The 57,671-nt window shown below is 58.5% G+C and carries 44 protein-coding genes, 2 rRNA genes and 2 pseudogenes (2 of these 48 only partly in view); 22 read left to right on the top strand and 26 right to left on the bottom strand.

All coding sequences use genetic code 11. The features are described from left to right. The 3 genes from C4J83_RS03660 to C4J83_RS03650 form a co-directional block, all read left to right on the top strand. Nucleotides 1–2,476 carry the 3' portion of a DUF927 domain-containing protein gene (locus tag C4J83_RS03660; RefSeq protein ID WP_124416371.1) on the top strand. Its footprint begins 413 nt before the window's first position, so only the last 2,476 of its 2,889 coding nucleotides appear in the window; its start codon lies off the left edge, out of view; the stop codon is at nucleotides 2,474–2,476. A gap of 95 nt (nucleotides 2,477–2,571) precedes the next feature. Continuing rightward, nucleotides 2,572–3,414 carry a coiled-coil domain-containing protein gene (locus C4J83_RS03655; RefSeq protein WP_124416370.1) on the top strand — a complete coding sequence of 281 codons (843 nt, stop codon included), beginning with the start codon at nucleotides 2,572–2,574 and terminating at the stop codon, nucleotides 3,412–3,414. A gap of 62 nt (nucleotides 3,415–3,476) precedes the next feature. Beyond that, on the top strand, nucleotides 3,477–3,686 hold the full coding sequence (locus tag C4J83_RS03650; protein WP_124416369.1) for a hypothetical protein: 210 nt from the start codon (nucleotides 3,477–3,479) through the stop codon (nucleotides 3,684–3,686). A 383-nt stretch (nucleotides 3,687–4,069) separates the two neighbouring features. Here C4J83_RS03650 and C4J83_RS03640 read toward each other — a convergent pair whose 3' ends face one another. The 4 genes from C4J83_RS03640 to C4J83_RS03625 all read right to left on the bottom strand — a co-directional run bounded on the left by C4J83_RS03640 (nucleotide 4,070) and on the right by C4J83_RS03625 (nucleotide 10,421). Beyond that, on the bottom strand, nucleotides 4,070–7,381 hold the full coding sequence (locus C4J83_RS03640) for a DEAD/DEAH box helicase (RefSeq protein WP_124416368.1): 3,312 nt from the start codon (nucleotides 7,379–7,381) through the stop codon (nucleotides 4,070–4,072). Continuing rightward, on the bottom strand, nucleotides 7,374–8,159 hold the full coding sequence (locus tag C4J83_RS03635; RefSeq protein ID WP_124416367.1) for a hypothetical protein: 786 nt from the start codon (nucleotides 8,157–8,159) through the stop codon (nucleotides 7,374–7,376). Before C4J83_RS03635 ends, C4J83_RS03640 begins: the two co-directional genes overlap by 8 nt. A gap of 305 nt (nucleotides 8,160–8,464) precedes the next feature. After that, nucleotides 8,465–9,190, bottom strand: a complete 726-nt coding sequence (locus tag C4J83_RS03630; protein WP_124416366.1) for a retron Ec48 family effector membrane protein — start codon at nucleotides 9,188–9,190, stop codon at nucleotides 8,465–8,467. A 25-nt stretch (nucleotides 9,191–9,215) separates the two neighbouring features. Continuing rightward, nucleotides 9,216–10,421, bottom strand: coding sequence for a reverse transcriptase family protein (locus tag C4J83_RS03625; protein WP_218569111.1), 1,206 nt, complete (start codon nucleotides 10,419–10,421; stop codon nucleotides 9,216–9,218). 2,155 nt (nucleotides 10,422–12,576) lie between these two features. Here C4J83_RS03625 and C4J83_RS03615 point away from each other — a divergent pair. From C4J83_RS03615 to pgeF, 5 genes are all read left to right on the top strand, one after another. Continuing rightward, nucleotides 12,577–13,140 (top strand): GNAT family N-acetyltransferase, encoded by a 564-nt coding sequence (locus C4J83_RS03615; RefSeq protein WP_256660643.1) that lies wholly within the window; start codon nucleotides 12,577–12,579, stop codon nucleotides 13,138–13,140. After that, a complete protein-coding gene (locus C4J83_RS03610) occupies nucleotides 13,140–13,973 on the top strand; it encodes an EamA family transporter (protein WP_119736406.1) in 834 nt (277 codons plus the stop codon). The genes C4J83_RS03615 and C4J83_RS03610 overlap by 1 nt, the downstream gene beginning before the upstream one ends. A 95-nt stretch (nucleotides 13,974–14,068) precedes the next feature. Further along, nucleotides 14,069–14,848: a PhzF family phenazine biosynthesis protein gene (locus C4J83_RS03605; protein ID WP_106578534.1), complete on the top strand. Its 780-nt coding sequence runs from the start codon at nucleotides 14,069–14,071 to the stop codon at nucleotides 14,846–14,848. Between the two features lie 36 nt (nucleotides 14,849–14,884). After that, complete coding sequence (gene ggt, locus C4J83_RS03600; RefSeq protein ID WP_124416364.1) at nucleotides 14,885–16,714, top strand: gamma-glutamyltransferase; 1,830 nt, start codon at nucleotides 14,885–14,887, stop codon at nucleotides 16,712–16,714. Between the two features lie 23 nt (nucleotides 16,715–16,737). Further along, a complete protein-coding gene (gene pgeF, locus C4J83_RS03595) occupies nucleotides 16,738–17,460 on the top strand; it encodes a peptidoglycan editing factor PgeF (protein WP_124416363.1) in 723 nt (240 codons plus the stop codon). Between the two features lie 230 nt (nucleotides 17,461–17,690). Here the strand turns inward: pgeF and ddlA are convergent, their stop codons facing one another. The 4 genes from ddlA to C4J83_RS03575 are packed head-to-tail and all read right to left on the bottom strand — an operon-like array spanning nucleotide 17,691 to nucleotide 20,285. Then, complete coding sequence (gene ddlA, locus C4J83_RS03590; RefSeq protein ID WP_124416362.1) at nucleotides 17,691–18,785, bottom strand: D-alanine--D-alanine ligase; 1,095 nt, start codon at nucleotides 18,783–18,785, stop codon at nucleotides 17,691–17,693. Nucleotides 18,786–18,829: 44 nt separating this feature from the next. Beyond that, nucleotides 18,830–19,468 carry a LysE family transporter gene (locus C4J83_RS03585; RefSeq protein ID WP_124416361.1) on the bottom strand — a complete coding sequence of 213 codons (639 nt, stop codon included), beginning with the start codon at nucleotides 19,466–19,468 and terminating at the stop codon, nucleotides 18,830–18,832. Between the two features lie 30 nt (nucleotides 19,469–19,498). Continuing rightward, the gene (locus C4J83_RS03580) at nucleotides 19,499–19,717 is read right to left on the bottom strand and encodes a helix-turn-helix domain-containing protein (RefSeq protein WP_106578529.1); all 219 of its coding nucleotides are present in this window, start codon (nucleotides 19,715–19,717) and stop codon (nucleotides 19,499–19,501) included. A gap of 7 nt (nucleotides 19,718–19,724) precedes the next feature. Further along, nucleotides 19,725–20,285 carry a DUF2975 domain-containing protein gene (locus C4J83_RS03575; RefSeq protein WP_106578528.1) on the bottom strand — a complete coding sequence of 187 codons (561 nt, stop codon included), beginning with the start codon at nucleotides 20,283–20,285 and terminating at the stop codon, nucleotides 19,725–19,727. A 195-nt stretch (nucleotides 20,286–20,480) separates the two neighbouring features. Between C4J83_RS03575 and C4J83_RS03570 the strand changes: the two genes are divergently transcribed. Beyond that, complete coding sequence (locus C4J83_RS03570; protein WP_106578527.1) at nucleotides 20,481–21,290, top strand: AraC family transcriptional regulator; 810 nt, start codon at nucleotides 20,481–20,483, stop codon at nucleotides 21,288–21,290. A 113-nt stretch (nucleotides 21,291–21,403) separates the two neighbouring features. Here C4J83_RS03570 and C4J83_RS03565 read toward each other — a convergent pair whose 3' ends face one another. Further along, the gene (locus C4J83_RS03565) at nucleotides 21,404–22,747 is read right to left on the bottom strand and encodes an MFS transporter (RefSeq protein ID WP_124418831.1); all 1,344 of its coding nucleotides are present in this window, start codon (nucleotides 22,745–22,747) and stop codon (nucleotides 21,404–21,406) included. A gap of 121 nt (nucleotides 22,748–22,868) precedes the next feature. Here C4J83_RS03565 and C4J83_RS03560 point away from each other — a divergent pair, with 121 nt between their 5' ends. Next, entirely contained in the window at nucleotides 22,869–23,753 is an 885-nt protein-coding gene (locus tag C4J83_RS03560; RefSeq protein ID WP_124416360.1) for a LysR family transcriptional regulator, read from the top strand. 3 nt (nucleotides 23,754–23,756) lie between these two features. Here C4J83_RS03560 and C4J83_RS03555 read toward each other — a convergent pair whose 3' ends face one another. From C4J83_RS03555 to C4J83_RS03545, 4 genes and pseudogenes are all read right to left on the bottom strand, one after another. Beyond that, nucleotides 23,757–24,332 (bottom strand): flavin reductase family protein, encoded by a 576-nt coding sequence (locus tag C4J83_RS03555; protein ID WP_124416359.1) that lies wholly within the window; start codon nucleotides 24,330–24,332, stop codon nucleotides 23,757–23,759. Nucleotides 24,333–24,392: 60 nt separating this feature from the next. Further along, a pseudogene (locus C4J83_RS31010) lies at nucleotides 24,393–24,824 on the bottom strand (methyl-accepting chemotaxis protein); the annotation flags it as partial. A 156-nt stretch (nucleotides 24,825–24,980) separates the two neighbouring features. Beyond that, a pseudogene (locus C4J83_RS31005) lies at nucleotides 24,981–25,619 on the bottom strand (PAS domain-containing protein); the annotation flags it as partial. 194 nt (nucleotides 25,620–25,813) lie between these two features. After that, the gene (locus C4J83_RS03545; protein WP_106578522.1) at nucleotides 25,814–26,146 is read right to left on the bottom strand and encodes a DUF2790 domain-containing protein; all 333 of its coding nucleotides are present in this window, start codon (nucleotides 26,144–26,146) and stop codon (nucleotides 25,814–25,816) included. 226 nt (nucleotides 26,147–26,372) lie between these two features. Between C4J83_RS03545 and C4J83_RS03540 the strand changes: the two genes are divergently transcribed. From C4J83_RS03540 to C4J83_RS03530, 3 genes are all read left to right on the top strand, one after another. Then, a complete protein-coding gene (locus tag C4J83_RS03540; protein ID WP_124416357.1) occupies nucleotides 26,373–27,692 on the top strand; it encodes an OprD family porin in 1,320 nt (439 codons plus the stop codon). A gap of 357 nt (nucleotides 27,693–28,049) precedes the next feature. Next, complete coding sequence (locus C4J83_RS03535; protein WP_119736387.1) at nucleotides 28,050–28,724, top strand: response regulator transcription factor PcoR; 675 nt, start codon at nucleotides 28,050–28,052, stop codon at nucleotides 28,722–28,724. Continuing rightward, a complete protein-coding gene (locus tag C4J83_RS03530) occupies nucleotides 28,721–30,106 on the top strand; it encodes a heavy metal sensor histidine kinase (RefSeq protein WP_119736385.1) in 1,386 nt (461 codons plus the stop codon). Before C4J83_RS03535 ends, C4J83_RS03530 begins: the two co-directional genes overlap by 4 nt. A 253-nt stretch (nucleotides 30,107–30,359) precedes the next feature. Here C4J83_RS03530 and C4J83_RS03525 read toward each other — a convergent pair whose 3' ends face one another. The 4 genes from C4J83_RS03525 to C4J83_RS03510 all read right to left on the bottom strand — a co-directional run bounded on the left by C4J83_RS03525 (nucleotide 30,360) and on the right by C4J83_RS03510 (nucleotide 36,874). Beyond that, complete coding sequence (locus C4J83_RS03525; protein WP_124416356.1) at nucleotides 30,360–33,494, bottom strand: CusA/CzcA family heavy metal efflux RND transporter; 3,135 nt, start codon at nucleotides 33,492–33,494, stop codon at nucleotides 30,360–30,362. An 18-nt stretch (nucleotides 33,495–33,512) separates the two neighbouring features. Beyond that, nucleotides 33,513–34,619 (bottom strand): efflux RND transporter periplasmic adaptor subunit, encoded by a 1,107-nt coding sequence (locus C4J83_RS03520; RefSeq protein WP_124416355.1) that lies wholly within the window; start codon nucleotides 34,617–34,619, stop codon nucleotides 33,513–33,515. A gap of 18 nt (nucleotides 34,620–34,637) precedes the next feature. Continuing rightward, nucleotides 34,638–35,858, bottom strand: coding sequence for a TolC family protein (locus tag C4J83_RS03515; RefSeq protein ID WP_119736380.1), 1,221 nt, complete (start codon nucleotides 35,856–35,858; stop codon nucleotides 34,638–34,640). 110 nt (nucleotides 35,859–35,968) lie between these two features. Further along, nucleotides 35,969–36,874, bottom strand: coding sequence for a cation diffusion facilitator family transporter (locus tag C4J83_RS03510; RefSeq protein WP_124416354.1), 906 nt, complete (start codon nucleotides 36,872–36,874; stop codon nucleotides 35,969–35,971). 216 nt (nucleotides 36,875–37,090) lie between these two features. Between C4J83_RS03510 and C4J83_RS03505 the strand changes: the two genes are divergently transcribed. Further along, a complete protein-coding gene (locus tag C4J83_RS03505; protein ID WP_106578515.1) occupies nucleotides 37,091–38,461 on the top strand; it encodes a GntT/GntP/DsdX family permease in 1,371 nt (456 codons plus the stop codon). A gap of 3 nt (nucleotides 38,462–38,464) precedes the next feature. On the opposite strand, the gene C4J83_RS03500 is transcribed toward C4J83_RS03505, so the two are convergent. Beyond that, entirely contained in the window at nucleotides 38,465–39,754 is a 1,290-nt protein-coding gene (locus C4J83_RS03500; RefSeq protein WP_124416353.1) for an MFS transporter, read from the bottom strand. 185 nt (nucleotides 39,755–39,939) lie between these two features. Here C4J83_RS03500 and C4J83_RS03495 point away from each other — a divergent pair, with 185 nt between their 5' ends. The 4 genes from C4J83_RS03495 (at nucleotide 39,940) to C4J83_RS03480 (ending at nucleotide 45,220) form a co-directional block, all read left to right on the top strand. Further along, nucleotides 39,940–41,358 carry a short-chain fatty acid transporter gene (locus C4J83_RS03495; protein WP_106578513.1) on the top strand — a complete coding sequence of 473 codons (1,419 nt, stop codon included), beginning with the start codon at nucleotides 39,940–39,942 and terminating at the stop codon, nucleotides 41,356–41,358. A gap of 200 nt (nucleotides 41,359–41,558) precedes the next feature. Further along, nucleotides 41,559–43,259 carry an acid phosphatase gene (locus C4J83_RS03490; protein ID WP_106578512.1) on the top strand — a complete coding sequence of 567 codons (1,701 nt, stop codon included), beginning with the start codon at nucleotides 41,559–41,561 and terminating at the stop codon, nucleotides 43,257–43,259. A gap of 122 nt (nucleotides 43,260–43,381) precedes the next feature. Next, nucleotides 43,382–44,551, top strand: a complete 1,170-nt coding sequence (locus C4J83_RS03485) for a hypothetical protein (RefSeq protein WP_106578511.1) — start codon at nucleotides 43,382–43,384, stop codon at nucleotides 44,549–44,551. Nucleotides 44,552–44,695: 144 nt separating this feature from the next. Beyond that, on the top strand, nucleotides 44,696–45,220 hold the full coding sequence (locus C4J83_RS03480) for an SET domain-containing protein (protein WP_106578510.1): 525 nt from the start codon (nucleotides 44,696–44,698) through the stop codon (nucleotides 45,218–45,220). Here the strand turns inward: C4J83_RS03480 and can are convergent. Continuing rightward, entirely contained in the window at nucleotides 45,217–45,861 is a 645-nt protein-coding gene (gene can, locus C4J83_RS03475; protein ID WP_010213394.1) for a carbonate dehydratase, read from the bottom strand. The two genes, C4J83_RS03480 and can, sit on opposite strands and share 4 nt — an antisense overlap. Before the next feature lie 139 nt (nucleotides 45,862–46,000). On the opposite strand from can, the gene C4J83_RS03470 reads away from it, so the two are divergent. Beyond that, complete coding sequence (locus C4J83_RS03470; RefSeq protein WP_119736368.1) at nucleotides 46,001–46,405, top strand: serine kinase/phosphatase; 405 nt, start codon at nucleotides 46,001–46,003, stop codon at nucleotides 46,403–46,405. Nucleotides 46,406–46,524: 119 nt separating this feature from the next. Here the strand turns inward: C4J83_RS03470 and rimI are convergent, their stop codons facing one another. Continuing rightward, nucleotides 46,525–46,977 carry a ribosomal protein S18-alanine N-acetyltransferase gene (gene rimI, locus C4J83_RS03465; RefSeq protein ID WP_003188286.1) on the bottom strand — a complete coding sequence of 151 codons (453 nt, stop codon included), beginning with the start codon at nucleotides 46,975–46,977 and terminating at the stop codon, nucleotides 46,525–46,527. After that, nucleotides 46,970–47,713: an energy transducer TonB gene (locus C4J83_RS03460; RefSeq protein WP_106578508.1), complete on the bottom strand. Its 744-nt coding sequence runs from the start codon at nucleotides 47,711–47,713 to the stop codon at nucleotides 46,970–46,972. Before C4J83_RS03460 ends, rimI begins: the two co-directional genes overlap by 8 nt. 187 nt (nucleotides 47,714–47,900) lie before the next feature. Between C4J83_RS03460 and mksB the strand changes: the two genes are divergently transcribed. Genes mksB through mksF form a run of 3 tightly spaced genes read left to right on the top strand, consistent with a single transcriptional unit; the run spans nucleotide 47,901 to nucleotide 52,712 of the window. Further along, on the top strand, nucleotides 47,901–49,178 hold the full coding sequence (gene mksB / locus C4J83_RS03455) for an Mks condensin complex protein MksB (protein WP_106578507.1): 1,278 nt from the start codon (nucleotides 47,901–47,903) through the stop codon (nucleotides 49,176–49,178). Beyond that, nucleotides 49,168–49,875, top strand: coding sequence for an Mks condensin complex protein MksE (mksE, locus tag C4J83_RS03450; protein ID WP_119736366.1), 708 nt, complete (start codon nucleotides 49,168–49,170; stop codon nucleotides 49,873–49,875). Before mksB ends, mksE begins: the two co-directional genes overlap by 11 nt. After that, complete coding sequence (gene mksF, locus C4J83_RS03445) at nucleotides 49,872–52,712, top strand: Mks condensin complex protein MksF (RefSeq protein ID WP_106578505.1); 2,841 nt, start codon at nucleotides 49,872–49,874, stop codon at nucleotides 52,710–52,712. Before mksE ends, mksF begins: the two co-directional genes overlap by 4 nt. 172 nt (nucleotides 52,713–52,884) lie before the next feature. Here the strand turns inward: mksF and C4J83_RS03440 are convergent, their stop codons facing one another. The 5 genes from C4J83_RS03440 to C4J83_RS03420 form a co-directional block, all read right to left on the bottom strand. Further along, nucleotides 52,885–55,188, bottom strand: coding sequence for a PqiB family protein (locus C4J83_RS03440; RefSeq protein ID WP_106578504.1), 2,304 nt, complete (start codon nucleotides 55,186–55,188; stop codon nucleotides 52,885–52,887). Next, nucleotides 55,181–55,804 carry a paraquat-inducible protein A gene (locus C4J83_RS03435; protein WP_106578503.1) on the bottom strand — a complete coding sequence of 208 codons (624 nt, stop codon included), beginning with the start codon at nucleotides 55,802–55,804 and terminating at the stop codon, nucleotides 55,181–55,183. The genes C4J83_RS03440 and C4J83_RS03435 overlap by 8 nt, the downstream gene beginning before the upstream one ends. After that, a complete protein-coding gene (locus C4J83_RS03430) occupies nucleotides 55,791–56,450 on the bottom strand; it encodes a paraquat-inducible protein A (RefSeq protein ID WP_119736363.1) in 660 nt (219 codons plus the stop codon). The genes C4J83_RS03435 and C4J83_RS03430 overlap by 14 nt, the downstream gene beginning before the upstream one ends. Before the next feature lie 359 nt (nucleotides 56,451–56,809). Continuing rightward, a 5S ribosomal RNA gene (rrf, locus tag C4J83_RS03425) occupies nucleotides 56,810–56,925 on the bottom strand. A 167-nt stretch (nucleotides 56,926–57,092) separates the two neighbouring features. After that, nucleotides 57,093–57,671, bottom strand: a 23S ribosomal RNA gene (locus C4J83_RS03420) (it continues 2,313 nt past the right edge of the window).

The following is a 57,671-nucleotide window of genomic DNA, read 5'->3' as shown; positions in this document are numbered from 1 at the left end:
GTGCCCTGCCAAGCACCGGCAACACGGTGTTCCGTCCAAGGTGTGGATCTATCGCGATCCTCAGGGCCAGCCGGTAATGGCGCTGTATCGCTTCGACTTGGGCCCCGACGAAGACGGCAAACCGCGAAAGGTCTTTGCACCGTTGACCTGGTGCAAGCGCTCCGATGGTCAAACCACCCAATGGCGCTGGCAAGGCCTGCCTGAGCCCCGGCCACTGCTGCGCCTGGATGAGCTGGCACAGCGGGCCGATGCGCCTGTGGTGCTGTGTGAAGGCGAGAAGGCTGCTGATGCCGCCGCTGAACTGATGCCCGACCATGTAGCCACGTGCTGGCCGAACGGCTCCAACTCTTGGCACAAGGCCGACCTGACGCCACTCAAAGGGCGCGAGGTGGTGCTGTGGCCCGATAACGATGCCAGCGGCAAGACCTGCATGGACGCCATCGAGCTCAAGTTGATTGAGCTGGGCGCCGCTTCGGTACAACGAATCTCCCTCGACGTGTTCAAGCTCAAGCCAAGCAGCAAAGGCGGAAAGCCCACGCTCATTAAGGGTGGAAAATGGGCAGACGGCGACGATGCAGCGGATGCGATAGCCAAAGGCTGGACCGCTGGCCACGTCGCCGAGCTGGTGGGCAGCCGTGAGTTTTTCGGCAGTGCCGCTGAGCCAACTGAACCTCAACAACCGAAGGCCAAGGCGCCCGCCAAACGTCCTGCGAAATCAAAAAATGACCTGTTGCCGGGCGGCTTTCGCCTGACGCCTGAGGGGGTGTTTTACTCCGGCGATGATGGTGAGGCGCGCCCCGTGTGTTCGCCTCTCGAAATCATCGCTCGCACTCGCGACGACAAAGGCCACAACTGGGGCTTGTTGGTCGAATTCGATGACCCAGACGGCGCTAAAAAACGTTGGAACATTCCAGCCCGAACCATGACCGGCGACTTCGGCAAGGATGTACTTGGTCCACTGGTTGATATGGGTTTGCGCCTTGCAGGAAGTCGATCCGGGCGTAACGCACGCAATGATCTGCAGAGTTATCTCGGCGGCTTCGACAGCGCCCAGCGCGCACGCTTGGTAACGCGCTTGGGCTGGCACGACAAGGCGTTTCTATTGCCCGAACAACAGATTGGCTCGCACGCCGAGCACCTGCATTTTTATGAGGCCGGTGCCCAGCTGCCTCTGATCAGCGAGGCGGGCTCTCTGGAGCAGTGGCAGCAGCAAATCGGCGCCCTGTGCGTTGGTAACCATCGCTTGGCGTTTGTCGTCTCTGTGGCCTTTGCAGGGCCTCTGCTGAACCTGCTTGGTCATGAGTCGGGTGGCTTCCACCTGTATGGCGATAGCTCCGGGGGCAAGACCACTCACCTGCAAGTCGCTGCGTCGGTTTATGGCGGGCCGCGTCTGGTGCGTTCATGGCGCTCGACCGATAACGCCCTTGAGTCCATCGCAGCCGCACACTCAGATGGCCTCCTGGTGCTGGATGAAATCGGCATGTGTGACCCGCGCATTATTGGCGAGACGGTGTACATGCTCGGCAATGGCACCGGTAAGGCCCGGGCTAATGATCGGGGACAAGCGGGCCGACAGGTGCAAGAGTGGCGCTTGCTGTTTCTCTCGACCGGCGAGAAGACGTTGGCGCAGCACATGGCAGATGCCAACAAGGAGCTGAAAGCCGGTATGGAGGTGCGCATGCTCGCCGTCCCAGCCGATGCGAGCAAAGGTCTCGGCATGTTCGATGTGTTGAACGGTTTTGAGGATGCTGCTGCCCTCTCCGATGCGCTCAAGGCTCGCGTAGCCAAGTACTACGGCACGCCCCTCACCGCCTTCCTGCACGCACTATGTGCGCCTGGAGAAATGCTCAGATGGGCGGTGATTGTTCGCCGCACGGTGGAGCAGTTCATCACTCAAAACCTGCCCGCCTCGGCCAGCGGCCAGGCCCAGCGTGCCGCCCTTCGCTTTGGCCTCGCAGCAGCGGCCGGAGAGTTGGCCACCGCCTTCGGCGTCACCGGCTGGCCGGACGGTACGGCCACGACCGCCGCACGTGTGTGCCTGCATGCATGGCTGGCCGAACGCGGCGGCGCCGGTAACTTCGAGGGCGATGCGATCCTGGCACGACTACGCCAGGTCATCGAGCGATTCGGAGAAAGCCGCTTTACCCGCTGGGAATCTGCCGCCGCCAAGATCGATGAGCACGGCCCACGCACGATTGATCGGTTGGGCTTTCGCAAGACCCTGGAACACGGCATGGGCGACGCCCTGCACACCACCAACACCTACTACGTGCTGCCTGAAGCCTGGAGGGCCGAGATCTTCAAGGGCATGAATATCAGTGCGGTGAACAAGGAGCTGCTGCAACGGGGCGTGCTCGAGCCGGGAAGTGATGGAAAGGCGTACAGCTTGATTCGCCTGCCCGGGTTAGGACCTCAACGCTGCTATGTGGTGAAGACAGTCCCTGGAACGGATGAAAGCGAGGCCAAGGCCGCCTGACGACAGGCCTGCTGATCGAGGTAGCGCCGGCTAATTCCCGGCCTCGCCAGCCGTTCAACCACTCCTATCAAACGTAATGCTCAGAGACAATACAGATGAACACTATCCAAGAATTGAAAGACCGCCGCGACCAACTGACCCTCGAAGTGGAGAGCATTCAGGGTGACCTGGCTCCCTTCGAAGAGGGGCTGGAAAGCCCGGAGGTTATCCAGCAGGGCCGTCAACGAGCCGTGCAGGATGAAATCAACGATCACAAAAGACGCATCGACTCGCGAAACCTCGAGATCAGCAAACTGAACCAGAAGATTCATCGCCTTGAGACATTGGCAAACCGTGAGAGCTTGGCTGCGGGCTATCTCAGCGATATAGCGAACTGGAAAGCCGACGAGATGGAACTCAACGAAAAGCGCAGCAGCATCGAGACTCGGTTGCAGCAGGTCCGCCAGAGCGATCAGGAAGACATGGCAAAAGTTCGACAAGCTGAAACGGACGCGGCCACCGCTTATGCACAGGCTGTGGCCTGGGGCGATGTAGAGGGCGAGAAAGCCGCTAACGCAGAAGCTCAAAAGGCAGCAAAAAACCTCACGGCTGCGGCTGAGCATCACCGCCGCCAACAACTGCTCATCACCGCCCTGGAGCAGGAGCTGGTGACGATTGATCTGCATATTACGAAGGCACAAAAAGAACATGCCAAGATTGAAAAAGAAGCAGCACATCTGGCAAACACGGTATTAGAAGAAAAGTGGAATGAGGCCGCGAAAGCGCTGCTGGAAACAGGCGGTAAGTTGTGGGCCGCACGCAACCTGATTAGTCGTGACCCGGTTGCACTGATGAAGCTGGATATCCCTGAACTGGGCGAGCACTTTGGAAGCTGGACCTGGCGAGAACTCGCGGCTCGCTCGCACCAACACAGCCTGATTGATCTATTGGCGGCCTAGCCTAAACCTTCCCGTAGCAACCGGCGAGGACTGGTTGCTTCGGGCCTACTAGCGGTCCAGACATGAACAAACCACCACAGAACAGCGTACAAAGGCCTGATTATCTAAAGGCCCGAAAGCTCCATTTGAACGGGATCATTCTCACCATGGCCAATACGAAAAAGCTCAATTCAAGAGCAAACAAAGCCAGTAAAGTCGAGACGCTCACGATTGACGCAATCAAGGCGGAGCTGGATTTCATTGACCTCCAGCTCAAAAGAAAGAGCAGTTGATGAAGAAGCGGAGGCTTAAGCAGCTTTCGCTTCGCAGATCCTCCCATTACAAGCAAGGCTTCAGATTTTTTGGCTTCTGATCTGTGGCGGCTGTGGGCTTATGACTGCTTTCGGCCGATTCGGTTGAAAAAGTCGGCTTCGGTTTCCACGGCAGAAAAGTTCGCGTCCGAGATTGAAATCTGTGTTTTGGGCAGAAGATTCACGACTCGGATTTCACGTAGCAGCACGCAAAATAGGTGTTTTTACCTGTCAGTATCCGAGCGTTTTGGACAAACCTACTTTTCCAACAGAATCCACCAATAGCTGCCATTCGTCACCGGCATCAGTCAGCCAGAAGCTGGCTTGGATATCCAGCTAGGAGAGGAAATGCAGACATATGAATGTTAAAGATCCACCATGGCCAAGGCTTGAGTGATACGATCCACTACGTCACCGAAGCTTTCACCATCTTTAAGCACGCCTGCATAGGCTTCAATACTCTGATACTTCCGATGCAACTCCCTTCTACCTAAGCGCTTCTTACTTATTTCGCGCAGGGCCACTTTCTCAACGCTATCAAACCCTTCCTTAACACACAAGGCCAAACAATTTAGGCCGACAGGTGATTCAAGTCCTTCAGCTCTATCAACGGTAATCGCCCTAAAAATCTGATTAGGAAGGCCAAATATATAAGAAAGCTCAGGAATTATCCTCAAAACAAACTCCCTAACAAACTCGCATTTTCCGACTTTTTTGATTGGAGTACCGGTCGAGACCTCAATGCTAGCTAACGTATTACCTGCCATCCAGAGTTCTAGTAATGGAAATATTATTTCAGCAGCATATCTCCCTTTTGAGGCATCATCTTTCAGCGCCTTATAGTCGTCTCCTAAAAAACCTTCCAAAGTCTCCTTTCTAATAAGAGTTAGAAGTAGTGTAGGTCGGAGTTTTAGCCAATCGCGAAGCCATTGATACCAAGCTTCGGTAGTTGCCCAATGATTGACATTTTTAGAAAGCGGCTCACCAAGCTCTCGAATTATCCCTGCCGATATACCTGATGCTGCTGCCAATCGATCAGCCCAAGTGGGAACTTGAGAGGTATCTAGATTCAAGTTCCTAGACAATATTGCCGATTCTATCCTTGATGATATCCATTGTTGATCGCCTTTTTTCCTAGCCCGGAAGGCCGAGAAAGAACGTTCAATAGTCGCACGAGCTGATATATTTCGCTCCTCTTGATCTTCGTCAGAATCAACCGGTAACCTGCTCAAAAAATAGCTCGCCACACCAGAGAGAGGTAACACCTCACTATGTATCTGGTCGAGAATTGCGGTGAGAGGGTCATCAATAGTCAAGCATTGATCGCTTTGAGAAAATATCGATCTTAAATCCATCCAGTGATTATGAATACGACTAGTGCTATTATCAAAGTTAACAACTTTACTCGGCACCACCAATACAAACCCATAGGAACTATCGCCAGCTCTACCGGCCCGCCCTGCTGCATTGAGAAGCTCATGAGCCTCCAAACGTTGCATAGCATCAGCTTCTTGGTCAAATCTGCTATCGCCACTAATAATGACCACTTCACTGGGAAGGTTCATTCCCTGCGCAAGAGTTGATGTCGCCACTAAAACATTCAGCCCATCTGCTCGCTTAAAAAGCGACTCATGCAAATGTCGCTCCATAGCTAGTAAAAGCCCGTGATGGCAAGCACTAGAGGACTCCAGCCTACCTTCATCCGAAACTTTTATATAAATATGCTCTTCGCCTCCAAACTCATCGACTACCATCTTGAAAAGGCGAACTTCTTCATCAGTCAAAATACATCCAGGAGACTCAAGTTCATCTGAGATCTTTTTTGACGCGCTATTCGCAAGCGGTATAGTTTGCGTGAAGACTAAAGTCTTTATTTTTTGCCTAGCCGTTGACGTTGCAATCGTAGCCGACACCTGATTTCCATTAGGCGTTAAATACCATTTTTTTCCCTCTGTAACGGTGCCTGTTGATAGCTGGACGGATTCGCTAAGAACTGGCATTAATGCGTAATCTTTACGACTTGCTGAGTGCCAAGTTTGGTTCAAGCAAAAAAAACCGAAAGGTTGTACGAACAGCTCTCGCTTCAATGAGGCAGGCGCATTTATATTCGTCACCTCAGACCTGACGACTTTTAGGCGTTTTTTTAGTTTGGCTATTTCATCACCAGCATAAACCACACACCCTCTTACTTGACGAGTAGGCTTCCATGTCAACTCCAAGGGCAAGCAAGGTCTTTTAGTTAGTTCCGAGACCCAACCTGCTATCTCTATCGAGTTTTTCATCATTGCCGATAATAAAAGCAAATCGGCGCTAGGGGCTACGGATGTAAAATTTAGGAGGCAAAGCATAGAATCTATAGACCGCCGACTATGATCTGCGTCCCTTGGGTGCAACAAATGGCACTCATCAAACACCAACAACCCTACACTTGAGAATATGTCCGGATCAAAGCTTAACATTGCCAGACATCTTTCAGGCGTCATAACAGAAATAGCCGGAAGTGCGTCATTCTCCAAATCAAATAACAACTCATCTAAAATTTCTCGCTGAACCTCTGCGTTTGGAAAAGTATTAGCTAGAGCCCTAGTTGTTTGATCGACCAATGAAAGCGTCGGTGCCAAAAAAACCACCTTTACATTACGCAGCAAGGCGGTAGCAATTTTTAATTCGGATAGAGTAGACTTTCCTGCCCCAGTTGGAAAGCTTATCACCGAGGAAACACCTATTTCTAAATAACCTGAAGATATAGCCTTTCGATGATTCTTCCATAAGTATGGCCTAATTGACGCTATGCCTTGCTTCATAACATCCCATTTAGTTGAGTCAATTCCTTTTGGTGGCTCTGTATTTATAATCCCCGATGGAATAAGGTGGTCCGCGACCATCGCTAAAAGTGATGCCAAATGAAGTGGCCCTGGAAACACATTATGTACTGGGTGGTTTCCAAAACTAATTAAACCATCAATTTCATCGACACATAATTCCTTTACTTTATCGAAGACCACTTTCGAGTCATGGTCTATCAAATCAAATTCATCCTCAGTTCCGAGCAATGATGCCGCCATCGCGCGGACCCCATGCAATAGCATGTAATACAACGACTCTACCGCTTGCCCCATACTGTCAGCGCTCAGAAAGTCTTCTGTGCTGGGCACACGCATAGCAAGTATTTTCAGAAGATTTCCATTCGCCAAATGGTAAATTGCTTTCAGCAAAGTGGCCTCAATAGACCCCTCAACCCTAACCACAATATTTTTTGCTGTTTCGGCAGCGTCAGAACTTGCTTCTGCAATCAGAAACAACAAAGTTGCAGAAACCTCAGCAGATACGCCATACGCATTTAATGTGCTAAATTTAACACTTCGTGAAATTAACTCTTGAGCAAGAAGTATTACATGATGAGCAGAGCCGGCAACGAAGGCTGCAGCAACTCGGTTTTCCATATTTTCTGAAGCGGAAACTATAGCCTCGTGAGAAAAAGCAAGGCGCGTCATTCGTTTAACTATTTCAGTAACCTCATCAGGCAATCCCGCCCGCTCCGCTCCTTCACGTAAGCAAATACGAGCAGAAACTATTGATGCGTAAGCCTCAGTTAGCTGTTTTGGTAACTCAGTAAGATCGAGGCCATCCAATTCTGGAGCACTATTAATCAATTCTACGGTATCATTATCAAACATGAGCAGCCACCATATTGTTAACGTGAGCAATCGATTTCTCAGCTAGCGAAGACATCCAGGGGCGCAGATGCTCTATATAAAATACTTCCCCGCCGCGCTTGCTCACCTTACCGTCAATTACTTTATCGTAGTCTTTAAAAAGTTTAACTCGCCCCTTGCTCGTAGAGTGATATTTACCAACCGTTATGCTAACGCGATAATGTCTAATGTTTTTCCATATTATGTTTTCGATCGCGAGATCAGGATCAACATTTCTATTGGTTTCCAATAACGCAACGACTTCAGCAACTAAAACGTTCTCCTTATCTCCTTGGTCGAGCAACCTAAACTCTGGCCACACCAAATCACGGACAGTTTTTCTCGCATCATCCGTAGCCTTGTCTTCAAATATAGTTGCAGCAACAACTTCACCCCCGCTCAACTCAAGGCGGAGCCCATCGAATCCTTTCAAGGCGTGAATCATTTGAGGCGGCCGGATAAGTGCGTTCGGATCGGCTTTTTGGGCAGCTATCCACGATATCACTTGGAAGATCCAGCCATCTCTATGCCAGGGGTCTTCACCAGCAGGAACCGTAAGTAAGCCTATCGCGCCCTGAGCGGCACTCGCCCTCGATGCCGGCGGCCCAACATTCGTTCCCGCTATGATTTTTTGGACGTGTCTAGACTGGCCCATAGCAACACGCGCTATCTGCTCTGCGAGTAGATTTTCGTCGGTGATTGTCCAGACTTGGCCATGACAGAGGGTTGGATGGTCGTAGTATTCCAGTGAAATCGGCATGTTCGTCCTTGTTAGCTAATCTGGCGAAAGCGGTATGCATGACGAGGTTGGTCAACCTTATCAATATGCCATCATTGGTGGACAAATTTATGGCCTCCCTCCACATTAATCATCACCAATATTTGGAATAGCTGTATGCGGCGTCCAATTAACTGAGCAGGCCCTACTTTGGTGGGGTCGATCTGATGACTGATTTTGGCCGATTGCTGCCTCTCATGAAGTGCTGCGACCGGCAAAAAGCAGATACCCAGCTGCAGCCAGGAGATTAGGGCTTTAGTATCAAGTTAAATTTGCTTTCACTATTCCTATCTGTACATACGGGGCTCAAGCTTAGTTCTGGCATCACCTCCGCAGAAAGACTTTGAAATTGAGTCAAGTAACGAAAGCACCTGGCTTTCAATTTCGTAGAAATCTTTCTTTGGCATAAACTGAAGGTTAAACCCAATCCCTTTTAAGGTACTGATCATTTCTGCTTGGTGATCCTTGTAAATAAACGGACCCTTTGTAGCTTTATATGAGTTAAAATTAGAGTCAGAAATAACCTTATTCACCTTACCGATAAACTCAAAGTAAGTCTCAGACAAAGACATATCACCACTTCTTGAGTTAGAATAAATAAGGCTGTATATTTTATGAGGATCAAACGAAGATATTGAAAGCAAGTCTCTCTTTCTGACCTCCTCAACAAAAAAACTCTGAAATAGCGATAGATGAGATATGTGATTTGTGAAATATGAAGACTTTAATGTAGACAAGTAACTGAGCAACGCAACAAAAATTGCACCGACCGTTGCAATGAGGACAATAAGATCCAGTGTCGACTTAGCAACTGCAAAGGCCGAGCTATAGTTCTCATACAGACTTATAAAGCACTTATTAGAAAAACAAAGTGGTAATGAGTAAAGCTGACCAGCAAAAAAAATCGTAACGAAAACCGTCAAAAAAATACAAAACCCTATCATCCCGATCGAAGCGAGCAAAATAATCAAGTATTTAAAATATGGATGCTGACCTAAAAAAGCATCTCTCATCTTTCTACTGTATGACACTACAAACCTATACATGCTTATCAATTATATCCTCACTTTCCGGCCTCAACCTTTTCAACTTTGACCTTAACTGCTTGGATGTTATGTCATATACACGATTTAAAACTATCAACCGTTCCATAACCCGATGAAATCTAGACTTGTACCAGTGCGTATGCCTTTTCGCATCAAAGTCTTTTTCCAAGCGTGCAACCATATCTTTAGCCCGATTCACATCGCGCCTTGAAGGTAAAGGCTTAATAGAATTCAGTCGTGCAAGAAGCGGTTTGTGTTGATTATGGCCGACTCGAAGGAGCTTATTTACCCTGCCCATGCAGCGATTATAATCATGCCTGTAGCCGTGGGTAGTTCGATAACCTGGCTGGTCTGCGAGGGACTCTAAGTTGCGAACGGCTGCTCTAATCCTGCCCACCTCATCAGCAGGAAGTCGCGGAGTATTGAAACTAACTCTCAATCCATGAACGGTTAATGGTTCCGTTGAGGTCCTGAATACTCTAGTCTTACTCTCGTTTATAGGTAGGTCTTTAGCGGTCAACATATCGCTAATAATTTTGAGCGCATACGTAAAATCGGTGTTTAGCGATTTTGACGACACAGTTATATCGTCTACCAATCTAGTATATATAAACCCCTTCCTATTGAGCCGCTCGACAACATCGCCTTCAACATCATACAAGCACAAAGATGCGATGTAACTTGATGTTAAGCCGCCCTGGACAAGATGTGAGTTGTGGCAACACAAATTGGTAAGAATTCTAGACACTTCTTCATCATACTTAAGAAAATTACTAAATATAGAGAAAACTATATCCTGATGAATATTATCAAAAAAACTCGACACATCCACTTTTAAAAGGCTTTTTGCACCGCAGTGCCTTCCTGCGCAAGAAACATAATCCTTACTATCATACGCATCATTATTTTTCTGGTTTGGTACTGAACCGTATATGAAGTGCGGCCAACGAATTACGTAGTGATTGGAGAAAATTGCAATATTTATTCTTTTTTGGAGCTTTCTTAAGAATCTGTGAGGATTGTAAATAGGACGACTTATCCCACCTGCTTTTTTAACATGCTCTTTTTTGGTATATCGATCCTCTTGACTCAATGTCATAACAGAAGCAAGAAACTCATCCGTTACGCGCAGGAGTTTGCATAAGTTTTCGCGACTACTAACAGAGTTTTTTGAGATTTTTAGTGGGTTTGCAAGCACGATAGCCAATCCATTGGATATAAATGTGAGCCATACCAACCCATAACATAGGGTAAAGAGAAAGATGTTGCGTTCATCGAAACCATCCGCTGAAAACCACCATCTTTCTCATGGTAGGCCCACCGTGAAGCACTCCAGCGGGACGCGGGGGTCGGAGACTGCCGGGGCCCTCTCCTCATCAGTTCAATACTTTCGCATTGAACGCTCATTACTGAGCTAACCAGCGGATGTTATGTCTCGATTGCGGCAAATAGGCGATACGCCCATGCAATTTGAAAATACACCATTTTCTTGGGTAAGCAACAGATTTGTGATTTCGAAAGGCCACCTACTGAAATGGATTACCAGCTCAGCAGTTTCTACCCTTCGCCGCAGTCGGTTTTCGTTCGCAATTAGGAGTTCTATGCATCGCTTTTAGAAAGACGCTAGCGGTCGTGTCGGCAGCCACTGGTGGCCTAGAGCTGTTCGTCGCTCACGCTGACTTGTCGATTTATTCCTAAGATTTAGGCGACGATTCGCTAGCACAGCAAGGTAAAGCTTTGCGGTGTCATGTCAGTCTGTCGCAGATGCTCAGTTATGTGCGACATGACATGCGATAGCTGTGGTTCTGAGGCGGATTGGGTGCGACTCAGATACGCTCGCCATTACTCAGGGCAGGGATCTGCAACCGAAGCCATTCATGCCTGCCACGAATTCCCGGACATGGCCGGGAGCGGCCCTAATAAGGGAAAGCCCTAGGCCGATTACTCCCGCCTTAATCATCACAAACCGCTCCTCCAGAGCATTCATTGATGTAACACCTATTTGCCATGTAACACGTATATCGGCAAACCAGTCACAGCTATGTAACACTAAATAAATCATTTAAAATCATATACTTATATAGAACCGTAACATGCGTAACACCCGTAACACGGTTTTATTAGGACATCCCCCTAGCCCCATTAGTATTGCTCCTCCAGCGATGTGAGGTCGATCATGCTCTTGGCTTTGGTTCGATAGTGGGGCCCCTGACGCATTCTTGAAGGTACGGGGTAGGAAACCCGCGTGATCGTGTCAGCGGAAAGGTGCCCAGCTTAGTGAACAGGTGAACCGGGTGAACTGCTGTTCACCAGTGCATTTGCCCTATGAATCGAAAAGCCGCTGGGGACCCAGCGCATTTCGGATAGATACGGGGCATAGAACCCGCGCGTTCGTGTTAGCGGATGGATTTTTTAAGTTGGTTGACAGGTTGACGTGGTTGACACCCATCACCATGGTTGACGCCATGCAGGTGTTCACTATCAGCAACAGATACAGCCACCTTTACCGAAGCTGTAACGATGGCCCTTTTTCTTCAAGATCCTTTCAATTTCAACGATTGAAATTTCAGTAACTTCCGGCACCTCCCACTAACTCGATCCCGCGGGTTTCATGCCCCGTGGTATGAGAAAAAGCTCAGGGTCCCCAGCGATTTTTTGCCTGTTTATCCCGTCGGGAATGACTTAGTTAACGAAGGCATACGCCCCTTGGATAACGTCACGTGGCGGAAAGCTGTTACATGTGAATAGAAAAACCTAAAGACCGAATTGCAATAGCCTTTGTGCCAGCTACTCTGGAGCGGAAAGCAGCACGCCTTACTGATCAGCGAGCGTTACCTGGGGGTGACTTTTGGTAAACGTCCACGCAGAAGCGAGTCACTAGCAATGCCTAAATTCATCATCAATAAGCGTCCCCAAACCAACGGCGATTACGAGATCCACAACGATACAGCTGGGTGTAAGTTCATGCCTTTACCCGTTAATCAAATAGACCTAGGTTTCCATTCGACCTGTAGAGAAGCGGTGGCGGATGCCAAGCGGCATTGGCTAAACAGTAGGATCAATGGGTGCTACTTTTGTTGCCATGATTGCCATACAACATGAATGCACGTCTTCTGCTGGCGATTGCGATTGATGCTTCCGAAAGGGGCAACAATCACGGGCGTGTATGCCCATGTGTATGCCTAACTCGCTAGCAACGAATAAAACCCTTTAAAACCAGATAGTTGAAGATCTAGTTCAAATGACTGTGTACCACCAAGTACTAAAAACGGCTTACCGAAAGGTAAGCCGTTTTTTTATGCCTGAATAAAAGCCCTCAGGCATACTCGCCCCCAACCACAAGGAGGCGATTGGTGAACACGCACTTCCCCACCCACGGCATTGCCACCGAACGGCTGATACTGCAAGCCGCCCAGCCGTCTCACGCTCGCGCCCTGCACACCTACCTGCTGCAAAACCGCGCTTACCTGCAACCCTGGGAACCCACGCGCGACGATGACTTCTTTGCACTTGACGCCATCACTCAACGCCTCGAAACCATGGCCGAAAAGACCGCCAGCGGCGAAGCGCTGCACCTGCTGATACAGCGCGACGGTCAGATCATCGGCGCCTGCAATTTCACCCACATCGTGCGCGGTGCGTTTCAAGCCTGCCACCTGGGCTATGCGCTGGACGAATCGGCTCAGGGCCAGGGGCTGATGCACGAAGCGCTGAAGGCTGCGATTGCCTATGGGTTCGATGCCATGAAACTGCATCGAATCATGGCCAACTACCGCCCCGAAAATGCACGCAGTGCACGCCTGCTGGAACGGCTGGGGTTTGAGCGCGAGGGTCAAGCGCGGGCCTATCTCAAGATTAACGGCGTGTGGGCGGACCACGTGTTGACGTCGCTGATCAACCACGCAGAGAGCGACTGATGAGCCTCAGCGTATTCGCCATCATCCTTTTGGGCGCCGCGCTCCACGCCACTTGGAACGCCGTGGTCAAAGGCGGCGCCGACAAGCTGTTGACCACCTGCATGATCGCCTCCGTCGCCTCGTTGATCGCGTTGGCCGCCACCCCGTTTCTGCCGCTGCCGGCAAGAGAGAGCTGGCCGTTCATCGGCGGGTCGGTGATTCTCCAAGTGCTGTATTTCGTGCTGGTGGCCTCGACTTACCGCATTGCCGACATGAGCCAGACCTACCCGATCATGCGCGGCACAGCGCCGCTGCTGGTGGCGACGGTGAGCGTGTTTGTGTTGGCCGAGCCGCTCTCGACCTCCGCCTGGCTTGGCATTGCGGTGATCTCACTGGGCATCTTGAGCATGGCCCTGGCGCCTTCTTCAGGGCCAAGAAAAGGCTTGGTTCTGGCGCTGATCAACGCCGGCGTGATCGCCAGCTACACCCTTATCGACGGCTTGGGCGTGCGCAAGTCCGGTGCGCCTGTGGCCTACACGCTGTGGATTTTCCTGCTGACCGGCGTCCCGCTGGCGACGTGGGCGTTAGCTTCGCGGCGCACGCTGTTCTGTGATTACCTCGCGCGTAACTGGCGCTTGGGCATCGTCGGTGGTGTGGGCACGATCGCCTCGTATGGCCTGGCGCTGTGGGCCATGACCGCAGCCCCCATCGCGACCGTTTCGGCCTTGCGTGAAACGTCGATCCTGTTTGGCGTGGTGATCTCGGCCTGGGTGCTCAAAGAGCGCCTGACCCGCGTGCGCATCCTGGCCGCGTGTGTGATCGCCGCCGGGGCGATGGTGTTGCGCCTGGGATGAGCGAGACTCATGCGCTCAAAAAAACGCCGCATCTGTATTTTGACGCTTCACAGACCCACTGTTAGTGTCCAGCCTCCCTACTCGGAGTGCCCTCGATGAAACTGGATATCTATCAAGTCGATGCTTTCAGCCAACACCCCTTCGGCGGCAACCCGGCGGCAGTCTGTCCGCTCACCGAGTGGCTGCCCGACGAGCAACTGCAGAATATCGCGGCTGAAAACAACCTCTCCGAAACCGCCTACTTCGTACCCCGTGGCGATTTCTATGAGTTGCGCTGGTTCACCCCGGAGGTCGAAGTGGACCTGTGTGGCCATGCCACGCTGGCCGCAGCCTGGGTGCTGATTCATCAATTGGCGGATGCACCGCACGTCTTGCGCTTTGCCACCCGCAGCGGCGAGCTTCGCGTGACGCGCAATGGCGACGAACTGGCGATGGACTTCCCGGCCAAACAGCCCCAGCGCTGCGAGCCGCCAAGCGGCATGTTGAGCGCATTGGGGATTGAGCATGCCGAGGTGTTTGCCACCGACGACTACCTCGTGCTGGTCGACGACGAAGCTCAAGTCGCCGCCCTGACGCCGGACTTCGCGCGCCTCAAGGGCCTGCCCAAACGCGGGATTGCGGTGACGGCCAAAAGCACGCGGTTTGATTTTGTATCCCGTTGGTTCGGCCCCAACGTGGGCGTCAATGAAGACCCGGTCACAGGTTCGGCGCACACCTCGCTGGCGCCCTTCTGGGCCGAGCGTTTGGGTAAGTCGCAGTTGACCGCCGAACAAGGCGGCAAGCGCCGTGGGCAACTGCGTTGCGAGCTCAAGGACGACCGCGTGATTATCTCCGGCCACGCGGTGCTCTACCTGCAAGGCACGATATACCTGTAAAAAGCCGTAACCCAAGGACAACAGATCATTCTCAAAATGAACGGAGTTCAGCGCGTGTTTTCGATTTCCCGCCGTCAACTGTCAATGATTGCCGCCGCCCTCGCCCTGGCTGGCTGCCATACCCCCGTCAATGAACAACCGCCCGCGCCGGAGCTGGGTTCGGGTTATCGCACCGACCTCACCACCCGCCACGCCGAGCGCCATATGGCCGCCGCCGCCAACCCGCTGGCTGCCGAAGCCGGGCGCGAAATGCTGCGCCAGGGCGGCTCGGCCATCGACGCGGCGATTGCGATGCAGGCCGTGTTGACCCTGGTGGAGCCGCAATCATCCGGCATCGGCGGCGGCGCGTTCATCATGCTGTGGGACGGCAAAACCGTGCACGCGTATGACGGCCGCGAGACGGCGCCCGCGGGAGCTACCGAACGCTTGTTCCTTAAAGCCGACGGCACGCCGATGGCATTTCCCGAGGCGCAGATTGGCGGGCGTTCGGTTGGCACGCCAGGCGTGTTACGCGCGCTGGAGATGGCACACAAAAAGACCGGCCACCTGCAATGGGCCAAGCTGTTTGAACCGGCGATTCGGCTGTCCGAGCAAGGCTTCGCGATTTCCCCGCGCCTGCACGCGCTGATCGCTGCCGACCGTTACATCGCGCAATCGCCCGAGATGGCGGCGTATTTTCTGAATGCCGACGGCACGCCCAAAGCCGCCGGCACGCTGTTGAAAAACCCGGCGTTGGCCAACGTGTTCAAGCGCATCGCCAAGGAAGGTCCGGACGCGTTGTACCAGGGGCCGATTGCCGATGAGATCGCACGCAAGGTCCAGGGCAACCGCAACGCGGGCAGCCTGTCGCAGGCGGACCTCAAGGGCTACACCGCCAAGGAGCGCACGCCACTGTGCACCGACTACAAGCGCTATCAGGTGTGCGGCATGCCACCGCCGTCGTCGGGCGGGATTGCTGTCGCGCAGATCCTCGGTACGTTGCAGGCATTGGAAACCCGCGACCCGCGCTTGGCCATCGCACCGATGAAGCCGGTCAAAAGCACATCGCCTGCCGGCCTTGAGCCCACACCTGAAGCCGTGCACCTGCTGGCCGAAGCCGGTCGCCTGGCCTTCGCCGACCGTGGGTTGTACGTGGCCGACGCCGACTTCGTGCCGGTGCCGACCGCAGGCCTGATCGCCCCGGACTACCTGGCCAAACGCGCCACACTGATCGGCGACCGCAGCATGGGCATCGCCAAGCCAGGCACGCCTGCGGGCATCCAGGTGGCGTACGCGCCGGACCGCTCGCCCTTGCGCATCTCGACCTCGCAAGTGGTGGCGGTGGATGACCTGGGCGGCGCCGTGTCGATGACCACCACGGTGGAAGCGGCGTTTGGTTCACACGTCATGGTTCAGGGCTTTTTGCTGAACAACCAGATGACTGACTTCTCGTTCATCCCCGAAGAAAACGGCCAGCCAGTGGCCAACCGTGTCGAGCCGGGCAAACGCCCGCGCTCGGCCATGGCGCCGACGCTGGTGTTCGACCGCAAGAGCGGCGAGTTGCTGGCCACCGTCGGATCGCCGGGCGGTTCGCAGATCATCGAGTATGTGAGTAAATCCCTGGTGGCGATGCTCGACTGGAACCTCGACCCGCAAGCGGCCATCAGCTTGCCCAACTTTGGTAGCCGTAACGGCGCCACCGAGCTTGAGGCCGGGATGTTCAGCCCCGAGTTGAAGCAGGCGCTGAGGGACAAAGGCCATGCACTGAGCGAGATTGATATGACCAGCGGCGTGCAGGCCATCGTTCGCACGCCAGACGCCCAGGGTAAGGCGTCGCTGAGCGGCGGCGCCGACCCTCGGCGCGAAGGCGAAGCGGTCGGCGACTGACTTTATTGAGCGGAGAGAGCCCCTTGCAACAGGCAAACAATCTCGGCGCCATCCCCGGCGTCGACCACGGTTTTTGTTCGATCAATGATCCATTGCGGCCGGACGGGGTGTTCATCTGCAAGCAGGTGCACAGTGCTTCGGTGATCCAATGGCAGGCGGAACAGGTGGCCAATACCATTGAGGCAGACGGCGTGTTCACGCACGCGTCTGCGCCAATTGCAGTGATCACCGCTGACTGCCTGCCCATTCTTATCGCCGCACACAGTGGTGATCGGGTTGCCGCCGTGCATGGCGGCTGGAAGGGTCTGCAAGGGGGAATCATCGCCAACGCGGTGAAACAATTGGCTGCCGAGGGCATTGCCGTTGACCAGTTGCGGGTGGCGATCGGGCCGTCGATCAAGCCGTGTTGTTATGAAGTGAGCGCCGAGTTTATCGCGCAATTTCAGGCGAGCCAGGGCCACGTGTGGCGTGACGGTCAGGCGCCATGGTGCTTCGAGCAACCGACGCCACGGCTGTCACCGCAGATTGCACCGCCCCACGCGCGGCAAGCGGGAAGTGCGTGGTTCGACTTGAGTGGTTACGGGGTGATGCTGTTGCAAGCGGCGGGCCTTGAGCGTGAGCAGATCGACGTCAGCGAGGTGTGCACGTATTGCACATCACCGACCTTCGCCAGCTACCGCAGGAGAACTCACCACCCTGAGGAGCCAAAGACGCTGATCTATTCGTGGATCGCCCGCAAAACCTGAAAAGCCCCTGACCCTGCGATGGTTGGCAGGCTCGTTATGGCAAACGAGCTTGTCATGGCAAGCAGGCCTGTTGTGGCGAGCGGGCTTGCCCCGCGTTGGGCTGCGCAGCAGCCCCCTCAAACTCACCCCGTTGTCTCAGACAGAAACGAGCAGCCTGGTTATGGGTCTGCTGCGCAGCCCAACGCGGGGCAAGCCCGCTCGCCACAGCGTTCGTCCGGCCCCAACGATTATCAGCGGCTGATCTTCAGCCCCTTGCGCCCCGCATGTCGCTCCAGCGCCAACTCAATCAAGCGGCTTACCAACTCGCTGTAGCTCATGCCTGCCGCCTGCCACAGCTTGGGGTACATGCTGATGCGGGTGAAGCCGGGCAGTGAGTTGATTTCGTTGATCAGCACTTCGCCGTCGTCGGTGAGGAACACGTCGACTCGCGCCAACCCGGCGCAGCCCAGTAGCTCAAACGCTTCAATGGCGAGTAGGCGAATACGCTCACTGGCCTCAAGGCTGATATCAGCCGGCACCACCACTTGAGCGGCCTGGGCGTCGATGTATTTGCTGTCGTAGGAATAGAAACCGCTGCCCACCACGATCTCGCCGCAACCGCTGGCGACAGGGTTGTCGTTGCCCAGCACGGCGCATTCAATTTCACGCCCCTGGACAGCGGACTCCACCAACACTTTTTCATCGAAGCCCAGGGCCAGTTCGACCGCGGCATGGTACTCGGCCTCGTTGGTGACTTTACTCACGCCCACCGAGGAACCCTGGTTGGCGGGTTTGACGAACATCGGCAAGCCAAGCTTGTTCACTGCTGTATCAAAAGCGCTACTCGCCGCGTTGCGACGCGTCAGGGTGATGAACGGGGTAACGGCAATACCGGCATCGCGCAGCAGGCGTTTGCTGATGTCCTTGTCCATGCATACCGCCGAGCCCAGCACGTCGGAGCCCACGAAAGGCAGGTCCGCCATGCGCAGCAGGCCTTGCAGGCAGCCGTCTTCGCCAAGGGTGCCGTGGACGATAGGGAAGATCACATCGATGTGTTCCAGCAGGCTTTGCCCGCAGGTTTCCACCACTTGCTGGCTGGTCTTGCCCGGCACCACCGCCAGTTCGCGGTTGGACTGGTTGAGAGCGATCAGGGCCGGGTTTTCCTGGTTGATCAGGAAGTTCGAGGTTTCGTTCAGGTGCCAGTGGCCGGCCTTGTCGATGCCGATCAGAACCGGCTCGAAGCGCGAGCGGTCCAGTGCATCGACGATGTTGCGCGCCGACTGCAGCGAGACCTCGTGCTCGGCCGAACGGCCACCAAAAATAATACCTACCCGCACCTTGCTCATGACTCGGCCTCACTGTTGAAAGTAAGGCTTCTTACCATGAGCGGTCAGCGATTCGCTACCAGATGTGCGCCGAACAACAGGTAGCACCCACCGGCAAACCGGTCGAGCCACTTGCGTGAACGGCTGTAGAGATTGGCCATGCGCTCGCTGGAAAACACCAGGGCTACGCTGGTGTACCAACTGAATGACAAGGTGGCCATGGTAATCACCGCCAGGGCCAACAATGTCGGCGACGGTGAAGGCGGCATGGTCGAAGCGAAGGCCGTGGCGACGAACAGCGCGGCCTTGGGGTTGGACAAGTTGCCCAGCAGACCGAAGCGCCAGGCAAAGAACAGCGAGCGCGTGGGTTCGTCGGGCAACACTGTCTGGCTCGCGGTTGGCGCCGAACGCTTGAACAGTTTCAGCCCCAGGTAGATCAGGTAGCAGCCACCGATGATCTTGAATGCCAGATAGAGCATGGGCGCCGCAGTGAACAGCGACTTGATGCCCAAACCGCCCGCCAGCCCCCAGATCACCGTGCCCGTGGCCACTCCGGCAGACGCCACCACGCCATGCCGACGCGAACAGCTCGCCGCCAGTTGGGCAGTATTGAAGAAGTTCGGCCCCGGCGTCACCACCGCGACGGTCCAAAGCAGCCCCAGCGACAACAACGGCGCGACATACGGCAGATCGGAGAACAGCATGGGGCGATCCCTCTTGGTAAATGGTTAAACCTATTCGCCCGCAGGTTCAGGCGTGTGCACCAGCAGGTCGCCAGGCTGGCAGTCCAGGTAGGCACAGATTGCATCCAGCGTACCCAGCCGTATGCCCTTGACCTTGCCTTGTTTGAGCAACGACAGGTTCTGTTCGGTAATCCCGATGGCGGCTGCCAGGTCTTTGGATTTGACCTTGCGCCGGGCAAGCATAACGTCCAGTTCAATCACAATGGGCATTTCGATCTCAAACAAAAGTGCGGTTTTCAGAATCCACTTCGCTGGCCTGCCACAGGATACGCGCGATTACTGCGATACAGGCAGCGAGAAACAACGCGACAAAGCTCGGCGGGGTCAGACTCAAGGTGAAAAATCGCTGGCCCAACGGCTCGTTCATCGAGACCCAAAGGCCCAGCAACGGCTCGCATAAAAAGTCCAGCAGTACCCACAATGCAACGGCGCGACCGACTTTACCCAGGTGCTGCGCCGCCGCGCTGGAGAAATACTCGCCCCGCGCATAGTTGCGAAACAGCTGGCGCAGATGGTTCAAGCCCGACACCAAGGCCACCAGCGGGATGCTGGAAAGAACAATCCCGCCGAGTTTTTGCCACCACGGGAGCAGCGCGATTTGCACGCCGCTGTCCTGAATCCGGTCACTCAAGGAAAAGCTGAGGCCCAGGCCATCGGCGGAAGAACCCAGCACCGGAAACAGCCAGACGCCAGTGTTGAGCACCAGCATGACGACAATCAGCAAGAGCGTCAGCAGCGACATGCGCTGGCTGAGTTGAGCCAGACGTTGGGTATTCATAAGCAACCTCGATCAATGAGTGAGGTCGCAAAAATAATAGATTAATTATCGTAAAACAATCATTTATTAACCCAGATCAACATTTGCGCTGGCGAATACCTCCTCTCAAGCACGCACAATCGTTCAAGACCTCGACAGACACGGCACGCCAGACTGGGTTAACGTGTTTCCCACCTCTATTTGTGACAAGTCACCATGGGCCAACCCACTTCCACCCTCGATTGGTTGCACCGCGCCCCACACGCCAGCGGCCTGGACCGTATCGAAGCGTATTTTGCCGGCTTTGCATTCGACCCGCATCGCCATGACACCTACGCCATCGGGCGCACCTTGTTTGGCGTGCAGAGCTACCACTACCGCGGCTGCATGACCCACAGCCTGCCGGGCACGACCATGGTGATTCACCCCGATGAATCCCACGACGGCCGCGCCAGCAGTGTGGAAGGCTTCAAGTACCGCATGATTTATGTGGAGCCGGCGCTGATCCAGCAGATTCTCGGCGGCCGGCCGTTGCCGTTTATCCACAACGGCTTGTCGACTGACCCACGGCTGTTCCGCGCCAGCGAGGTGTTGCTGCAAAGCCTGGACTGCCCGATTGACCCGATGCAGGAACAGGACGCGCTGTACGACCTGGCGCAAGCCCTGAGCGCGGCCTCGGGGGTGATCATCAGCCGTAAATCCTTCGATTACGTCGCCGCCGAGCGCGCGCGGGAATTTATCCACAGCGCCTTGGGCCGCAGCATCACCCTGGATGAAATGGCCGACCATTGCGGCCGTGATCGCTGGGCGCTGTCGCGGGATTTTCGCTTGTTGTTCGGCACCAGTCCCTATCGGTACCTGACCATGCGACGGTTGGACCTGGTGCGCGGCTTGCTGGCCCAGGGCCAATCGCTGGTGGACGCGGCGCTGACCGCCGGTTTCACCGACCAGAGCCATATGACTCGACAGTTTCGCAGCACCTACGGCATGCCGCCGTCGCGCTGGGTGAAGATGCTCGGGCGCTGATGTGAAACGCATTCAAAATGTGGGAGCGGGCTTGCTCGCGAAAGCGCAGTGTCAGTCGACTTATGAGTGACTGACCCACCGCCTTCGCGAGCAAGCCCGCTCCCACATGGGTTCTATGTTGGTTCCACTATCGCATTCGGCTCGGGCGCTTGCGTTTTGAGCCGCAACGCCAACACCGCGCCGACCAAGGCAATTGCCGCGCTCCACCACAGCGCCAGCTCGATCCCGCCCGCATTCGCCACCGAGACCAGCACCGCCAGGCCCAACGCCCCGCCGATCTGCTGGCTGGTAGACGCCATCCCCGCCGCCACGCCCTGCTCCCCAGGCCGAATACCCAGCCCCGCCGCCACCCACATCGCTGTCCAGGTCATGCCCTGCCCGATGCTCAAAATGAAGATGCCCGGCAACAGCGACCAAAACCCTACGCCCGTCGGCAACGCCCAACACACCAGTGCAATGCCCACCGCGCCCGCCAGTTGCCCGCTGACCAAGGTGTTGCGCAGCCCCAGCCTGGCCAGCGAACGCTCTGCCAACCAGATGCCGAACGTGCACACCAGGGTCGCCGGTAAAAACGCCAAACCGGCCTGCAATACGCTGTAGCCATAGACCTGCTGGTAATACAGCGCCAGGAAGTAGTACTGCACGCCAAAGCTGCTCATGAACACCGCCGTAAGCACCATCGCCATGCGCAGTTCGCGGTAGGCAAACAAACGCAGCGGCATCAGCGGATCGCTGCCGCGGTGCTCGATCCACGCGAACAACCCAAGCAATGCCAGCGCCAAGGCGATGCAGCCCAGCGTCTGCGGCGCCGACCAGCCCCACTCGGGGCCTTGCACCAGCGCGAATACCAGCAACGTGCCGCCGACGGTCACCGTCAAGGCGCCGACGATGTCGAATTTGCGCCCACGTACACGCTCGCCATCGGCTGGAATCCAGTAACGCGCCGCCCACGCGCAGCCGCCCGCCAACGGCACATTCACCAGAAACACCGACTCCCATCCCCACACCTGAGTCAGCACGCCGCCCAGTAATGCGCCGAGTGCCAGCCCCGCTGCCGAGGCTGCGCTCCACACCGCAAACGCCCGATTGCGTGCAGGGCCTTCGGCATAGTGCGTGTTGATCAACGCCAACGTGGCCGGGAACAACAATGCCCCGCCCACGCCTTGCACCGCCCGCGCAAGCACCAGCAACACCGCGCTGCCGCCGAGCACCGCCGCCAGGGAGGCCAGCGCATACAGCGACTGGCCCACCCGGTAAAAACGGCGTTTGCCAAGCAAGTCAGTCGCCCTGCCACCCAGCAACAGAAAGCCACCAAACGCCACGCTGTAGGCGCTCACCACCCATTGCAATTGCTGCGCGGAAAAATCCAGGTGCGCGCCAATCTGCGGCAGGGCGACAAACACAATGGTGGCATCCAGGGCGATGATCAGTTGCGCGGTGGCCAGCAATAAAAGCATCCAGCCAGAGGGTCGAGAGGGAGACATCACAGCGTCCAGTCCGAAAATAAGAGGTGCCAGTTTCTTTCATGCCCGACAGATGATAAATAGCGCTATCACTCTTTCAGTAATGACTTTAATCATGGATCTGAACGCTGTTCGACTCTTGGTCCGCGTGGCCGAAACCCGCAGCTTTACCCGCGCGGCCGGTGAATTGGGGCTGACGCAGTCTGGGCTGTCCCGCGCCATCTCGCGCCTGGAAAGCCAACTGGGTGTGCGCTTGCTGCAGCGCAACACGCGCAGCGTCAGCCTTACGCCCGACGGTCAGATGCTGTACGAGCGCAGCGCGCCGTTACTGGCAGAACTGGCTGAAACCGAAAAGCTGATGCTCGACCGACGCAGCAGCCCGTCCGGCCTGTTGAAAATCAGCACACCGTCGTTGTTCGGTCGCAAGGTGGTGATGCCGGTGATCGGCGAACTGACATTGCGCCATCCCCAATTGCGCATCGAAGCGGTGATGACTGACCGGCTGGTGGATATCGTCGACGAAGGTTTCGACGCCCTGTTGCGCACGGGCGAGATCCAGGATCAACGCCTGATCGCCCGTGCCCTGCCGCCGTTGCGCTGGGTCACGGTGGCCTCGCCGGCTTATCTGGCGCGTTGCGGCACGCCGCAAACGGTGGACGAGCTCAAGGACCACAGCTGCCTCACTGTGCGTAACTTGCGCAGCGGACGCATGGTGGATTGGCAGTTCATGAGCGAGGGCAAAGTGCAGGACGTGAGCATCGAGGGACGGCTTATTTTCGACAGCGGCGATGCGCTGGTAGACGGCGCGGTGGGGGGGTTCGGCATCGCCCAGGTGATGGATTTTGCGGTGCGCGAGGCCATGGCCGCCGGGCGCCTGGTGCCGTTGCTGGAAGACATGGCCGGGCGCAGTCGCGCGATCTCACTGGTCTATCCGCCGTCCCGGCAGTATTCGCCCAAGCTGATGGCGTTTGCCCAAGCACTGGCAAACGCCCGCTGGTAAAGCCTACAGCTGGCGCCCGACCACCGGCTCGCCGATGCTCAGGAAATTTCCGCCCGCGATATGGTGCAAGGTGCGCAATTCGTCATGGCCTTCGAAATGCCAGTGCCCGTCGCTGAACACGCGCGCGTCGGCATAGGCCGCGACGACTTCGCCGAGGAATAAATCGTAGGTCTGTTGGTGATGAGGCTCGGGCAGCAGGCGGCATTCCAGCCACGCTACGCAACCTTCCAGCAGCGGCGCTTCGGTGTGTTCAGCGCTGAATGTCTGCAAGCCATAGGTGGCGAATTTGTCGGTGTCTGCGCCCGTGGTGTTGCCGACCGTCTGCACCAGATCGGCCTGGGCCACGCAAGGCACCTGCAGCACAAAGGTGCCGGCGGCTTCCAGCAGCTGGCGGGTCCAGGTGGCCTTGTCGAGCACCACGGCGACCTTCGGCGGTTCGAAATCAAGCGGCATGGCCCAGGCAGCGGCCATGATATTGCGCTTGCCATCGTGGGCCGCGCTCACCAATACGGTCGGCCCGTGATTGAGCAAACGGTAGGCCTTGGACAAAGGTACGGGACGTCGGTGGGTAGGGCTCATGGAGGGACGGCTCTTCAAGCAAGAAAAAACCTACGATACCTCAAGCACAAGCCCTGCGGGTCAGCTCGACAGCTGATTGGCAAACTGCCCGACCGCGCTCACCACTTTTTGTGCACCGTCCTGGATTTCCACAATCACCGTGCCCGCCTCGGCCGCCAGGGCCAAGCCTTGCTCGGCCTGCAAACGGCCCTCGGTCATCAAGGACACCGCATCGCGGGCCATGTCCTGGTTCTGACGAACCACGCCGACGATTTCCTCGGTGGCCTTGCTGGTGCGCGAGGCCAACTGACGCACTTCATCGGCCACCACCGCAAAGCCACGGCCCTGCTCGCCGGCCCGCGCCGCTTCGATGGCCGCGTTGAGCGCCAGCAAGTTGGTTTGCTCAGCGATGCCGCTGATGGTCTTGACGATGGTGCCGATCACTTGGGACTGAGCGTTCAGCGCCTCGATGCCATCACCGGCCTGCTGCATGTGCCTGGCCAGATCACGCATGACATCCACCGCCTGCGTCACGACAGTGGTGCCGCGCTGGGCACTGTTGTCGGTTTGCAGCGAGGTGCTGTAGGCGATGTTTGCGGCTTCGGCCACGGCCTGTTCCTGGTTGACCTGGTCGGTGATCACCGTGGCGAACTTGACCACTTTGTAAAGGCGGTCATTGGCATCCAGCACCGGGTTGTAGGTCGCCTCCAGCCACACCACACGGCCATGGCTGTCGACCCGTTTGAAGCGCGCCGCCACAAACTCACCGGCGTTCAAACGTTTCCAGAAATGCTGGTACTCGGCGCTGTTGTATTCCTCCGGTTCGCAGAACATACGGTGATGTTTGCCCTGGATCTGCGCCAGGCTGTAGCCCATGCCACCGAGGAACCGGTCGTTCGCGGTCAGCACATGGCCGCCGAGGTCGAACTCGATCACTGCAGTGGAACGCACCAGCGCGGTGATCAGGTTCTCATGCTCGCGCGACCCCTCGATGGTGCGGGTGAGGTCGCTGGAGTAAATCGAAAAATGCTTGATGCGCCCGTCAGAACTGCGCACCGGTTGCAGGATCGAGCGCAACCATGCCTCTTTGCCGTTGCCGCGCATCAGGCGCACGGTGCCGGCGAAGTGTTCGCCGCGCACCAGGGCATTGCGAAAGCGCTGCTGGAATTCGTCCTGGCGCAGGTGCGTGGGCACCAGCTCGTCTATGTGCCGCCCCACTATGTTGGAGGCCTGGTACGACAGCTCTTGCAGGAAGTTGGCATTCGCCCACTCCACCCGGCCTTCGGCGTCCAGCGTCAGGCACAGCATTTCGCTTTCCAGGCTCTCCTTGACCTGTTGCAAGCTAGACAACTCTTCGCGAAGAGCCGACAGCTCCTGCTTCAAACGGGTGTTGAACATGGGGCACCGATGGTCATTTGGGAGATGGATCTGACCTGCATCGGCGCTGACGAGGTTTTCTGAAGCGCTTTTTTGTGGCGTGCCCAACTGTTTTTTTGGATCCATTAACTGCCGTTGTTTCGGCAAACACCCATCACCTTGTATTCCACCGTATTGAGTTTGCCGCTGGAGTCTTCATAGGTCATGCGTGAAGGCACGGCATTGCACGAACTGATCGGCGGCGTAACGTTGACGACCTTGGCAATATCCAGCGCCATGCCATAGCGATACGCCTGCACCTGGGGTGCTGGCTGGCCGTTTTTTTGCGCGTAAGCCGCCATGGCTTTTTGATTACGCTCCATCATCAGCGCAAACGTGCGGTCGCCTCCGCCTTCGGCCATCGCACTCAGTGACAGGACTGCAGCTAATACACCCAAGCCAATTTTATAAAATGTCATTACAGGTTCCTCGGTTGATAAGTTCAGTCACGAGACTAATCAACCAACCCTGTCGCCATGTTCACCAAAACATTACTTATCTGTTAGATCGCGGTGAGCTTCCAGAATTGTAATGTTCGCGCCACCTGACCGTTATCCACTGTTTGCAACTATCAGCCGGGGCCAGATCAATAAAAACGCCCCTACCTATAAGAAGCTGAAAACTGCCAACACCCAGGAGCGAAACATGAGCATTACTTACTACACCCTTCCCTTTTCATTGATTGTTGCACTGCCTCTGGCAGCCGCGGCGGTGGAAGACACGCCCGATGGTTTTACCCAAGGCAGCAGCGTAACCGTGCTGGCGCGCAACTTTTACTTCAATCGCGATGACCGCAAGGGCCAGTCCAGCCCGACCGGCAATGGGTATTCCCAAGCCTGGGCGCAGGGTCTGATCGGCAAATTCGAATCCGGCTTTACTCAAGGCACCGTAGGCTTTGGCCTGGATGCGTTTGCCATGTACGGCCTGAAACTCGACTCGGGCACCGGTCGCAGCGGCGGCAAGGGTTCGTTCGGCGTGCTGCCGGTGGACAGCGACAATCACCCCGAAGGCAGCTACAGCAAAGTCGGCAGCGCGGCGAAATTGCGCGTGCTGGACACGGTTATCAAGGCCGGCGATGTGTTCCCGCTTACGCCGGTGGTGGCCTACGGCGATTCGCGGTTGTTGCCGGAAAGCTTTCGCGGCGTCACCGCGCAGAACACCAGCCTTGAGGGCTTGAGCCTGCAAGGCGGACGCCTGAGCGGCATGAGCCAGCCAAGCGAAAGCGGGATGAACAAGGGCTTCGCGACCTTCTACGCGGGCAAGGTCGACTCACCCTGGATCGGCTATTTCGGGGGGGAGTACGCCGTCAACAAACACCTGAACGTGAGCCTCTACAGCAGCCGCCTGAAGGACGCCTGGGACCAGTACTACGTCGGCAGTGCCGCCAGTTACCCACTGACCGACGACGTGTCGTTATTCGGCGATTTCAACTATTACAAGGCCGTGGACGAAGGCAAACAGCTGCTGGGCAAATTCGACAACAATATCTGGAGTGCCAGGCTCGGGGTAAAGGTCGGTGCTCACAGCGTGGCCCTCTCGCACCAGCGCAACAACGGCGATGACGACTTTGATTACCTGCGCCAATCGGACTCGATTTTCCTCAATAACTCGATCCAGTACAGCGACTTCAATTCGCCCAAGGAGCGTTCGTGGATGGCCCGTTACGACCTCGACATGCAGGCGTTCGGTATACCTGGCCTGTCGTTCATGACCCGTTATGCCAAAGGCACCGGCGCCGATTACAGCCACGCCAGCGCGGTGTACATGCGCCGCGATGCATCCGGCAACCCGCTGACAGATCAACGCCGCTGGGAAAGGGATGTCGAGGCCGAGTACGTGGTGCAAAGCGGCAGCCTGAAAGATTTGTCATTGCGCTTGCGCCAGGCCACCGTGCGCTCCAGTGCGTTTGAGTCAGACCTGGAAGAAATTCGCCTGATTGCGCAATACCCATTGGTCGCACTTTGAACAATCGCCCAGTCGAGTGCTTACATTCGTTCGCGCTTGACTAACATCTGTTCACAAATTGCTATCTATCAAAACTGTAACATTGGCCCCAGCTTCCCGTTAAGTTGAACTTCCTATACTCGCTTCAGCTTGTCAGCACCGAGCAACATTCGTCTCTGAAGCTTTTTTTAGCTCCTTTGGAAAGAGATGATTTTTTTAACGCCCCTCTGGGGCGTTTTTTTTGCGCGCAGGCTTAGTCGCGACCCATTGCCGCAGTTGACCCTGAAGCTGCTTCACACTTCAGAATTTTCCTACTCACAACACACTCGATTCCATAGGGAAATGGAACCCTTCTCTTTCAGTAAAAGGTAAATCCCCATGCGTATCCTTGTGGTTGAGGACGAGCAAAAAACCGCTGACTACCTGCAGCAAGGCCTGAATGAAAGTGGCTACGTCGTGGACTGCGCGTCCAATGGCATTGATGGCCTGCACCTGGCTGAGCAGCACGCCTATGAGTTGGTGATTCTTGACGTCAACCTGCCGGGCAAGGATGGCTGGGAAGTGCTGGAGCAATTGCGCCGCAACGGCACCCAGCGCGTGATGATGCTGACCGCCCGCGGGCGGCTGGCCGACAAGATCAAGGGCCTGGACATGGGCGCCGATGATTACCTGGTCAAACCCTTCGAGTTTCCCGAACTGCTGGCGCGGGTACGCACCCTGCTGCGGCGCAGCGAGCACATCCCACAGCCGGAAGTGTTCAGCGTGTCGGACCTGGAACTGGACCCCCGCCGCCATCGCGCGTACCGCGGCACACGGCGCATTGACTTGACCACCAAGGAGTTCGCACTGCTGCAGGTGCTGATGCGCCAGACCGGTGAAGTGCTGACGCGCACGCAGATCATTTCGCTGGTGTGGGACATGAATTTCGACTGTGACACCAACGTCGTGGAAGTCTCCATCAGCCGCCTGCGGGCCAAGGTGGACGATCAGAGCGAGGTCAAGCTGATCCACACCATTCGCGGCGTGGGTTACGTGCTGGAAGCACGGCCATGAAAACCGGCAGTCTGTCGATGCGCCTGGGGTTGACGGTCAGCCTCATGGGCGCGGGCCTGGTGCTGTTGCTGGCGACGTTGGCGTATCTCGCCCTGACCCACGAACTGGAAAAACTGGCGCGCAAAGGCCTGGAAAGCAAGATGGAACAGATCCAGCACAGCCTGTCTCAAGGCCTCGACGCCCACGCCATCCGGGCGCGCCCGCATTCGCTGATGGACCTGGTGATCGGCCATGACAATTTTTACCTCACTATCGTCGGCACCGCGCCCGATGAAACAGTGCTGCTGAGCATCGGTGCCAAGCCTCAGGAGCCGCTGCTGACAAACTTCACACCGCGAGAAACGCTCGGCTACCTCAATTGGGCCGACAGCAATGGCAACCAGGTGCTCAGCGCCTCCAGCCTGATGCGCCTGGCCAGCGGCGAACGCGTACGCGTGCTGTTGTCGCTGGACCGCATGGACGATCAGGCGCTGCTCAGTGCCTACCTGCGCGCCACAGTGATCGCCTTGCCCATGTTGTTGATGCTGATCGGCATGGGCGCCTGGTGGCTGGTGCAGCGCGGGCTTGCGCCGTTGAAGCAGTTCAGCCATGTGGCGGCCAAAGTCACCACCCAGGACCTGACCCATCGCTTGTCCGTCGACAACCTGCCCAAGGAGCTGGGCGAGTTGGCGCAAGGCTTCAATGTGATGCTCAACCGCCTGGACGCCGGGGTGCAGCAACTGTCGCAATTCTCCGACGACCTTGCTCACGAACTGCGTGCACCGCTGACCAACCTGATGGGCAAAGCCCAGCTCACGTTGTCGCGCCAACGCCCACCGGACGAATACAAAGCAGTGCTGGAATCCAACACCGAAGAGCTGGAGCGCCTGGCCCGCATCGTTTCCGACATGTTGTTCCTGGCCCAGGTCAGCCACCCGGCAGCGCGTGCTTCGTTTACCGCAGTATCGCTGGCGGACGAAGCTCATCGGGTCATGGATTTATTCGCCCTGAGTGCCGAAGACAAACAACTGGCCCTGACCCTCAGCGGCGAGGCCCAGGTGCACGGCGATCGCCTGATGATTCAACGCGCGCTCTCCAACCTGCTGTCCAATGCGATCCGCCATAGCCCAGCGGGCGCGCATATCTCGTTGCGAGTGGAGGCTTACGGCAACAGCGTGTCGTTGTCTGTGAGCAACCCAGGCCCGGGGATTGAAGCGCACCACCTGCCGCACCTGTTCGAACGGTTCTACCGTGTCGACAGCAGCCGCGCGCGCACCGAGGGCGGCACCGGCCTGGGACTGGCCATCGTGCGATCGATCATGACCCTGCACCAGGGGCAAACCGACGTGCGCAGTTCGCCCGGCGCTTTCACCGTGTTTCGCCTGGTGTTTCCTCAGGTATGAGCCCCTCAAGGCTGAGCGTGCTTCCTGCCCCAAGCGAACGTGTTGTGGCGCGGGCTTGTTGTGGCGAGCGGGCTTGCCCCGCGTTGGGCTGCGCAGCAGACCCCATCAGGCCCACCTCGGTATCCCTGATATACCGCGGCGAAAGATTTGGGGCGGCTTCGCCACCCAACGCGGGGCAAGCCCGCTCGCCACAACATGCCCGCTCGCCACAGTAAGCGTGCTCACCACAACATGCCCGCTCACCCCACCCGCATCATTCCTCCTTGCGGTGCGCCCACTGATACAACGCCGGCAGCACCAGCAAGGTCAGCAACGTAGAAGAAATAATCCCGCCGATCACCACCGTCGCCAGCGGGCGCTGTACTTCGGCGCCGGTGCCGGTGGCCAAGGCCATGGGGATAAACCCCAGGGATGCCACCAGCGCAGTCATCAACACCGGGCGTAAACGTGTGAGCGCCCCTTCATGGATCGCCACCGACAGTGGACGCCCTTCCTCACGCAGGTTGCGGATGAAGGCAATCATCACCAGCCCGTTAAGCACCGCCACCCCCGACAACGCAATAAACCCCACCCCCGCCGAGATCGACAACGGAATATCACGCAGCCACAGCGCCATGATCCCACCGGTCAACGCGAACGGAATCCCGGTAAACACCAGCAAGCCATCCTTGAGGTTGTTGAACATCATGAACAACAGCCCGAACACCAGCAGCAACGCCACCGGCACCACGATACGCAAGCGCTCGGAGGCCTCCTTGAGCTGTTCGAACTGGCCGCCCCAGGTGGTCCAGTAACCCGCCGGGACCTTCACCTGAGTGCTGATGGCAGACTCGGCCTCTTCGACGAACGAACCGATATCACGCCCGCGCACATTGGCGCTGACAATCACCAGGCGCTTGCCGTTCTCACGGCTGATCTGGTTCGGGCCCAGCACCAGGTCCAGGCTGGCGACCTGGGACAAGGCAATAAAACCCAACTGGCCCGAGGCGTTGCTGGCCAGCGCCGGCACCGGGATCAACAGCCGCGACAAGCCGTCGATATCGGTGCGCAGCGCATCGGATAAACGCACGACCATGTCGAAGCGGCGGTCACCCTCGTACAGCGTGCCGGCCTGGCGCCCACCCACGGCAACGGCGATGGTGTCCTGCACGTCGCCCACGTTCAGGCCAAATCGCGCGGCCTTGTCGCGATCAATATTGATGGTCAGCACCGGCAGGCCAGCGGTCTGCTCCACCTTCACTTCCGAGGCGCCATCAAGCGTCTGCAAGGTCTCGGCGATTTCTGCGGCGGTCTTGTTGAGCACTGCCATGTCGTCGCCAAACACCTTCACCGCCACGTCACTGCGCACCCCGGAAATCAACTCGTTGAAGCGCAGCTGGATCGGCTGCGACAGCTCATACGCACTGCCCGGCACAATCGCACTGGCGCGCTGGATATCTTCGATCAGCGCCTCGCGGGATTTCGCTGGATCAGGCCACTGGTCCTTGGGCTTGAGCATCACATAGCTGTCGGAAATATTCGGCGGCATCGGGTCGGAAGCGATTTCCGCGGTACCGGTGCGCGCAAAGACTCGCTCGATTTCCGGCACCTGGGCCATCAAGGTTTTTTCCAGCTGCTGCTGCATCTGCACCGATTGCGTGAGGCTGGTGCCGGGTACGCGCAGGGCCTGTTGAGCGAAGTCGCCTTCACTGAGGCTGGGGATAAATTCGCTGCCCATGCGGCTGGCCACCACGCCCGAAGCGACGATGGTCAGCACCGCCAGGCCGAACACCAGCGGGCGGCGCGTCATGACCCAATCCAGCACCGGCGCATAGGCCCGACGCGCCGTGCGCATCACCAGGTTTTCCTCTTCCCTGACCTTGCCGGTGACAAACAGCGCAATCGCGGCCGGCACAAAGGTCACCGACAGAATCATCGCACCGAGCAAAGCGATGACCACAGTGAACGCCATGGGGTGGAACATCTTCCCGGCCACCCCGGTGAGGGCGAAGATCGGCAGGTACACCACCATGATGATCAGTTGCCCGAAGATCAGTGCGCGCCGCGCTTGCTTGGCCGCAGCGAACACTTCGTGCAGGCGCTCGCTGCGGGTCAGCAAGCGGCCATGGCGCTGCTGCGCATGGGCCAGCCGGCGAATGGCGTTTTCGACGATCACCACCGCGCCGTCGACAATAATCCCGAAGTCCAGCGCGCCAAGGCTCATCAGGTTGGCACTGACTTTGTTGGTAAACATGCCGGTAAAGGTGAACAGCATCGCCAGCGGAATCACCATCGCGGTGATCAACGCCGCGCGGATATTGCCCAGGAACAGAAACAGCACCGCGACCACCAGCAGCGCACCTTCGAAGAGGTTTTTCTTCACCGTGGCGATGGCTTTTTCGACCAGGTTGGTGCGGTCATAAACGGTCACGGCAACCACGCCCTGGGGCAGCGAACGGTTGATCTCTTCGAGTTTTTTCGCCACCGCCTGGGACACGGTGCGGCTGTTTTCACCGATCAGCATGAACACCGTGCCCAGCACCACTTCACGGCCATTTTCGGTGGCGGCGCCGGTGCGCAGCTCACGGCCGATGTCGACTTGCGCCACATTGCGCACGCGGATCGGCGTGCCGTCCGACGTGGTGATCACGATGTTGGCAATGTCATCGATCGACGCCACTTGCCCCGGTGCGCGAATCAACAGCTGCTCGCCGCTGCGCTCGATGTAACCGGCGCCAACGTTGGCGTTGTTGCGCTCAAGCGCGGTGACCAAATCGGTCAGCGTCAGGTTGTAGGCTGCCAAGCGTTTTGGGTCCGGCGCGATCTGGTATTCCTTGGCAAAGCCGCCGATGGTGTTGATCTCGGCCACACCCGGCACGTTGCGCAGCTGTGGCTTGATGATCCAGTCCTGGATGACGCGCAGGTCGGTCGGCGAGTAAGGCGTGCCATCTTCCTTGAGCGCGCCGTCTTCGGCTTCGACGGTCCACAGGAAAATCTCCCCGAGGCCAGTGGAAATCGGCCCCATCGCGGTTTCGATGCCGGTGGGCAATTGCTCGCGGGCCACCTGCAGGCGCTCGTTGACCAATTGGCGGGCGAAGAACAGGTCAGTGCCGTCTTTGAAGATCACCGTGACCTGGGACAGACCGGAGCGCGACAACGAACGCGTCTGCTGCAAACCCGGCAGGCCAGCCATGGCGGTTTCGATGGGAAAGGTGATGCGCTGCTCGGTTTCCAACGGCGAGAAGCCGGCCGCCGCCGAGTTGATCTGCACCTGCACATTGGTGATGTCGGGCACCGCGTCGATGGGCAACTTCTGATAACTGGCGATGCCGACACCGGCCATCAACAGCACCGCCAGTAGCACGATGATGCGCTGCTCGATGGCAAATTGGATAAGGCGCTCAAACATGGGGAATCACTCGCAGGATCAATGGGCGTGCTCGGCCGAGCCTTTACCCAGTTCGGACTTGAGGATGAAGCTGCCTTCGGTCGCCACTTGCGCACCGGCTTCCAGGCCTTGGCGCACTTCGACGTAGCCGTTTTCACTCACGCCCAGTTCGAGGTGGCGGGTGATGAAACCGTCCGCCGTGCGCACGAATACCGAGGGTTTGTCCTCGACTGTCTGGATGGCGGTTTGCGGCACGGTGACCTTGGCCTGGTAGGTGTCGGTGGCCAGTTGCACAGTCACAAACAACCCTGGCCGCCAGGCATCGTCGGGGTTGGGCACAGTCACGCGCACGGTAGCGGTGCGCGTCTGCTCGCCGAGCAGGTTGCCGACGTAGGCCACGGTGCCTTGAACGTCGGTGCCCATTTCCGTGGAGCTGACCTTCACCGGTTTACCGACGCGCACCTTTTTCAGGTCCTTGGGAAACACGCCGAACGTGACCCACACCTGGGACAAATCCGAGAGCGTGAAGGCGTTGCTGGTTTCGCCTACCACTTCGCCCACGCCCAGGTGCTTTTCCACCACCACACCGGCGAATGGCGCGCGCAGCTCGTAGCGATTACCGCCGGCCAGTACGGCGCTGCCGCTGAGCGCCGTCATCTTCTGACGCGCGTTGTTCAGCGCGATTTCCGCTTCCTGCAAGGTCTGGCGCGCCAGCAGGTAATCCTGCTCGGCGGAGATTTCGTCCTTCCACAGCTGGCGCTCACGCTCAAAGGTGGTACGCGCCAGCTCGACGCGTCGCTCGCTGGCGGCCAACTCGCTGCGCTGGTCGGAAATCTGCTGGCTGGCGATCACGGCCAACACCTCGCCCTTTTTCACCGACTGGCCAAGGTTGACCTTTACCGCCTCCACCACACCGGCCGCACGCGGCACGATGTGCGAGGTACGGTCCTCGTCGAAACGCACTTCTCCCGGCAACGTCAGCAGCGTGCTGATCGCCCGCGGTTGGGCTTGGGCGAGCTGAATACCGGCCGCCTGGATCTGTTGCTCGGTGAGTTCGAGTGTGCCTTCCTCCTCCTCGGCCTGTGCAAAACCAGACAGCATCAGGCTCAGGGCGACGGCGAGCGCCACACCGTGTTTAGGCTTCATAAAAGACTCCAGAAAAGATCAAAACCGGGCGAGGTCGCCGTAAATACGTTCGATGCGCACCCAGGCGTCGGTCGCCTGAGCGGTCGCCACCAGGTATTGGGTGCGGGCTGCGATCAAGGTGCGCTGGGCGTCGAGCACGTCGAGGAAGTTGAACTTGCCCATCTCGAAGCCACGGGTGGCGTTGTCCACCGCGCTCTGGGCGGCGGGCAGGATGTGTTGGTTGAATGCGCGCACTTCGGTATCGGCGGTTTGCCACAGGTCCAGGGCCTGGCGGGTTTCGGTGCGCAGGCGCAGTTCGACCGCGTTACGCAAGTCGCGGGCTTGGTCGGCACGGCGGCTGGCGGCGAGCACATTGCCCTGGTTGCGGTTGAACAGCGGGATCGGCATCGACACGCCCACCAGGTTCACGCGTTCACGCACGCTGGCGTCGTACTGGCTGCCGATGGACACATCGAGGTCGGGAATCCGCTGGGCCTTTTCCAGGCCCACGCTGGCTTCGCTTTGAATAATGTGCAGGTCGGCCAGGCGCAGTTCGGTGGTTTGCTCAAGCCGCGCGAGCAGTTGCGCGGCGGCCGGCAAGGGCGGCGCGGATTGGCTTTGCGCGGCCACGGCCTCAAAGTCAGGCGTGGCGCTGCCGGTGCTGGCGGCCAGGCGCCGATAGGCATCGCTGAGGCCGATTTGCGCGCGGTTCAATTCCAGGCGGATCTGCGACACCTGCACCTGCGCGCGCGTGGTTTCCACCGGCGATGATTTGCCGGCGGTGACGCGACCTTTGGCGACCACCAGGCCACGCTCGGCCAGGGCCATCGAGCGTTGCGCCAAGTCGAGGCGCTGCTGGGCACGCAAAGCACTGTAGTAACTGTCGATCACGTCGGCGCGCAGGCCATTGCGACGCTGCTCCAGGGTCAGCGCCGCGGCGTCCTGGGCGCGCGTCGCGACGTCAATGCGCGCGCCACGTTTGCCGCCCAGTTCCAGGGTCTGGCTGAGTTTGAGGGTGGTTGTGCGCGTGCTGCGGCGAGTGTCTTCGGCATCCCAGGAAGCCACCGGGTTGGGGATCAAGCCGGCCTGCTGGCGACCGCCCTGGGCAATGTCGATTTCCCATTGCGCAGCGGCCAGGTCAGGGTTGTTGGCGAAGGCGGCTTGCAGGGCTGCATCCAGAGAGAGGGTTTGCGCCTGGGCAGCGCCTGCGGCCACCCACAACGCTGCTGCCCCCAAAAGTGTTCTAACGGAAAGTGCCATAACGAAAGTTCCACGCCCATGAAGTCGCTGAGATTTCCCAGCGGGGGGCAATGTAGCTTTCGGTACTTATCAGGGCCGTGGGCGAAACATTACAAATCCGTTAGCCGGGCTCAGGCATGCACCTCGTCATGCTCGTCGTGCACAAAACCTTCGCCTTCCACCTGAATCGTGGCGTGGGAAATATCGAATTGTTCGTGCAGCAATTCCGTCACCTGACTAAGGATTTTTTGCTCCGTGTTCAGCGCAGCATCCGCCACCAAGTGCGTGCTCAGCACATTCTTGCCACTGGTCAGGGCCCAGATATGCAGGTCGTGCACGTCCTTGCCCCCCGGCACACCGCGAATGGCCTGCTCGACCTGATCGATATCGATGCCGTCCGGCACGCCCTGCAGCAGCACGTTCATGCTTTCCTTGAGCAGCGTCCAAGTGCGCGGCAACACCCAGAAACCAATCGCCGCCGCCACCACCGAGTCAACCCAGCCCCAGCCGGTGAACATGATCACCACTGCCGCGATCATCACGCCGATGGAACCGAGCATGTCGCTCCAAACCTCCAGATATGCGCCCTTCACATTCAGGCTTTCACCGCTGGCGGCACTGAGCAGTTTCATCGAGATCAGGTTGACGATCAGCCCCAAAAACGCAATCACCAGCATGCCGGTTGACTGGATCTCAGCCGGTGCCTGCAGCCGTTGATAGGCCTCATACAGAATGTAAAACGCCACGCCAAACAACAGCAGCGCATTGAACGCCGCCGCGAGGATCTCGAAACGCGCGTAGCCAAAGGTGCGCTTGCGGTCGGCCGCGCGCTTGGCGACCTGGATGGCCACCAGAGAAATCGCCAGCGCCAGGGCGTCGGTCATCATGTGCGCGGCGTCGGACAGCAGCGCCAGGCTGCCGGTGATAAACGCGCCGATCACCTCAGCAATCATGAAGCTGCTGGTCAGCCCCAGGGCGATCCATAGAAGACGCTCGTGGCCGGCGCGTACCTGGCCGTGGTTATGTCCTGCGCTCATGAAAATTCCTCGATAAGTGGGGTTCGTTGATCATAGAGCTATAGGCCAGATGCCCGCGCAGGGGTTGCAAATTTGTCATCCGCGCGACAGCTCGTCGTTATATCGCGCGCACCAAAATCGCACATGGACGCTCTGCAACAGTTCTATCAGGTATGCTTTTCGAGCAGGAAACAAAAAGAAACAAATTAGCCAACCTGTTCGATAAGGAGTCCCGTTTTGGAGTTATCGACTGCCGCGTGGATGGTTCACGACACCCGTCTCATGTTCTGCGTTCTGCTGGCCATCGCCAGCATCATTGTGTTGATCAGCGCGACCAAGCTGCCGCCATTTTTATCGATTCTGATCGGTACGTTTATCGCCGGCGTCGGCGCGGGGTTGCCGCCGGAAGAAGTCGCCAAGGCCTTCAGCAAAGGCGCCGGGGCGATCCTCGGTGAGGCCGGTATCATCATTGCTCTGGGCTCGATGCTCGGTGCGTTAATGGCCGAATCCGGCGCCGCCGACCGTATCGCTACCACCTTGCTCGGGCTGGGCAAAGGCAAGTCGTTGCCTTGGGTGATGGCATTGGTGGCGATGGTGATTGGCTTGCCGCTGTTCTTCGAAGTCGGGCTGGTGATGATGGTGCCGATCATCTTCGTAATGGCCAAACGTTCGAATCAGCCGCTGCTGAAAATCGCCATTCCGGCGCTGGCGGGCATGACCACCTTGCACGCCCTGATGCCACCGCACCCGGGGCCGCTGATTGCGGTGAGCGCATTGCACGCCGACTTGGGCCTGACCATGTTGCTGGGCTTCTGCCTGGCGGTGCCAGCAGTGATTCTCGCGGGCCCGCTGTATGGCAACTGGCTGTCCAAGCGCATGCAGGTAGATGAACCGGCCGACATCGGCGCGCTGTTCAGCGCACCGCCCAAGGCACCGCGCCAGCCGAGTTTCGGGGTGTCGTTGCTGATCATTTTGTTGCCGGTGATTTTGATGCTCGGCAGCACCTTGGCCAAAGTTGCGATGGCGCCGGAAAACCCGCTGGCACTGACCTTGAAGTTTCTCGGTGAACCGCTGATCGCCCTCGGCCTGGCTGTCATCGCCGCCGTGATCTGCCTGGGTTGGGCCGCCGGCATGCCACGCGCCGAGGTCGGCAACACGCTGCGCAAAGCCCTCGCGCCCATCGCCGTGTTGCTGTTGACCATCGGCGCCGGCGGCGGCCTCAAGCAAACGTTGCTGGATGCCGGCGTCAGCCAGACCATCAGTAAAGTCGCCGAAGGCGCGCACATGCCGTATCTGCTGCTGGCCTGGTTGATTGCCGTGGCCCTGCGCCAGGCCACTGGTTCGGCGACCGTCGCCACGACAACCACGGCGGGCATTCTCGCGCCGATGATGGCGGGGTTGGCGGCGACACAGAGTTCACTGGTGGCGCTGGCGATTGGTGCCGGCTCGGTGTTCTTCTGTCACGTCAACGACGCCGGGTTCTGGATGGTGCGCGAGTACTTTGGCTTGCAATTGAAGCAGACGATCTGGGTGTGGTCGGTGCTGCAAACCATCGTTTCCGTGGTGGGGCTGGTCGGCACGCTGTTGCTCTGGCACTTTCTGACCTGAGCCTCAGGTAACCAAGGTGTGGCGCTTGCCAAACAGCGCCACACTCGCCACCCCGACCGCGCCCATCACCACGCAATAGCCCACGCAAATCCACGGGCGCGTGGGCATCAGCGCGATCAGCAACAACGGCGTGGTACTCGCCCACAACGCGTAGGCAATGTTGTAGGTGAAGGAAATCCCCGACACTCGCACATGCGCCGGAAACAGGCCGACCATCACCGACGGCACCGCGCCCACCACGCCACAACTCAAGCCCGCCACGGCGTACGTCGCGCCCAGCCACACGCCGCCGTTGATAAGGCTCGCGTACAGCAGCGCAATCCCCACTGGCAGCAACAGGCTGTAGACCAGCACCGCGCGCCAGGCGCCGATGCGGTCCACCAGCAGGCCGGCGAGGACGCAGCCGATATTCAGAAAAACAATACCCAGCGCGCTCAGGGCGAAGGTGTGGCTGGGGCTCATGCCGAAGGTTTTTTGCATCAGGGTCGGGGTGATGACGACCAGCACCACCACGGCCGAGGTGAGCACGCAGGTGAGGATCATGGCCGGCAGCAGCACGGCGCGATGGTCGCGCAGCACGGTGCGCAGCGGCAGTTCGGCGGCCGCCTGACGGCGGGCCTGCATGTCGAGGAACACCGGAGTTTCACTGAGCCAGCGGCGCAGCCACACGCCGATCACGCCGAATACGCCACCGAGCAGGAACGGGAAGCGCCAGGCGTAATCGAGGATTTCGGCTGGGGTGAAGACTTGCGCCAGCAGCGTGGCAGTGAGTGCGCCCAGCAGGTAGCCGAAGGTCAGGCCGGCTTGCAGGAAACCCAGCGCGTAGCCGCGATGATGACGCGGTGCGTGCTCGGCAACGAAGGTCCAGGCGCTGGGTACTTCGCCGCCCACTGCGGCGCCTTGCAGCACGCGCAGCACCAACAGGATCAGCGGGGCGAAATAGCCGATTTGCGCGTAGGTCGGCATGATCCCGATCAGCAGGCACGGCAACGCCATCATCAGGATGCTCAGGCTGAACACGCGTTTGCGCCCCAGGTGGTCAGCAAAGTGCGCCATCAGGATGCCGCCCAGCGGGCGCGCCAGGTAGCCGGTCACGAAGATGCCGAAGCTTTGCAGCAGGCGCAGCCACTCGGGCATTTCGGGCGGGAAAAACAGTTGGCTGAGGGTCAGCGCAAAGAATACGAAGATGATGAAATCGTAGATTTCCAGGGCGCCACCAAGGGCGGCCAGGCCCAGGGTTTTGTAGTCGGAGCGGGAAAAACGCTGCGCCTGTGGGGAAAAGGTGGCAGTCATGTGCAAGCTCGGCAGACAAACAAAATGACGTGCAGGTTATGAGTTGAGTCCGGTGATGGCAATCGCGACGGATATATTTGTTTTACTCATGGATCGATGAAGATAACTGCATTCCCATATCAATGGCCGTAGCGGAACATGCCGTAAAACTGCCAACACCATAATAAATACAAGAGGAATGACTCGTGGCCGATGCTATCGAAGAAAGCCGCTATGCCCGATTTGCCCTGCGTTGCTCCAACTTTGCCGAACGCTGGTTTCCGGATTCCTGGGTGTTTGCCGCCCTCGCGGTGATCATCGTCGCCGTGGCAACCCTGGGCATGGGCGCCGCACCCACCGAAGCCGCCAAAGCCTTTGGTGACGGGTTCTGGAGCCTGATCCCATTCACCATGCAGATGGCCTTTGTGGTGATCGGCGGTTACGTGGTGGCCAGTTCGCCACCGGCGGTGAAACTGATTGACCGCCTGGCACGTATCCCCAAAAACGGCCGCTCGGCGGTGGCCTGGGTTGCATTGATTTCCATGGTCGCGTCCCTGCTCAACTGGGGCTTGTCGCTGGTGTTCGGCGGGTTGCTGGTGCGCGCACTGGCCCGCCGCACGGATTTACGCATGGATTACCGCGCAGCCGGTGCTGCGGCCTACCTGGGCCTGGGCGCGGTGTGGGCGCTGGGGCTGTCGTCGTCGGCCGCGCAATTGCAGGCCAACCCGGCCAGCCTGCCGCCGTCGATCCTGTCGATTACGGGGGTGATCCCCTTCACCGACACGATTTTCCTGTGGCAATCCGGGGTGATGTTGCTGGCGCTGATCGTGGTCTCGTTGATCATCGCCTACGCCACCGCGCCCGGCCCGAACAGCGCCCGTGATGCAAAGGCCTGCGGCGTCGACCCGGCGTTCAACCTGCCTAAGCTTCAAGCGCCCACCCGCCCGGGCGAATGGCTGGAACATAGCCCGCTGCTGACTATTCTGCTGGCGTTGCTGGCGGCCGGTTGGCTGTTCCATGAGTTCTCGACCAAGCCGGCGATCAGCGCAATTTCAGGGCTCAACACCTATAACTTCCTGTTCATCATGGTCGGCGCACTGCTGCACTGGCGCCCGCGCAGCTTCCTCGATGCGGTGGCGCGCGCCGTACCAACCACCACCGGCGTGCTGATCCAGTTTCCGCTGTATGGCTCCATCGCGGCGCTGATGACGGTGGTCAAGGGCGGCGACGGCCAAACCCTGGCGCACCATATCTCGACCTTTTTCACCTCTATTGCTTCACACGACACCTACGCGCTGTTGATGGGCGTGTACTCGGCGGTGCTGGGCTTCTTTATTCCGTCGGGCGGCGGCAAGTGGATCATCGAAGCGCCTTACGTGATGCAAGTGGCCAACGACCTGCAATACCACCTGGGCTGGGCAGTGCAGATCTACAACGCGGCCGAGGCGCTGCCGAACCTGATCAACCCGTTTTATATGCTGCCGCTGCTGGGCGTGTTGGGGCTCAAGGCGCGGGATTTGATCGGGTTTTCGTTTGTGCAGTTGCTGGTGCACACGCCGCTGGTGTTGTTCCTGTTGTGGGCGTTAGGGACGACGTTGAAGTATTTGCCACCCGTCATGCCATAACAGGGTCAGGGTGGAAGCGGGCTTGCTGGCAAAAATGCGCGGGGTCAGTGAAACGGTTGACCGACACAGCGCTTTGGCGAGCAAGCCCGCTGCCCTATTTCGATCTGCGGCTTTAACCCGGCTGTCTTCTTTTCGTCACATTGCGTTGCTACCGTCCTGCGAAATATCTTGAAACAACCACCGCGCAGGGACTCCCAGCAATGAGTGACGAGCACGAAGACCGCCCTTCCCCCGATTCCATCGCCCAACCGCCGGTAGACACCAGCCGCCGGCGTTTCCTGGGGGGCGCGGCAGTGCTGGGGGTCGGCGCGACCTTGAGTGCCTGCGGCCACACCGGTGAAACACCGAGCACACCGGTGACGCGACCGCTCACACCTCAAGAGCTGGACAAGGCCTTGCACGACCAGGTGAAAACCGTGGTGGTGATTTATGCCGAAAACCGCAGCTTCAACAATTTGTTTGCTGATTTCCCTGGCGTGGAAAAACCACTCTCGGCACTCTCCGGCGCCGAGGCCCAGCAACGCGACCGCGACGGCAGCCTGCTGACCAGCCTGCCGCCAACCTGGGGCGGTGTGTTGCAAGTCGGCCCGCAAAGCGTGGATGGGGTGACCTACCCCAGCGAAGTGCAATTCCAGGAAAACCTGCCCAACGCACCGTTCGCCCTCAAAGGCCCGAACGCCGAAGACCTGCCTTTGAGCCTGGTCACGCGCGATTTGTGGCACGTGTTCTACCAGAACCAGATGCAGATCAACGGCGGCAAGAACGACAACTTTGTGGCCTGGGGCGATTCCGGTGGCCTGGTGATGGGCCATTACGCCCAGAGCCGTTATTCCTTGCGCCTGTGGGATGTGGCCAAGGAGTTTGTGCTGTGCGACAACTTCTTTCAGGGTGCATTTGGTGGCTCGTTTCTTAACCACCAGTACCTGATCAGCGCCACGGCGCCGTTTTATCCAAACGCCGCGCAGTCGGTGGCCAAGGCGCAGATTGCCACGCTGCAAAGCGATGACCCTGCCGACCCGCGTCTCAAGCCGCTGGACAAGTCACCCGCCAGCGCCATGACCGGCCCACCGCAGTTTGGCCCCAGCGCACTGACGCCGGACGGCTACGGCGTGAACACCCTCGCCCCGCCGTACTGGCCGACCTGGATCCGCGACCCGCAAAACCCGGATTACTCCAAACCCGACCTGCCCAACGTGCTCGTGCCGCAAACCCACGAACACATCGGCGACAAGCTGTCGAAAAAGAACGTCGACTGGGCCTGGTACGCCGGGGCGTGGCAAGCGACCCTCGACCAGTTCAAGGATTCGGGCGGCATCCCGAAAATCCCCAACTTTCAGTATCACCACCAGCCGTTCAACTACTTCAAGCAACAAGGGCCAGAAAACCGCGCCGAGCGTGATAAACGCCTGCGCGATGGCGGCTTGGGTGATGAGGCCAGCACCAACACATTCTTCGCCGACGCCCAGGCCGGCAAGCTGCCTGCCGTGAGCTTCTATAAGCCTCAGGGCAACCTCAACATGCACGCCGGTTACGCCGACGTAGCCTCGGGCGATCGCCATATCGCTCGCGCCTTGAAAGTGCTGCAGGAAAGCCCGCAGTGGAAAAACATGGTGGTGGTGGTGACCGTCGATGAAAACGGCGGCTGGTGGGACCACGTGGCGCCGCCCAAAGGCGATCGCTGGGGCCCGGGCACGCGAATTCCGGCGCTGGTGGTGTCGCCGTTTGCGCGCAAAGGCACCGTGGACCACACGGTTTACGACACGGCATCGATCCTGCGTTTGATCACCAGGGTGTTCCAGCTGGAGAAACTGGACGGCCTCAAGCAGCGCGACGACGCGATGATTTCCCGCGGCCAGACGCCCATGGGCGATTTGAGCAACGCATTGCAATTCAAGGTGTAGGTTTTCTTATCCAATAGCGACACGCCTGGCGATTTAGCACGCGGTTTTCCTGGTCAGCCGCTACTGTGTGGAGGTGGGCTTTCACCCCGCGCAGACGGGCTTTCGCTGACAAGGAACCAACTATGTTCAAACCGACCAGGCTGTCCTTCACCTTGGTCGCACTGCTGGCCAGTGCGGTCGTACACGCCGATATCGAAGTACCACTGGGCAGCACGCAACGCGTCACCCAATTGTTCGCGTTTCCCAATAATTGCAACGTGATCTGCTTTCGGCCATGGACGCTGGAGCAGACCGCCGAGCACTACCTGAACCAGAGCTTGCAGCGCGACGGGTACAGCCGCGCCAAGGTCAGCGTGAAAACCCATGACGGCGAGGTCGTGGCGACCTTCAGCGGCGTACCCGACCACTACGGCCAGCCCCTCACCACGCTGCTCAACACCGCTGACCTGGCCTACCAAGGCGCCAGCAAGCTCAACACCGACGGCAAATGGGCCTACAACTGGTACCTGTTCCTGCCGCTGGGCATGGCCCTGGAAAACCGCAAAAGCATCGAGCTGCTGCACTTCCCGCCGGATTACTCGCTGACCCAGGCCCAGGATTACCTGGAATCGGCCACCACCGATCGCTGGGCCACGTTGCTCACCGACAACGGCATCCCGGCCACCGAAACCCCGGCCTACCAGACCATCATCGATATCGCCCCCATCGCCGCGCCGTCCAACGCGGGCAAGGACCTGGAAACGGTTTACAGCTATTTCACCGACTATCAGACCCGCATGGTCAAGGAGCTGAGCCTGCACGCCAACGGCTCATTGCCGATGGTGGCGTTCGGTGCGCCGGTGCGCAGCTGGATCAAACAACAGTATGGTCAGACGGTGGCGGTGCTGGGCCTGGCGCAGATCAGCCCGACCGAAGGCAAACCCGTGTCGGTGCTGGGCGCCAACCACCCCAGCTACATCTGGTACGCGGCAGACCCTGCCACCTACGACGGCAATGAACAAAAGGCCGACGAAGCCGGCTTGAAGGTGATGGGCCAGGATTTGAGCGCTGCCTGCTGGCAAGCCGGCATGGGGCAGAAGCCCGCCAGCGATCCGAATGTGTTGCTAAAGGCGTGCATGAACACCTGGCAGGTCACGCGCAAGGAGCAGACCTGTGAGCTGTTTTACACCTCGGTACGCAACCTGACCCCGGAACAGGCCAACGCCAAATGCGCCACGCCTACGATCAAGGCCCAGTTGAAACAGCTCAAAGGCGTGGTGCCGGCAGCGTCGCTCACCGCGCCAGCGCTATAAAACGCACAAACAAAACGGTTTCTACTGTCAGATTTGACAGTAGAAATCGAATTCAACTTGGGCGAGTCTGGGGCCGCACACATTCGCTGCAAGACTGGCCGTCAGACAACTCAGTAGGTCGATGCAGCCTAAGCCAGGAGAGTTATGAAAACTCAAGCCATGGATAAGGCTAAAACCAGCACAAAGGACTGTCTTTACCCTTTCAAAACCCTGCTTTTTGAACCGGGCTATCCTTCGACCGAGCAATTCCAGCCCATTCAGGACGCTAACGGATTGCCTGCCGGGGTCAAGGCTCGTATCGCCTTCGACAGCCGGGTGCGCATCGCCAAGGTTTCCGGCTACGCCGTGGGGGAGCGGCGCCCGCATACGCTGCAGCTATCGCCCCGTATCCACCTGTATGACTCTTGGTTCTGCGGCCTGTTGATGCACTCCTGTGACCCGAATGTATTTTTCGACACCACAGACCTGGAGCTCTGGACCGTACAGCCGATCGCTCCGGGCACCTTGCTGACGCTGGATTACGCCAGTACCGAGGACGCGCTGCCCCAGCAGTTCGCTTGCCTGTGCGGCGAGCTGAACTGCCGGGGCTGGATCACCGGCAACCAGGAGCCGTTAAACAGCGAAGGTCAGGCGTTCATGGCCCGGTGGCGTGAACGCAAACGACCTTAAGCTTCGCCCAACGGGCGTAGGCGGTATTGCGGCGGCAGCTGCTCAAAACCACTGATGGTGGTGTTCAAGCTTTTCCAGCGGCCATCCTTGATGCCATAGATGCAGCCATGAATCGACAGGCTCTGCCCACGGTGCCAGGCGTTTTGCACAATGCTGGTGTGGCCGACGTTGGCCACTTGCTGAATCACGTTCAGCTCGCAAAGGCGATCGACGCGCTCTTCTTCGGTCGGCAGCTGGGCCAGCAGGTCACGGTTTTCGTAATAAAGATCACGAATAGTGCGCAGCCAGCCGTCGATCAGGCCGAACTGGCGGTCCTGCATCGACGCGCGCACACCGCCGCAGCCATAGTGGCCGGTGACGAGGATGTGTTTGACCTTGAGCACATCGACTGCGTACTGGATCACCGACAGGCAATTGAGGTCGGTGTGCAGCACCACGTTGGCGACGTTGCGGTGCACGAACAGATCACCCGGCAACATGCCGACGATCTCGTTGGCCGGTACGCGGGCGTCGGAGCAACCGATCCACAGGTATTCCGGGGTTTGCTGGCGGGCAAGCTTGGCGAAGAATTCGGGATCTTCCTGTTTGATCGCGTCCGCCCAGCGTTCGTTGTTATCAAGCAGGTCTTGTAGTTCGTTCATCAGGGAAAGCCTCAGGAATGATGCGCAGCTGTGTGACAGACAACCGCTCGTCCGGGTCACGCCAAGCCGTAATTAGCTTGAATCTTTAGGGCGCCGTGCCTGTCCACACACTATAAGCCCCACAGTATGAGGATTGGCCATGACTGAATCACGACGTCCCTACGGCGCTACGCAGCCGGAACCGATTGACGATAACGAAGACCGCATGGGCTCGATGCGCGAGCTGGATTTTGACGAGGACGGACCGACCGCGGAAATCGGCGATGAGATCCCGGCAGGCGAGCGCGAGCACCTGATGCCCGACGAACGGGTACGCGAAGCCGGGATGACCGGGGCCTCTACGCAGGACCATGAGCCGACCGACGACGATATGAGCCCCGAAACCCTTATCCATGAGGACGGTGCGCGGGATGCGCGGGAAGAAGGCGAGGATAACCCGGCGGATTACGATCTAAGCATCGTCGATGAAGATGAGATCGGCGGCGGCAACGGGCTGGATGAGGCTGAGCTGGCCGACATCGACCCCGTCGACGGCAACCGCTGATACAGCGCGGTTCAACCTGTGGGAGCGGGCTTGCTCGCGAATGCGGTCGTTCAGTCAGTAAATTTTTGACTGATGCACCGTATTCGCGAGCAAGCCCGCTCCCACATTGGCGTGTGTATTCAGTCCACTAACGTGCAGGCCATCACAACGGCATCTTCGCGGCCACCCACGGCGGGGTAGTAATCGCGCCGACGGCCGATTTCGTTGAAACCGTAACGTTCGTACAGGCGAAACGCCCCCGTATTGCTGTCGCGTACTTCCAGGAAGCACTCGCGGGCATTGGCGGCATAAGCGCGGGACATCAAGTGTTCCAGCAACGCCAGGCCCAAACCCCGGCCCTGGTTTTCCGGCTTGACGGTAATGTTCAGCAGATGCGCTTCATCGAGGATGATCTGCACCACGCCGTGGCCTACCTGCTGCTCACCTTCAAACATCAACCAGATCTGGTACTTGCCCAAGCCGTCGAGAAAAATCCCGCGGGTCCAGGGATGGCTGAACGCCGCGTATTCAATCTTCAGTACAGCGTCGAGGTCCGCCTCGGTCATTGGGCGGAAAGATAAAGCTTCACTCATCGGTACTTTTCCAGCGCGCCATCAGCCGGCGCATGGCTTGCCATACATCAGCCTTACGCTGTGGCTCTTCCATTAATAATTCCAGGCCCGGCAGGGCCCACACCGACCCAAGGCCTTCGACCTGCAGTTCACGGTACCAGGCCTCGGCATTCGCCTCGCCGGCAAACCGCACGGCGGGCAGGCCGATCAACCACAGGCACACGCACGGCTCGTCTTCGAGGCGCGCCGAAACAAAACCTTGCACAAAATCCCGCGCGGCTTCCGGGCCCTGGTCCATGTTGCCACGCACCAGCAGCGGCCAGCGCACCGGATCGCCAACGATTTGCGGGCTGTCGGGCAGGCCGGCAGCACGCAGCATGTCCTTGAGCAGCATGTAAGCCGGGTCGCGCGTCTGGAAGCGCTCGCCTGTGGGTAACTCCACCAATAGCAGACAACGCCCGGCCCGCAGCAATTGCAGGGCAAAGCGCGGCGGCGGCACCACCGGCGCCTTGGCCACCGGCGCAACCGTTTCGGCCACCACCGGCTTGGCCATTGGCGCCGGGCGCGGCACTTCGACCTTCACCCGCTCGACGACAGGGCGCGATTCAGGCGTGGGCTTGACCACGGCCACCGGCGCAGCCGCCTCTTCCCCCGACACGTCGAACGCCTCATAAGGCTCAAGCGCCTGCAGCAGCTCGGGCCGCGATGGGGCGGCAAACGGCAGTTCGGTGCGGGGCAGCCAGTTGACCACCTGCATGGCGGTCAAGTAAGCGCGACGTCGGGACTCGATAAGCACAGCTCGGCCACTTGTGGATAACTAAAGAGCGGGGATTCTACCGCTGTTCGGTAACAATCGCCCACTGTGCACTGACCGGCTGTGGATAAATCCCGCGCCTGATGCAGTACAATCGCGACTTTTAATCGCCAACCAGCCGGCCATTCCCATGATCGAACCCAAGCGCGTCCTGCGCGCCCTCGCCGAACACTGGGCCTTACTTGAGCCACTGTGCGAACACTTCGACCAAGGCACCTTGAGCCTTGGCGAACTGCGCGCGCAACTGGCCGCCCAACAACTGGACAGCACGCCCCAGGACATCACCAGCCTGCTGGACGTGTGGATTCGCCTGGATATCCTGGTGCCTGTCGCCAAGAGCCCGAACCGTTTCGAGCTCAACGCACAGATCCACGACTTCCTGGCCTATCTTCGCAAGGAGCACCGGCTTGGCCTGTGCCTGGAAATTGAAGCCTACCTGCGCCACCTCGAGCGCCTGGCCGGCTACATTCAGGACGCCTTCGACATCCGGGATGGCCACGACCTGGCCCGCCAACTGCGCCTGCTGGACATGCGCGTACGCGATGTATTGAAAAAACTCGCCAACGACGAGCAAGCCCTCGCGGCCGTGGCCGACCGCGCCAAGACCAGCGACCGGCAGATTCCGTTGCGCCAGCGGTATGCCGAAGTGCTGGCGACCTGGGACGAATACGTCGAGCCGATGATCCAGCTGGTGAACGCCGACGGCGCCTTTGAACAAGGCGTGCGCAAGGTCGAAAACGTGCTGTTGCGCATGCTCACCGAGCAACAACGCCTCGGCCACCTGGTCGATGACGACATGCTGCTGCGCACCCACGCGCGCATCCTCGAAATGCAGACCAGCGCCCAGTTGACCTTGCGTCATGCGCGCGAACTGCTGCTGCCGTTGCGTGAAGAAGCACGCCGGCACAACGCCGTGACCCGTGGCGCCGCGCTGGCCTTGTCGGCCATCCGCCGTAAAGGTCTGGACGCCGTGCCGCAAGCGGCGATGCCGATGTTCACGCGACCGCAAAGCACCTTTCTCGGCAGTGCCAGCCAGGTCGAGGCCTATGTGTACGCGCTGGCGAATTTCGAGCCGAAACCGGCGCGTTTCCCCAAGGCGCACAAATCCCACAAGGGCGACGCCCAGCGTGCACCGCGCACGGTCAAGGAAATGCTCGAGCGCTGCGAAGACGCGCTGCCGATGCCAGACCTGATGACCTGGCTGCTGGAGCAGGAACCGGACGGCGCCACCGACGAATTGTTGTACTGGTTCTCGCGGCTCTCGCGTGAAAAACGCTTCAAGCGCGAACGCCTGGAACGCCGCGACTACCACACACACGAGCACCAGGTCAGCCTGCGCTCCTTCGCCCTGCTCCCGGCCGGCACCGATGCCGCCGAGCATTCTGCGAGTACACCTCATGCATCTTGATCTATCCGAACTGTCCCAGCTGGCGCCGATCTTTCGCGAGCTGTTCAAGGGTTACCACGTCAGCCGCCGCGACCCGGAGCTGTACGCGCAACTGTCGAACTTCCAGGACCAGTACCGCACGCTGTTCAAGGCGCTGGGCTTTGAGCTGGTGTGCGATACACGCGGCTTCTATTACTTTGTGCCGGACTCGGCGATTGCCAGCGCGCAAGTGAACAAGACTGCCCAACGCCTGGCGCTGTTCACCTTCATCCTTGTCGAGCACCTGGCCGACCAGGGCCGCGACCCGATCGCCGTGCTCGACGGCGGCAGCCTGGGCCGCGACGAATTGCCGTCGTTGCTGGAGAAGTACCGCGATCTGTTTATCCAGGCCGAAGTGCAGACCCAGGAAGAACTTGAAGAAAAAATCATGCGCCGCATGACCCAGCTGGGTTTTGCCAGCGAAGACAACGGCGTGTATCGCTTCCTGCCGCCGATGCACCGTTTCCTCGACGTGTGCCTGTCGGTGCAGCAGGACCGCGACCTCGCCGCCAGTGTGCACAGCGTGCTGCCTTTGCCGGCGCCGGTGATCATCGACGAAGACAGCGATGAAAAACTGCTCAAGACCGACGACCCGCTGGACTTGAGCGACTTTGACGAAGAAAGCGAAGAAGACGCCCTGGCCCGCGCCATTGCCGAAGAACAGGAGACCGACGCATGAGCAAGGAACGCTACGGCATCCGCCGCTTCGCCCTATTGAACACCGCCGGTTACAGTTTGGGCCTGTTCCCGCTGGAAGAACCGTTGTCGGTGTACGGCGCGAACAACCTGGGTAAATCCGCCTCGATCAACGCCCTGCAGTTCCCGATTCTGGCGCGCATGTCGGACATGAGTTTCGGCAAGTACACCCTGGAGCAATCGCGGCGCTTCTACTTTGCCACCGACACCAGCTACATCCTCGTGGAAGTCTCGCTGCCCCACGGCCCGCACGTGATCGGCGTGGTCGGGCGTGGCCCGGGCGGTGGTTTCGGGCACCAGTTCTTTGCCTATGCCGGCAAGCTGGACCTGGCGCATTACCAGAAAAACGACACTTGCCTGCGTCAGAAAGAGCTGTTCACCAACCTTGAGCGCGAAGGCCTGAAAGCCTACGAGCTCAAGCCGGACGAACTGCGCCGTTTGCTGGTGGGCGGCCACACTTCGATCCCGCTGGACCTGACCCTGATTCCGCTGCGCTCCACCAGCGAGCAGAGCCTGAAAACCTTCCGCGCGCTGTTTATCAACCTGCTGCACATGCGCGAAATCACCGCGGCCAAGCTCAAGCAATTGTTCCTGGATGCCTTTGAACACAGCCTGCGTTCCGGCAGCGTGGACTACATCGCGGCGTGCGAAGAAGCGTTCCGTGATGTACGACGCATGGAGCAGGATTACAACTCGCTGGTGGCTGCCGGCCCGTTGGTTGAGGCGTTGGCCAATGGCGTTCGGCAGCGCGATGTTCTGCGCGGCAAACTGCATCGCCTGTCGCCCTTGCTGGATTCGTTGCTGGGCACCTGGTCGGACTACGCCAGCGCGCGCAAGGAAGAGCTGACGATCCAGGCCGAGCATTACCGCAATGAGCAGGACGCGCTGCAAAACGATCAGCGCGGTGGCACCCAGGAGCTGATGCGTCTGGAGCGGGAAATCAGCGGCATTCAGCGTTGGCTGGGCGAGCTGTCGGTGCTCAAGCATCGCTTCGCCCTGGTGGATGACGTCAAGGTGCTGGAGCAGCAGCTGCTGGCGGCCAAGGATGCTCACGATGAATTGGCGGGCGCCCTGGCGCAGTCGCGGCAGTTCAGCGCCGAGGATTTGGACGAGCGCTTGCGCGATCTGGAAAAACGCTTGAAGTCGGTCAAGCAGCAGCTCGACCACGCGGACAACAACAGCTACGCCAAACTGCGCGAAGAGTTTTCGCAGCAGGATGTCGAGCGTCTGATGCGCCTGTTCAACAGCTCGTTGTTCAGCCTGCCATTGGGCGAGCACGGCATTACGCTGGATGAGGACGGCCAGTGGGTCAAATCCCTGGAGCAGATCCTCGACGGCTTCAAAGGCGAGCGTTTCGAAGTGCCGGGGCTGTCCATCGACATCTCGCACATTGAGCCACCGGCGTTGCAGGCCCTGGCGGACCGCGCGGCGTTGCGCGACCAGAAAGAGCGCCTGGAAAAAGAACTCAAGCAACTCAAGACCCAGCAGGCCGTAGCCTCCGACCGCGCAGCCAGCAAGACCCAGACTGAAGCGCTGTACCAGCAAGTGCTGGATGCGCAGAAAGCGTTGGAGGACTTCCGTCGCGCCCAGACCCTGAGCGCTGAAGAAGGCGAGAAGCTGGAAAACCTGGCGCAAATGGAAGCCGCCCAGGATGAGTTGAAGCGCTCCAGCGACGCCTTCACCGAACGCGTGCAGCAGCTGTCGGCCAAGCTGCAATTGGTTGGGCGCCAGATTGGCGATATGGAAGCCAAGCAACGCACCCTGGATGACGCGTTGCGCCGTCGCCAGCTGCTACCGGCAGACTTGCCGTTCGGCACGCCGTTCATGGACCCGGTCGATGACTCCATGGATAACCTGCTGCCGCTGCTCAATGACTATCAGGACAGCTGGCAGGGTTTGCTGCGCGCCGACGGCCAGATCGAAGCCTTGTATGCGCAGGTTCGCCTTAAAGGCGTGGCCAAGTTTGACAGCGAGGATGACGTTGAACGTCGCCTGCAACTGCTGATCAACGCGTATGCGCACCGCACTGACGAAGCCCTGACCTTGGGCAAGGCGCGCCGTGCAGCCGTCACCGATATTGCGCGCACCCTGCGCAATATCCGCAGCGACTACGACAGCCTGGAACACCAGTTGGCCTTGTTCAACCGCGAGATCAACAAGCGCCAGGTGTCCAACCTGCAAAGCTTCCGCATTGTGCTGGCGCCGAACAAGGAAGCCCTCAAGCATATCGACCAGATCATCCACAGTGCCGGTCAGTATGAAGAAGGCGAGACGTTGTCGGTGTTTGACCTCAGCCAGAGCGCCGAGCAGGACAACAAGAACGAAGAGGCCAAGGAATACCTGGCCCGCCTTGTGGCCGCCAACCATAACCAGTTGGGCCTCAAGGACCTGTTCGAGCTGGCGTTCGAGATCACCAAGGTGCATGGCCAGCCGGTGATTCACACCGACATCGACGGCGCGGCATCCAACGGCACCACCATGACCATCAAGGCGCTGACCAACATGTACTTGTTGCTGCACTTGATGGACCGTGATCAGGCCGGGCGCGTGCGTTTGCCGTACTACCTCGATGAGGCAGCGGACATCGATGAGAAGAACCAGGCGGCGCTGCTGGAAACCAGTTTGCAGCTGGGTTTTGTGCCGATTCTGGCCAGTGTGAAGCCGCAGGTGTCCGCCCAGGTGGCGATCGACCTGGAAGGTGGCAGCGGGCCGAACGGCATCTACATTGATGAGGCGGACTGGAAGTACATCCGTCGTCACGATGCGGTAAAGGCGACCGTGAATGTGCAGGCGGATGAGCCGGAGCTGGATGAGGTTTGAGCCACTGAGCTGAAATGCAAAAAAGGCCCCTGGGTGAGCACCCAGGGGCCTTTTTTTTCGCCGGTTATGGCCTCTTCGCGGGCAATCCCGCTGCCACAGGTGACCGCATTTCTACAGGATAAATGCGCTTGAATGTGGGAGCCGGGCTTGCCCGCGATGGCCGCGCCTCGGTTTACTTGCCGAGCGAAATCTTAGGTGCCCACGTCAGCCATTCATCTTCAAACTTGTCGAACAGCGGGAAGGTCTGCTGCGGCCGGGCAGCATTGCCCATGCGCTCGCCGTCTGGCGTGGCGAAGGCAATACCGCCGGCGACCAGTGTCTCGAGGGATTCAGTGCGCACTGTCGCGCCTTTGAACAAGCCGAAGTCGAGACCGAAACCGCTGGTGTTCCAGAAGCGGCTGCCACTGCGCACCAGTGGCGCGTACTTGGGCTCGATCAAGATATGGATCAGCACGCGGTCGGCGGTTTGACCCAGCTCGTAGCCTGTGACTTTGCCGACGGTGACCTCACGGTAGGTGACCGGCACGCCTTCCTTCAACGAGCCACGGCGTGCGGCGCTGAGTACCAGGCTCAGGCCTTCCTCCTGACGGGCCGCCTCCGGTGGCTTGTCCAACGCGACGAAGCTCTTTTGTGGGCCGGCGTTTTTCGCAGATGGCTGCACCTCGATGTATTGGCCCGTGACCAGGGTTTCCAGGTTCGAGGTTTTCATCAGGCCCAACTCAGGCTTGACCACCCAGAACTGGCTGCCGGCGCGGGCGATCCGATCCGCCACTTGGGTGATGCGCGCGCTGAGCAACACCGACTGCATGTCGGCACTGAGGTCGACGCTTTCAATCTTGCCCACGTCCAGGCCTTTGAAGCGTACCGCGGTGCCGGGGCGCAGGCCGTCGGCACGATCGACCTTGATGGTCACCAGCGTACCGTGTTGATTGGCGGCCTCGCGATCGGCAAACAGACGGAAACGCGGGATACGTTTTTTCAGCGGCACGTTCGGTTCCGGGGTTTCGAAGGCAATACCGCCGGCCATCAAGCTGGCCAGGGATTCACTCTTGACCTGGATGCCCCCGGTGAGTCCGCCTGTCAGCGTGACGCCGCTGGCATTCCAGAAGCGCGTCGAACCGTTGACCAGGTTTTCGTATTCCTTCTCGATGTGGACACCGATCACCAATTGCTTGTTCTTGCGCGAGAACTGGTAGCTCTGTACCGAACCCACCTTGACCTGTTTGTAGAGGATCGGGCTGCCGACATCCAGCGAGCCTAGGCTGTCGGTGAACAACACCATGTGCAGGCCGGGGGAACGCAGGTCCAATGGTGGTGCCTTGGCCCGAGCGACGAATTCGCGCTGCGGCGCACTGCCCTTGTCGCCAGGGCGAATGGCGATGTAGTTACCTTTGACCAGCGCTTCCAGGCCGGTGATACCGGCAAGCGAGATGGACGGTTTGACCACCCAGAACTGGGTGTCTTGCACCAGGTAGTCTTCGGCAAGCGGGTCGAGGGTGAGCTCGGCATTGGCGCTGGACAGGTCAGGGTCAATCTTCAGGGTCTTCAGGCTACCGACCTGAATACCTTTGTACATGACCGGTGTGCGCCCGGCCTGCAGGCCTTCGAAGTCGGTGAGTTTGACCTTGACCTTGAGACCGGCCGCCGCTGCGTCGAAGTCTTCGTACAAGCGAAACGGCAGGCTTGGATCGGTGGGAGGGCTGTCCTTGCGGTTCTCGGGTGTAGCGAAAGCGATGCCGCCGGCAACGATGCTCGAGAGCGACTCGCTGCGCACCTTCACGCCGGAGAGATTGGCGTCGATGCTGATGCCGCTGGCGTTCCAAAAGCGCGTATGTTTGCGCACCAGGCTGGCGTAAGTGGGCTCGATGTAGACCTTGATCTCGACCGTACTCTGGTCTTCGGACAGCAGGTAGCTTTTGACCTGGCCAACCTGAATCTGCTTGTAGAACACCGGGCTGCCACGGTTGAGCGAGCCCAGGCGATCGGCCTTGATGGTCAGGTGCAAGCCGGGCTTGGCGTCGGATAAAGGCGGCTCTTCGGAAAGGGCCTTGAATTTGCGCGACGGCTCGCCGTCGCCAGGGCTGGCCGCAATGTAGTTACCCGAGACCAGGGTTTCCAGACCGGTGATACCGGCGAGGCTGACGCTGGGTTTGACCAGCCAGAAACGGGTGTTGGTCTTGAGGTATTGCTCCACATCCTTGTTCATCTCGATGGTGGCGATCACCCCGCGATTGTTGCCCTCGTCGTCCAGGGCCAGGGTCTTGACCTTGCCCACGGGCATGCCTTTGTAGACCACTTCGGTCTTGTTGGCCTGGATGCCTTCGCCACTTTCAAAGCGCACCTGGATCTCGATGCCTTGTTGGGAATAGGCACGCCATCCCAGCCAACCACCGATGATCAGGGCTATCAGGGGCAACACCCAAATGGCCGACCAGTTGGAGGCCGGGCGGGTTTTAGCTTTTGGCAAATCACTCATGGTCGTCGTCCGACTCCGTGTTGTCCCAAATCAGTCGGGGATCAAAAGTTACTGCGGCAAGCATCGTCAAGATCACCACACTGGCGAACGCTGCAGCACCGAGATTAGCCTCGACACTGGCAAGTCGCCCAAAGTTAACAACCGCTACCAGGATGGCGATCACGAAGATATCCAGCATGGACCAGCGGCCAATGAATTCGATGAAGCGGTACATGATAATCCGTTGTTGCGCGGACAGCGGCTGACGACGCTGCACCGAGAACAACAGCAGGCCAATGCCCACCAGTTTGAATGTCGGTACAAGAATACTGGCAATAAACACCACAGCAGCGATAGGGAACATGCCGTGCTGCACCAACTGGATCACGCCGGCCATGATGGTACTTGGATCGCCCTGGCCAAGGGAGTTGATGGTCATGATTGGTAACAGGTTGGCGGGGATATACAGGATCGCCGCCGTGATCAGTAACGCCCAGGTACGCGTAAGGCTATTGGGACGACGGGCGTGGACCAGCGCACCGCAACGGGTGCAGAGCTGCTCATCGGTGTCGGCTTCTTGCTTGTTCAGCTCATGGCATTCGGTACAAATCAGAATGCCTGCATCAATCGCCCGCATGATCATCCTCTCCTGACAACGCTTGCCAGATCTGGTGGGGCGACATCACCACCTCAAGCAGCACCTGAACCATTAATAGACTGACGAAACAGATAAGCCCCAGGCCGACCGTGATGGAGGCCATGTCGGCGAGTTTGACGATCGCCACGAGCACGCCCATCAGGTAGACCTCCAACATTCCCCAGTCTTTCAAGTGATGGTAAATGCGGTAGAGCAACAACCCATAGCTGCGGCCGATCTTCCAGCGAATGCTCAGCAGCACAGCCAATTGGCAGAGCAATTTGAGCAATGGGATGCCCATGCTGCACAGAAACACCACTGCGGCGACGCCCTGCATGCCGGTATCGAACAGACCTACAACGCCGCTCCAAACGGTGTCCTCTGAGGACTGCCCGAGTAGATTGAGCTGCATGATGGGTAAAAAGTTCGCGGGGATATACAGCAAAAGTGCGGCGATTACCAAGGCGAGGCTGCGCTCAACGACATTGTAGCGGTGAGCATAGAGCTCGTAACCGCAGCGTGCGCATTGAGCCTTTTCGCCTCGAGCGAGCGTGGGCTTGCGCATCAGCAAGTCGCACTCATGGCATGCCACCAGATCGTCCAGGGGTAAATCCGACACCGCTGGGGTATCAACCGGATCGGGCATAGTTAGGGCTCGAACTCTAAAAAAGGTTAGGTGCCTATTCTAATGGTCTGGTTCAGAAATAACTGTGCAAATTTGTCGGACGGATTCAACCGCTGGTCAAGCAGGCCGTCGCGGCATGCGGCGCAATAATGGGAGGACGTAGCGTTTGCTGATATTGGCGATTTCGGGGAGAGGGTTGGGCTTTTGTACGGCCGGGATTTAGCGCCCATGGCCCGGAGGTAGCGGGAAGTTTGGGAGCTGGGCCTATCAGGAAAGCACACATTATCGTTGGCGCATCGCGATGCCTTCATACCTGCACTTTTCGACCGCCCAAAACAAAGCCCCTGTTTGCGTTAGCAAACAGGGGCTCTGGAATTTAATCTTGACGATGACCTACTCTCACATGGGGAAACCCCACACTACCATCGGCGATGCATCGTTTCACTGCTGAGTTCGGGATGGGATCAGGTGGTTCCAATGCTCTATGGTCGTCAAGAAATTCGGGTACTGAGTCGTGACCAGATGGCCTCGCTTCAGCAAATTGGGTATGTGATAGCTTTCGGTGTTTGTGAGATTCGAACTTTCGGTTCATTTCGTCTTCACACACCGCAATCTGGTCTCTTTGCTTTTCAGCGCAGAGCATGCAAATTGCTTGGGTGTTATATGGTCAAGCCTCACGGGCAATTAGTATTGGTTAGCTCAACGCCTCACAGCGCTTACACACCCAACCTATCAACGTCGTAGTCTTCGACGGCCCTTCAGGGAACTCAAGGTTCCAGTGAGATCTCATCTTGAGGCTAGTTTCCCGCTTAGATGCTTTCAGCGGTTATCTATTCCGAACATAGCTACCCGGCAATGCCACTGGCGTGACAACCGGAACACCAGAGGTTCGTCCACTCCGGTCCTCTCGTACTAGGAGCAGCCCCTCTCAAATCTCAAACGTCCACGGCAGATAGGGACCGAACTGTCTCACGACGTTCTAAACCCAGCTCGCGTACCACTTTAAATGGCGAACAGCCATACCCTTGGGACCGGCTTCAGCCCCAGGATGTGATGAGCCGACATCGAGGTGCCAAACACCGCCGTCGATATGAACTCTTGGGCGGTATCAGCCTGTTATCCCCGGAGTACCTTTTATCCGTTGAGCGATGGCCCTTCCATACAGAACCACCGGATCACTAAGACCTACTTTCGTACCTGCTCGACGTGTCTGTCTCGCAGTCAAGCGCGCTTTTGCCTTTA

Source organism: Pseudomonas sp. LBUM920 (assembly GCF_003852315.1).
In the GTDB taxonomy this organism is placed as follows: Bacteria; Pseudomonadota; Gammaproteobacteria; order Pseudomonadales; family Pseudomonadaceae; genus Aquipseudomonas.
The sequence above is the reverse complement of the archived record's forward strand: the minus strand, read 5'-3'. Positions and strand labels throughout refer to the sequence as shown.

Excerpts from the sequence above, each read along its gene's own strand:
- C4J83_RS03655 (WP_124416370.1), top strand. The coding sequence starts at position 2,572 with ATGAACACTATCCAAGAATTGAAAGACCGCCGCGACCAACTGACCCTC.
- C4J83_RS03650 (WP_124416369.1), top strand. The coding sequence starts at position 3,477 with ATGAACAAACCACCACAGAACAGCGTACAAAGGCCTGATTATCTAAAG.
- C4J83_RS03640 (WP_124416368.1), bottom strand. The coding sequence starts at position 7,381 with ATGTTTGATAATGATACCGTAGAATTGATTAATAGTGCTCCAGAATTG.
- C4J83_RS03635 (WP_124416367.1), bottom strand. The coding sequence starts at position 8,159 with ATGCCGATTTCACTGGAATACTACGACCATCCAACCCTCTGTCATGGC.
- C4J83_RS03630 (WP_124416366.1), bottom strand. The coding sequence starts at position 9,190 with ATGAGAGATGCTTTTTTAGGTCAGCATCCATATTTTAAATACTTGATT.
- C4J83_RS03610 (WP_119736406.1), top strand. The coding sequence starts at position 13,140 with ATGAGCCTCAGCGTATTCGCCATCATCCTTTTGGGCGCCGCGCTCCAC.
- C4J83_RS03605 (WP_106578534.1), top strand. The coding sequence starts at position 14,069 with ATGAAACTGGATATCTATCAAGTCGATGCTTTCAGCCAACACCCCTTC.
- ggt (WP_124416364.1), top strand. The coding sequence starts at position 14,885 with ATGAACGGAGTTCAGCGCGTGTTTTCGATTTCCCGCCGTCAACTGTCA.
- ddlA (WP_124416362.1), bottom strand. The coding sequence starts at position 18,785 with ATGAGCAAGGTGCGGGTAGGTATTATTTTTGGTGGCCGTTCGGCCGAG.
- C4J83_RS03585 (WP_124416361.1), bottom strand. The coding sequence starts at position 19,468 with ATGCTGTTCTCCGATCTGCCGTATGTCGCGCCGTTGTTGTCGCTGGGG.
- C4J83_RS03580 (WP_106578529.1), bottom strand. The coding sequence starts at position 19,717 with ATGCCCATTGTGATTGAACTGGACGTTATGCTTGCCCGGCGCAAGGTC.
- C4J83_RS03575 (WP_106578528.1), bottom strand. The coding sequence starts at position 20,285 with ATGAATACCCAACGTCTGGCTCAACTCAGCCAGCGCATGTCGCTGCTG.
- C4J83_RS03570 (WP_106578527.1), top strand. The coding sequence starts at position 20,481 with ATGGGCCAACCCACTTCCACCCTCGATTGGTTGCACCGCGCCCCACAC.
- C4J83_RS03565 (WP_124418831.1), bottom strand. The coding sequence starts at position 22,747 with ATGCTTTTATTGCTGGCCACCGCGCAACTGATCATCGCCCTGGATGCC.
- C4J83_RS03560 (WP_124416360.1), top strand. The coding sequence starts at position 22,869 with ATGGATCTGAACGCTGTTCGACTCTTGGTCCGCGTGGCCGAAACCCGC.
- C4J83_RS03555 (WP_124416359.1), bottom strand. The coding sequence starts at position 24,332 with ATGAGCCCTACCCACCGACGTCCCGTACCTTTGTCCAAGGCCTACCGT.
- C4J83_RS03545 (WP_106578522.1), bottom strand. The coding sequence starts at position 26,146 with ATGACATTTTATAAAATTGGCTTGGGTGTATTAGCTGCAGTCCTGTCA.
- C4J83_RS03540 (WP_124416357.1), top strand. The coding sequence starts at position 26,373 with ATGAGCATTACTTACTACACCCTTCCCTTTTCATTGATTGTTGCACTG.
- C4J83_RS03535 (WP_119736387.1), top strand. The coding sequence starts at position 28,050 with ATGCGTATCCTTGTGGTTGAGGACGAGCAAAAAACCGCTGACTACCTG.
- C4J83_RS03530 (WP_119736385.1), top strand. The coding sequence starts at position 28,721 with ATGAAAACCGGCAGTCTGTCGATGCGCCTGGGGTTGACGGTCAGCCTC.
- C4J83_RS03525 (WP_124416356.1), bottom strand. The coding sequence starts at position 33,494 with ATGTTTGAGCGCCTTATCCAATTTGCCATCGAGCAGCGCATCATCGTG.
- C4J83_RS03520 (WP_124416355.1), bottom strand. The coding sequence starts at position 34,619 with ATGAAGCCTAAACACGGTGTGGCGCTCGCCGTCGCCCTGAGCCTGATG.
- C4J83_RS03515 (WP_119736380.1), bottom strand. The coding sequence starts at position 35,858 with ATGGCACTTTCCGTTAGAACACTTTTGGGGGCAGCAGCGTTGTGGGTG.
- C4J83_RS03510 (WP_124416354.1), bottom strand. The coding sequence starts at position 36,874 with ATGAGCGCAGGACATAACCACGGCCAGGTACGCGCCGGCCACGAGCGT.
- C4J83_RS03500 (WP_124416353.1), bottom strand. The coding sequence starts at position 39,754 with ATGACTGCCACCTTTTCCCCACAGGCGCAGCGTTTTTCCCGCTCCGAC.
- C4J83_RS03490 (WP_106578512.1), top strand. The coding sequence starts at position 41,559 with ATGAGTGACGAGCACGAAGACCGCCCTTCCCCCGATTCCATCGCCCAA.
- C4J83_RS03485 (WP_106578511.1), top strand. The coding sequence starts at position 43,382 with ATGTTCAAACCGACCAGGCTGTCCTTCACCTTGGTCGCACTGCTGGCC.
- C4J83_RS03480 (WP_106578510.1), top strand. The coding sequence starts at position 44,696 with ATGAAAACTCAAGCCATGGATAAGGCTAAAACCAGCACAAAGGACTGT.
- can (WP_010213394.1), bottom strand. The coding sequence starts at position 45,861 with ATGAACGAACTACAAGACCTGCTTGATAACAACGAACGCTGGGCGGAC.
- C4J83_RS03470 (WP_119736368.1), top strand. The coding sequence starts at position 46,001 with ATGACTGAATCACGACGTCCCTACGGCGCTACGCAGCCGGAACCGATT.
- rimI (WP_003188286.1), bottom strand. The coding sequence starts at position 46,977 with ATGAGTGAAGCTTTATCTTTCCGCCCAATGACCGAGGCGGACCTCGAC.
- C4J83_RS03460 (WP_106578508.1), bottom strand. The coding sequence starts at position 47,713 with ATGCAGGTGGTCAACTGGCTGCCCCGCACCGAACTGCCGTTTGCCGCC.
- mksB (WP_106578507.1), top strand. The coding sequence starts at position 47,901 with ATGATCGAACCCAAGCGCGTCCTGCGCGCCCTCGCCGAACACTGGGCC.
- mksE (WP_119736366.1), top strand. The coding sequence starts at position 49,168 with ATGCATCTTGATCTATCCGAACTGTCCCAGCTGGCGCCGATCTTTCGC.
- mksF (WP_106578505.1), top strand. The coding sequence starts at position 49,872 with ATGAGCAAGGAACGCTACGGCATCCGCCGCTTCGCCCTATTGAACACC.
- C4J83_RS03440 (WP_106578504.1), bottom strand. The coding sequence starts at position 55,188 with ATGAGTGATTTGCCAAAAGCTAAAACCCGCCCGGCCTCCAACTGGTCG.
- C4J83_RS03435 (WP_106578503.1), bottom strand. The coding sequence starts at position 55,804 with ATGCGGGCGATTGATGCAGGCATTCTGATTTGTACCGAATGCCATGAG.
- C4J83_RS03430 (WP_119736363.1), bottom strand. The coding sequence starts at position 56,450 with ATGCCCGATCCGGTTGATACCCCAGCGGTGTCGGATTTACCCCTGGAC.